34 protein-coding genes, 6 tRNA genes and 1 pseudogene are annotated in these 41,551 nt (G+C 71.3%); 16 read left to right on the top strand and 25 right to left on the bottom strand.

From position 1 onward, the window contains the following. Positions 1-1,391, bottom strand: a 1,391-nt coding sequence (locus tag JSY14_RS12335) for a dipeptidase (RefSeq protein WP_259559468.1), incomplete at its 3' end; no start/stop codon positions are given. Between the two features lie 41 nt (positions 1,392-1,432). Between JSY14_RS12335 and JSY14_RS12330 the strand changes: the two genes are divergently transcribed. Further along, complete coding sequence (locus JSY14_RS12330) at positions 1,433-2,077, top strand: DUF3043 domain-containing protein (RefSeq protein WP_259559466.1); 645 nt, start codon at positions 1,433-1,435, stop codon at positions 2,075-2,077. 117 nt (positions 2,078-2,194) lie between these two features. Here the strand turns inward: JSY14_RS12330 and aspS are convergent, their stop codons facing one another. Further along, entirely contained in the window at positions 2,195-4,033 is a 1,839-nt protein-coding gene (gene aspS, locus JSY14_RS12325) for an aspartate--tRNA ligase (RefSeq protein WP_259559464.1), read from the bottom strand. 162 nt (positions 4,034-4,195) lie between these two features. Here aspS and JSY14_RS12320 point away from each other — a divergent pair, with 162 nt between their 5' ends. Continuing rightward, positions 4,196-6,226, top strand: coding sequence for a DEAD/DEAH box helicase (locus JSY14_RS12320; RefSeq protein WP_259559462.1), 2,031 nt, complete (start codon positions 4,196-4,198; stop codon positions 6,224-6,226). 150 nt (positions 6,227-6,376) lie between these two features. Here JSY14_RS12320 and trxA read toward each other — a convergent pair whose 3' ends face one another. Then, on the bottom strand, positions 6,377-6,754 hold the full coding sequence (trxA, locus tag JSY14_RS12315) for a thioredoxin (RefSeq protein WP_259559460.1): 378 nt from the start codon (positions 6,752-6,754) through the stop codon (positions 6,377-6,379). A 60-nt stretch (positions 6,755-6,814) separates the two neighbouring features. Then, entirely contained in the window at positions 6,815-8,167 is a 1,353-nt protein-coding gene (gene hisS / locus JSY14_RS12310) for a histidine--tRNA ligase (RefSeq protein WP_259559459.1), read from the bottom strand. Positions 8,168-8,370: 203 nt separating this feature from the next. Here hisS and JSY14_RS12305 point away from each other — a divergent pair, with 203 nt between their 5' ends. Next, positions 8,371-9,768, top strand: coding sequence for a DUF349 domain-containing protein (locus JSY14_RS12305; RefSeq protein ID WP_259559456.1), 1,398 nt, complete (start codon positions 8,371-8,373; stop codon positions 9,766-9,768). 110 nt (positions 9,769-9,878) lie between these two features. Continuing rightward, positions 9,879-10,718 (top strand): hypothetical protein, encoded by an 840-nt coding sequence (locus JSY14_RS12300; RefSeq protein WP_259559454.1) that lies wholly within the window; start codon positions 9,879-9,881, stop codon positions 10,716-10,718. A 39-nt stretch (positions 10,719-10,757) separates the two neighbouring features. Here the strand turns inward: JSY14_RS12300 and JSY14_RS12295 are convergent, their stop codons facing one another. The 14 genes from JSY14_RS12295 to JSY14_RS12235 form a co-directional block, all read right to left on the bottom strand. Next, entirely contained in the window at positions 10,758-13,112 is a 2,355-nt protein-coding gene (locus JSY14_RS12295) for a RelA/SpoT family protein (RefSeq protein WP_259559452.1), read from the bottom strand. 88 nt (positions 13,113-13,200) lie between these two features. Continuing rightward, positions 13,201-13,758 carry an adenine phosphoribosyltransferase gene (locus JSY14_RS12290; RefSeq protein ID WP_259559451.1) on the bottom strand — a complete coding sequence of 186 codons (558 nt, stop codon included), beginning with the start codon at positions 13,756-13,758 and terminating at the stop codon, positions 13,201-13,203. Between the two features lie 11 nt (positions 13,759-13,769). Beyond that, positions 13,770-14,759, bottom strand: coding sequence for a protein translocase subunit SecF (gene secF, locus JSY14_RS12285; RefSeq protein WP_259559449.1), 990 nt, complete (start codon positions 14,757-14,759; stop codon positions 13,770-13,772). Next, a complete protein-coding gene (gene secD, locus JSY14_RS12280; protein WP_259559448.1) occupies positions 14,756-16,540 on the bottom strand; it encodes a protein translocase subunit SecD in 1,785 nt (594 codons plus the stop codon). The genes secF and secD overlap by 4 nt, the downstream gene beginning before the upstream one ends. Positions 16,541-16,563: 23 nt before the next feature. Continuing rightward, the gene (gene yajC / locus JSY14_RS12275; RefSeq protein WP_259559446.1) at positions 16,564-16,965 is read right to left on the bottom strand and encodes a preprotein translocase subunit YajC; all 402 of its coding nucleotides are present in this window, start codon (positions 16,963-16,965) and stop codon (positions 16,564-16,566) included. A 105-nt stretch (positions 16,966-17,070) separates the two neighbouring features. Beyond that, positions 17,071-18,090, bottom strand: coding sequence for a Holliday junction branch migration DNA helicase RuvB (gene ruvB / locus JSY14_RS12270; RefSeq protein WP_259559701.1), 1,020 nt, complete (start codon positions 18,088-18,090; stop codon positions 17,071-17,073). Positions 18,091-18,164: 74 nt separating this feature from the next. Then, positions 18,165-18,632 (bottom strand): Holliday junction branch migration protein RuvA, encoded by a 468-nt coding sequence (gene ruvA, locus JSY14_RS12265; protein WP_432803661.1) that lies wholly within the window; start codon positions 18,630-18,632, stop codon positions 18,165-18,167. A 17-nt stretch (positions 18,633-18,649) separates the two neighbouring features. Continuing rightward, positions 18,650-18,781, bottom strand: a complete 132-nt coding sequence (locus tag JSY14_RS12610; protein WP_432803660.1) for an OB-fold domain-containing protein — start codon at positions 18,779-18,781, stop codon at positions 18,650-18,652. Positions 18,782-18,807: 26 nt separating this feature from the next. Then, complete coding sequence (gene ruvC, locus JSY14_RS12260; protein ID WP_259559699.1) at positions 18,808-19,392, bottom strand: crossover junction endodeoxyribonuclease RuvC; 585 nt, start codon at positions 19,390-19,392, stop codon at positions 18,808-18,810. A gap of 13 nt (positions 19,393-19,405) precedes the next feature. Beyond that, on the bottom strand, positions 19,406-20,164 hold the full coding sequence (locus JSY14_RS12255; protein ID WP_259559445.1) for a YebC/PmpR family DNA-binding transcriptional regulator: 759 nt from the start codon (positions 20,162-20,164) through the stop codon (positions 19,406-19,408). A gap of 59 nt (positions 20,165-20,223) precedes the next feature. Beyond that, positions 20,224-21,507, bottom strand: coding sequence for a PrsW family intramembrane metalloprotease (locus JSY14_RS12250; RefSeq protein ID WP_259559443.1), 1,284 nt, complete (start codon positions 21,505-21,507; stop codon positions 20,224-20,226). After that, positions 21,492-22,070, bottom strand: coding sequence for an HIT family protein (locus JSY14_RS12245; RefSeq protein ID WP_259559441.1), 579 nt, complete (start codon positions 22,068-22,070; stop codon positions 21,492-21,494). The genes JSY14_RS12250 and JSY14_RS12245 overlap by 16 nt, the downstream gene beginning before the upstream one ends. Before the next feature lies 1 nt (position 22,071). Continuing rightward, a complete protein-coding gene (gene thrS / locus JSY14_RS12240; RefSeq protein WP_259559439.1) occupies positions 22,072-24,072 on the bottom strand; it encodes a threonine--tRNA ligase in 2,001 nt (666 codons plus the stop codon). A gap of 132 nt (positions 24,073-24,204) precedes the next feature. Next, positions 24,205-24,636: an Lrp/AsnC family transcriptional regulator gene (locus JSY14_RS12235; protein WP_259559438.1), complete on the bottom strand. Its 432-nt coding sequence runs from the start codon at positions 24,634-24,636 to the stop codon at positions 24,205-24,207. 165 nt (positions 24,637-24,801) lie between these two features. On the opposite strand from JSY14_RS12235, the gene ocd reads away from it, so the two are divergent. Further along, positions 24,802-25,830 carry an ornithine cyclodeaminase gene (gene ocd / locus JSY14_RS12230; protein ID WP_259559435.1) on the top strand — a complete coding sequence of 343 codons (1,029 nt, stop codon included), beginning with the start codon at positions 24,802-24,804 and terminating at the stop codon, positions 25,828-25,830. A gap of 2 nt (positions 25,831-25,832) precedes the next feature. Next, positions 25,833-26,846 carry a citrulline utilization hydrolase CtlX gene (ctlX, locus tag JSY14_RS12225; protein WP_259559434.1) on the top strand — a complete coding sequence of 338 codons (1,014 nt, stop codon included), beginning with the start codon at positions 25,833-25,835 and terminating at the stop codon, positions 26,844-26,846. A gap of 145 nt (positions 26,847-26,991) precedes the next feature. Here the strand turns inward: ctlX and JSY14_RS12220 are convergent. From JSY14_RS12220 to JSY14_RS12205, 4 genes are all read right to left on the bottom strand, one after another. After that, positions 26,992-27,063: transfer RNA gene (locus JSY14_RS12220), tRNA-Val, on the bottom strand. Between the two features lie 24 nt (positions 27,064-27,087). Continuing rightward, positions 27,088-27,158 (bottom strand) — tRNA-Cys (locus tag JSY14_RS12215). A gap of 85 nt (positions 27,159-27,243) precedes the next feature. Then, positions 27,244-27,319, bottom strand: a tRNA-Gly gene (locus JSY14_RS12210). A gap of 22 nt (positions 27,320-27,341) precedes the next feature. Beyond that, a tRNA-Val gene (locus tag JSY14_RS12205) sits at positions 27,342-27,413 on the bottom strand. A 206-nt stretch (positions 27,414-27,619) separates the two neighbouring features. On the opposite strand from JSY14_RS12205, the gene JSY14_RS12200 reads away from it, so the two are divergent. From JSY14_RS12200 to treZ, 5 genes are all read left to right on the top strand, one after another. After that, positions 27,620-27,692: transfer RNA gene (locus JSY14_RS12200), tRNA-Gly, on the top strand. A gap of 53 nt (positions 27,693-27,745) precedes the next feature. Further along, positions 27,746-27,817 (top strand) — tRNA-Val (locus JSY14_RS12195). A 132-nt stretch (positions 27,818-27,949) separates the two neighbouring features. After that, the gene (gene glgX, locus JSY14_RS12190; protein WP_259559433.1) at positions 27,950-30,115 is read left to right on the top strand and encodes a glycogen debranching protein GlgX; all 2,166 of its coding nucleotides are present in this window, start codon (positions 27,950-27,952) and stop codon (positions 30,113-30,115) included. A 175-nt stretch (positions 30,116-30,290) separates the two neighbouring features. Further along, a complete protein-coding gene (gene treY / locus JSY14_RS12185; protein ID WP_259559432.1) occupies positions 30,291-32,867 on the top strand; it encodes a malto-oligosyltrehalose synthase in 2,577 nt (858 codons plus the stop codon). Further along, positions 32,864-34,657 (top strand): malto-oligosyltrehalose trehalohydrolase, encoded by a 1,794-nt coding sequence (gene treZ / locus JSY14_RS12180; protein WP_259559431.1) that lies wholly within the window; start codon positions 32,864-32,866, stop codon positions 34,655-34,657. The genes treY and treZ overlap by 4 nt, the downstream gene beginning before the upstream one ends. A gap of 51 nt (positions 34,658-34,708) precedes the next feature. Here the strand turns inward: treZ and zapE are convergent, their stop codons facing one another. Further along, a complete protein-coding gene (gene zapE, locus JSY14_RS12175; RefSeq protein ID WP_259559430.1) occupies positions 34,709-35,725 on the bottom strand; it encodes a cell division protein ZapE in 1,017 nt (338 codons plus the stop codon). 143 nt (positions 35,726-35,868) lie between these two features. On the opposite strand from zapE, the gene JSY14_RS12170 reads away from it, so the two are divergent. Then, positions 35,869-36,612 carry a dihydrofolate reductase family protein gene (locus tag JSY14_RS12170; RefSeq protein WP_259559429.1) on the top strand — a complete coding sequence of 248 codons (744 nt, stop codon included), beginning with the start codon at positions 35,869-35,871 and terminating at the stop codon, positions 36,610-36,612. Between the two features lie 125 nt (positions 36,613-36,737). On the opposite strand, the gene JSY14_RS12165 is transcribed toward JSY14_RS12170, so the two are convergent. Further along, positions 36,738-38,027, bottom strand: coding sequence for an alpha/beta hydrolase family protein (locus tag JSY14_RS12165; RefSeq protein ID WP_259559428.1), 1,290 nt, complete (start codon positions 38,025-38,027; stop codon positions 36,738-36,740). A gap of 67 nt (positions 38,028-38,094) precedes the next feature. Here JSY14_RS12165 and JSY14_RS12160 point away from each other — a divergent pair, with 67 nt between their 5' ends. From JSY14_RS12160 to JSY14_RS12145, 4 genes are all read left to right on the top strand, one after another. Continuing rightward, positions 38,095-38,646 carry a hypothetical protein gene (locus tag JSY14_RS12160; RefSeq protein WP_259559426.1) on the top strand — a complete coding sequence of 184 codons (552 nt, stop codon included), beginning with the start codon at positions 38,095-38,097 and terminating at the stop codon, positions 38,644-38,646. Positions 38,647-38,697: 51 nt separating this feature from the next. Then, positions 38,698-39,126, top strand: a complete 429-nt coding sequence (gene msrB / locus JSY14_RS12155) for a peptide-methionine (R)-S-oxide reductase MsrB (protein ID WP_259559424.1) — start codon at positions 38,698-38,700, stop codon at positions 39,124-39,126. Between the two features lie 103 nt (positions 39,127-39,229). Next, positions 39,230-39,838 carry a DUF3000 domain-containing protein gene (locus JSY14_RS12150; protein WP_259559422.1) on the top strand — a complete coding sequence of 203 codons (609 nt, stop codon included), beginning with the start codon at positions 39,230-39,232 and terminating at the stop codon, positions 39,836-39,838. Then, positions 39,835-41,040 (top strand): HRDC domain-containing protein, encoded by a 1,206-nt coding sequence (locus tag JSY14_RS12145; RefSeq protein WP_259559421.1) that lies wholly within the window; start codon positions 39,835-39,837, stop codon positions 41,038-41,040. The genes JSY14_RS12150 and JSY14_RS12145 overlap by 4 nt, the downstream gene beginning before the upstream one ends. Before the next feature lie 106 nt (positions 41,041-41,146). Here the strand turns inward: JSY14_RS12145 and JSY14_RS12140 are convergent. Beyond that, positions 41,147-41,449 (bottom strand): annotated as a pseudogene (locus JSY14_RS12140) (transposase); the annotation flags it as partial. Between the last annotated feature and the right edge of the window lie 102 nt (positions 41,450-41,551).

The raw sequence follows: 41,551 nt of genomic DNA, 5'->3' as shown, positions 1-41,551 counted from the left end.
GCGCCGGTCGGGCGCGGCAGATCGGCCGCCCCCAGCAGCATCAGGGCCTCCGCGACGCAGACCTTCGCGAACTCCCCGAGGTGCAGAGACTCGTCGATGCCGTGGGCCCGGGACTCCGGGTCCTCGACACCGGTGACGAGCACCTCGGCGTGGGGGAACACCTCCAGCAGGTCGGCGATGAACGGGATGGAGCCGCCGAGGCCGGTGTCGACCGGCTCGGTGCCCCAGGCCTGGGCGAAGGAGCGCCGGGCCAGTTGCATGGCCGGGGAGTCGTCCGCCGCGAGGAAGGGGCGTCCCTGCTCCCCCGGTGTCACGATCACCTGCGCGCCGCGCGGGGCGTGGTCGGTGAGGTGCCGGGTGAGGGCATCCATCGCACGCTGAGGCTCTTCCCCCGGGGCCAGGCGCAGCGACACCTTGGCACGGGCCTCATGGATGAGGGTGTTGGAGGCCTGCTGCACCGGTGTGGCGTCGATCCCGATGACGCTCAGCGCGGGCTTGGCCCACAGTCGCTCGGTGAGAGTGCCGCGCCCGGCCAGGGGAAGATCGGCGGGCACCCCGGCATCGCGGCGGAAGTCCTCCTCCGGCAGGTCGACCGTCGGGGTGGCGGCGTGGTGCAGGCCCTGCACCGCGACCTCACCGTCCTCGTCATGCAGGGTGGCCAGCAGCCGTGACATCTGAGTGAGCGCATCCAGCACGGGCCCGCCGAACATGCCCGAGTGCACGGCGAAATCCGCCACCCTCACGGTCACGGTGAGATCGACGAGGCCGCGCAGGCTGGTGGTCAGGGCCGGCGTCCCGACGGCCCAGTTGGAGCTGTCCGCCACGACGATGAGGTCGGCGGCGAGCTCCTCACGGTGGTCCTCGATGAAGGCGCGGAAGCTCGGGGATCCGGCTTCCTCCTCCCCCTCGACGAACACGCTCACACCGACGCCGAGACGGGCGAGCTCCTCGCCCACCAACCGCAGAGCGGTCACGTGGGCCATCACCCCGGCCTTGTCATCGGCGGCACCACGGCCGTAGAGGCGGTCACCGCGCTCGGTCGGCTCGAACGGCGGGGTGGTCCAGGCGCTCTCCTCGCCGGTGGGCTGGACATCGTGGTGGGCGTACAGCAGCACGGTCGGCATGCCCTCGGCCGCGGGGCGACGGGCCACGACGGCCGGTGCACCGCCGGCGGAGGAGGAGATGCGCACCTCCGGCAGACCGGTCGAGCGCAGCAGCTCGGCGACGGCCTCGGCGCTGCGCTGCACCTGCTCGCGGTCGTACCCCTCGAAGGCGATGGACGGGATCCGCACGAGGGACTTGAGGTCCTCGAGACTCTGCGGAAGGAGCTGCTCCAGGCGCTCCTGGAGAGCGTCACGGTCAGGCAGAGAGGCGGTGTCGGTGGTCGTCATGGCTCCACGCTACCGCCGCGGCGGTCCCCTAGAATCCTGCGGTGACCTCTCGCAAGTACATCCCCCCTGCCGACGCCGACGACGCCGCTCGCCCTGTCGCATCCTCCCCGGTCGAGGACACCTCCTCGCGAGGCGGCGAACCTGCCAAGCGCCCCGCCGGGAAGGGACGCCCGACCCGGTCGCGCGCGGAAGCGCTCGCCGCACGTCGCAAGCCGCTGGTGCCCGCCGACCGGAAGGCCGCTCGGGCCGCCGACCGTCAGCATCGGGCCGAGGAGCGCCAGCGCACCCAGCAGGCGCTGGTGACGGGGGACGAGACGAACATGCCCCCGGCACATCGGGGCCCGGAGCGGCGCTTCGTCCGGGACCTGGTCGATGCCCGCTGGAACGTCGGTGAACTGTTCTTCCCGGTGGCGCTGGTGATCCTGATGGTCACCCTGATCCTGCCGCTGCTGCGTCCGGATCTCTATGGGCTGGCGAACATCCTCATGCTCATCGTCCTGTGGGGCGGTATCGCCCTGACGGCGATCGATGCGGTCGTGCTGCGGCGGCGCCTGCGGGCGGCGCTCACCGAACGCTTCGGTTCCGTGGGCCAGGGGCTCGTGAGCTACGGGATCCTGCGCAGCATCCAGATGCGGATGCTGCGCCTGCCGAAGCCGCAGGTGGGGCGGGGCCAGGCGCCTCGTTGACGCACCCCGCGGTCACAGACGGGAGAGGGGCCCGACCACCGTGGGTGGTCGGGCCCTTTCCCGTCGGGTCTCTCGACGGACCGGCGCGGCGCGGCAGCCTCAGCCCGTCGGCCGCACTCAGCCCTTCGCGGCGGACCCGTCGGCGCCGCCGCCGCCGGGCGCGCCCTCGGGGGCTGCCTGGCCGCGACGCGGCGCCGCAGCTCCCGCCGGCGTGGCGTCCACCCCGGCCTCCTTGCGCTGCTGAGCGGTGATCGGCGCGGGGGCCTGGGTCAACGGGTCGTACCCGCCGCCGGACTTGGGGAACGCGATGACGTCGCGGATCGACTCACTGCCGGAGAGCAGCGCGACGATGCGGTCCCAGCCGAAGGCGATGCCGCCGTGGGGCGGGGCACCGAAGGCGAAGGCATCCAGCAGGAAGCCGAACTTCTCGCGCGCGGCCTCCTCATCGATTCCCATCACCTGGAAGACGCGCTCCTGCACATCCCGGCGGTGGATACGGATGGACCCGCCGCCGATCTCGTTGCCGTTGCAGACGATGTCGTAGGCGTAGGCGAGGGCCGACCCCGGATCCTGGTCGAAGGTGTCAAGGAACTCCGGCTTCGGTGAGGTGAAGGCGTGGTGCACGGCCGTCCAGGCGCCGCTGCCCACTGCCACATCCCCGGCGGCCACGGCGTCCCCGGCGGGCTCGAACATGGGGGCGTCGACCACCCACACGAAGGAGAAGGCGTCATGGTCGATGAGGCCGAGGCGCTCGGCGATCTCGTTGCGCACCGCACCCAGCAGGGCGCGGGAGGACTTCGCCTCACCGGCGGCGAAAAACACGCAGTCCCCGGGGGCGGCGCCGACGGCCTGGGCGAGGCCCTCGCGCTCGGCGTCGGAGAGGTTCTTCGCGACCGGGCCGCCGAGGGTGCCGTCCTCCTCCACCAGCACGTAGGCGAGGCCCTTCGCGCCCCGCTGCTTGGCGAACTCCTGCCAGGCGTCGAGGGTGCGACGCGGCTGGGAGGCGCCACCGGCCATGACGATCGCCCCGACGTACGGCGCCTGGAACACCCGGAACGGGGTGTCGGCGAAGTACTCCGTCATCTCGCTGATCTCGAGGTCGAAGCGCAGGTCGGGCTTGTCCGAGCCGTAGCGGCGCATCGACTCCTCGTAGGTGATGCGCGGGATCGGGGTGGTGACCTCGTGGCCGGCGACGGCCCACACCCGCTGCACCACGCGCTCCGCGAGGGCGATGACGTCCTCCTGGTCCACGAAGCTCATCTCGATGTCGAGCTGTGTGAACTCCGGCTGCCGGTCGGCGCGGAAGTCCTCGTCGCGGTAACAGCGGGCCAGCTGGAAGTACTTCTCCATACCCGCCACCATCAGCAGCTGCTTGAACAGCTGCGGCGACTGCGGCAGGGCGTACCAGGATCCGGGCGACAGACGCGCGGGCACCAGGAAGTCGCGGGCGCCCTCGGGAGTGGAGCGGGTGAGGGTCGGGGTCTCGATCTCGACGAAGCCCTCGTCGAGGAGGGTCTCGCGGGCGGCACGGTTCACGGCCGAGCGCAGCCTGAGCGCCCGCGCGGGGGCGGGGCGGCGCAGGTCCAGGTACCGGTACCGCAGACGGGTCTCCTCGCCGACCTCGGTACGCTCGTCGATGACGAAGGGCAGCGGCGCGGAGGGGTTGAGCACCTCGACCTCCTGCGCGTCGACGTCGATCGCGCCGGTGGGCAGGTCGGGATTCTCGTTGCCCTCGGGGCGGCGCACGACGGTGCCGGTCACGCGGATCACGTACTCGGAACGCAGGTGCAGGGCCTCATCCTCACGCACCACGACCTGCGCGATCCCGCTGGCGTCACGCAGGTCCAGGAAGGTGACACCGCCGTGATCACGGCGACGACCGATCCAGCCGGCGAGCGTGACGGTCTGGCCGATGTGCTCTTCGCGGAGCGCGCCGGCGTCATGAGTGCGCAGCACAGGGGTTCCCTTCGTCGAGGCGGGATGGATCCAGGGCGCGATCCTATCGCGCGTGAGGTATCTCGCCCGGCGCTGCCCTGTCCCGGATCACCTCGCCCCCGTAGGGTGGAGAGCTGTCCTGATCTGCGAGCGTGTGGGTCCTCCACCGACCAGAAGGACGCCATGACCGACGTCGCCCCGACTCCCCCCACCGAACCCGCCGACGACGCCGCCTCCGCGCCGGCCGAGGACGTCGCCCGCACCGACACCCACGGCGGACTCGACGCCGCCGATGGCGCCCCCGTCCCCGCCGGTTTCGATGCGTTGGGCCTTACGCCCGAGCTGCGTCGCGCCGTCGACGCCCTCGGGTACCGCACCCCCTCCCCGATACAGGAGCAGGCGATCCCCGCCCTGCTGTCGGGACGGGACGTGATCGGTGTGGCACAGACCGGCACCGGCAAGACCGCCGCCTTCGGCCTGCCGCTGCTCGCGGCCGTCGACCCGCAGGTGCGGGACGTGCAGGCCCTGGTCCTGGCCCCCACGCGCGAACTGGCGATGCAGGTGGCCGATGCGATCAGCTCCTTCGCCGCGCAGGTGGCGCAGCTGGAGGTCGTCGCGGTCTACGGCGGCTCCCCCTACGGTCCGCAGGAGCGGGCGCTGGCGCGCGGCGCCCAGGTCGTCGTGGGGACCCCCGGCCGCGTCATGGACCACATGCGCAAGGGCACGCTGCGCCTGGACGCGGTGCGCTACGCGGTGCTGGATGAGGCCGACGAGATGCTCCGGATGGGCTTCGCGGAGGACGTCGAGGAGATCCTGTCCCACTCCCCCGCCACCCGGCAGGTGGCGCTGTTCTCCGCGACCATGCCCCCGGCGATCGAACGGGTCGCCGAGGAGCACATGACCGACCCGGTGAAGGTGACGGTCGCACGGCAGTCGACCACCGTCGCGAACGTCACCCAGCGCTACGCGGTGGTGCCCTTCCGCCACAAGACGGGCGCCCTGGTGCGGGTCCTCGCCACCTCCCCGGCTCAGGCGGCGATCGTGTTCGTGCGCACCCGTTCCGCCGCGGAGGAGGTCGGTGCCGCACTCGTCACCCAGGGGATCGTCGCCGCCACCATCAGCGGGGACGTGCCCCAGAAGGAGCGTGAACGGATCGTCGAGCGGTTGCGGGACGGCAGCCTGACGGTGCTCGTCGCCACCGATGTGGCCGCCCGCGGCCTGGATGTGGAGCGCATCGGCCTGGTCGTGAACTTCGACGTCCCTCGCGAGCCCGAGGCGTACGTGCATCGGATCGGCCGCACCGGCCGTGCGGGCCGCACCGGTGATGCCGTCACCTTCGTGGCGCCGCATGAGCGCCGCACTCTGCGGGCGATCGAGAAGGCCACCCGGCAGCAGATCGAGGAGATGACCGTCCCCTCCCCGCGGGACGTGTCCCGGCATCGTTTCGCGCAGCTGCTGGAGCGCCTGCCCGAACGAGAGGAGCGCGGACGCCTGGACCTGTACACGGAGATGCTCTCCGAGTACCTGGAACGCACCGGGGCGGATCCGGCGCGGCTGGCGGCGGTGCTGGGGGCCCTGGCGATCGGGGACGAGGGACCGGCCGCCGACGCTCCTGCGGAGGAGGAGTTCGAGCGGGCATCCTTCCGTGGGGAGGAGCGCCGTGGCCGGGACCGGCACGACCGCGACGGCGAGGACGACCCCGAGGGCCGCGGGCATCGCGGCCGTCCGGAGCGCAGCCCCCGTCCCGAGCCCGGGTACACCGCGTACCGGGTCGCCGTGGGGCACGCCCAGGGTGTCAAGCCCGGGGCGATCGTCGGTGCGCTCACCGGGGAGGGCGGCCTCACCGGCAAGGAGGTCGGCAAGATCAGCATCTTCGGGTCGTTCAGCATCGTGCAGCTGAAGGGGCGTCTGTCGCCTGAGCAGCTCGATCGGCTGGGCAGCGCCCGGATCGGCGGTCGCGCCCTGCGGGTCAGCCCGGATCGTGGTCCCCGCCGCGACCGGGATGACCGGAACGATCGCCGCGGCCGTGACGAGCGTCGGGACCGCGCCGGCCGGGACGACCGGGAGGATCGCCGTGGTCGTGGTGAGCGCCGCGAATGGCGCGGGGAGCGCCGCGACTGGGACGACCGCGGCCCGCGCGGCGACCGCACCGGTGCCCGGCATGACAGGTTCCAGGCGAAGAAGGCCCGGGGTCCGCGCCACCACGACCGCTGACACAGCGCACCATCCATGGAGCGCTGATGCGACGCTGAGCCCGACGGCCCGCGGCAGGCTCCCAGGATGACGAACGAGGCCCGCCACCGACTGGTGGCGGGCCCCGTTCGCGCGTGGTGTCGGCGCCGTGCGAGCGGCGACGCGGAGGTGTCAGCCGCGCTTCTCGGCCTCGGCCTTCGCCTGCTCGTAGGCGGCGCGCACCTCGTCCATGTCCAGCGCGCGGACCTTGCCGATCAGATCCTCCAGATCGGCCTCGCGCAGAGCACCGGGCTGCGAGAACACCGGGACGCCCTCGCGGTAGATGACGATCGTCGGGATGGAGGTCACGCCGTACTGCATGGCCAGCTGCTGCTGGTCCTCGGTGTCGACCTTCGCGAAGGTGATGTCCTGGTGCTTCTCGGAGCTCTTCTCGAAGATCGGAGCGAAGCGCTGGCACGGCATGCACCAGCCGGCCCAGAAGTCGATGAGGACGATGCCGTCCTTGACGGTCTCGTCGTGGTTCTGCGTGGTCAGAGTGATGGTGGCCATGTCCGGCTCAACGTCCTTCCGAAGCGGGGGATTCCGGCCCCGACCCTACCATGAGCACCGTCACCGCGCCGGGTCGACCGGCGTGACCCGCACCAGGCGGTCCTCCTCGGCGGGCATCCAGGTCGCAGGGTCGGCATCGGTCTGGTCCCCGGAACGGATGTCCTTCACGCGGTGGCCGCCGTCCTCGTCGGCGGGGAACCACACGAAGGGGATCCCGCGCCGCTCCGCGTGCCGGATCTGCTTGCCCATCTTCTGCGCCGCGGGCGAGACCTCACAGGGGATGCCACGGGAGCGCAGATCCCGGGCGACGGCATCGGCATCGCCGCGTCGCTCCTCCTGCGGGACCGCCACCAGCACGCACGAGGGCACCGCCCGGCTGGCGGTGACCATCGGGGCCGACAGCATGCGGGAGACCAGGCGTGACAGGCCGATCGACAGGCCGACCCCGGGATAGGTGTGTCGGTTGTCGGAGGCGAGACGGTCGTAGCGCCCCCCGGAGCAGATCGATCCGAGGGACTCGTGACCCTCGACGAAGGTCTCGAACACGGTGCCGGTGTAGTAGTCGAGACCGCGGGCGATCGAGAGGTCGGCCTGACAGATCCCCGGCACGGCCCGATTCACGCGTTCCACGACGGCGGTGAGGGCCGCAATGCCCGCCTCGACCTGCTCACCGGCCCCGCCGAGCTCTCGCACGCGGTCGGCGAAGGACGCATCCGGGGTACGGATGCTCGCGAAGTCCAGGGCGCGGCGCGCCTGCTCGGCGTCGGCCCCGGCCTCCTGGCGCAGCAGAGCCTCCACCGCGTCGGGGCCGATCTTCGCGAGCTTGTCGAGCCCGCGCAGCACGGCCGGGACGTCCTCCAACCCGATGGACCGGAAGAACCCCTCCGACAGTTCGCGGGTGTTGGCGCGGATCGACACCGTCGGCAGCGGCAGACGGTGGAGGATCTCCGCCATCACGATCGCGACCTCCGCCTCCATGTGCCCCGGCAGGGTGTCCTGCCCGACGATGTCGAGATCGGCCTGGTAGAACTCACGGAAGCGGCCGTCCTGCGGGCGCTCACCACGCCACACCTTCTGGATCTGGTAGCGGCGGAAGGGGAACGCGAGGTCGTTCTGGTGCTCGAGCACGTACCGCGCCAGCGGCACCGTGAGATCGAAGTGCAGACCGAGGGTGCGGGCGGGGTCGCCGTCGTCCTCACCGTCCTCGGCGTGGAGGCGGCGCAGGACGTACACCTCCTTGTCGATCTCACCCTTGCGCAACAGCTGCTCCAGCGGCTCCACCGCGCGGGTCTCCAGGGAGCAGAAGCCGTGCAGCTCGGCCACCTCGCGGAACATGTCCAGGACGTAAAGCTCGACCTGCCTCTGAGCGGGCAGCCACTCGGGGAAGCCGGACAGCGGGGTGACCTTCGCCATGGGCGCGGTTCCTTTCTGGGAGGGACGGGTGTACCCATTATCCCGCCCGTCCGTCCCCCGTTCAGCGGGCGATCCCCTGGGCGGTACGCCCACCGGTGCGCGGTAGAGTTCCGGTCCGAGGTGGCGTCCGTCACCTCGTCCTGTCCGTCGGCGCTGCCGACCGTCCGTCCGCCCCCGGCGGACCAACACCCCGAGGAGCTCCCGTGACCGAGTCCGGCGACACCACCGCGACGCCCACCCCGCGTCCCGCCGCCCCCTCCCCGGCCGCCCTGGCCGGTCGGCGGCCCGCTGCGCCGCTGGTGTCGGCTGCTCCCCCGGCGGTGGAGCACGACCCGGAGCAGGTGCGCGAGGCCCTCGCCTTCGGTTCCGTGGCCGAGGACGGCTCCGTGCAGGTGCAGGACGGGACCCAGCTGCGGACGATCGGCACGGTCGATCCGGCCCAGGCGCAGGACACCGAGGCCGCGCTCACGCCCTACGCCCACGCGTACCTCGAGCTGGTCACCTTCCTGGATCACACGGAGCAGCGTCTCGCCGCGCCCGAGCACACCCAGGCGGATCTGAACCGCATCCTGGAGCAGCTGCGCAAGAACCTGAAGGAGCCAGCGGTGGTCGGTGACCTCGCGGCGCTGCGCGGCCGGGCGCATGAGCTGCGTGACCGGGCCAAGGCCCTCGTCGCCCAGATGGAGCAGGAGCGTGCACAGGCGCGGGAGGCCGCCGTGGCGCGACGCACCGAGTTCGTCGAGTCGATCGAGCAGCTGGTGGCGACCGATCCCTCCCGGATCTCCTGGAAGAGCGCGGCGGAGACCATGCGGCAGATGGTGCCGACGTGGAAGGAGATGCAGCGGGAGGCACCGATCGACCGCGCCACCGAGGATGGGCTGTGGAAGCGGCTCTCGGCGGCGCGCAGCTCCTTCGACCGTCTGCGCAAGCAGCATTTCAGACGCCTCGACGAGGAGCATGCGCAGGCCGAACGCATCAAGGAGGGTCTGATCGCCCGCGCCGAGGCGCTGCAGGACTCCACCGACTGGGGTCCGACGGTGCGGGAGTTCCGCGGTCTCATGGATGAGTGGCGTGCCGCCCCGCGCGGCAGCCGCCGAACGGACGACGCCCAGTGGGCACGGTTCAAGGCCGCCCAGGACACCTTCTTCGCCGCCCGCAACGCCGACCTGCAGGCCTCCGAGGCCGAGCAGCGCCGCAACCTCGAGGTGAAGGAGCAGCTGCTGCAGGAGGCCGAGGCGATCGACCCGCGGGCCGATCTGGAGGGTGCCAAGGAAGCCCTGCGGAGCATTCAGGACCGCTGGGAGGAGGCCGGCAAGGTGCCGCGCGCCGACCTGCGCCGGGTCGAGGACCGTTTGCGGGCGGTCGAGCGGACGGTGAAGCAGGCGGAGGATGCCGAGTGGCGCCGCACCGACCCCCGCACCCGCGCCCGGGTGGAGGGAGCCTCCAGTCAGCTGCATGCCGCGATCGCCGGGTATGAGGAGGACCTCGAGAAGGCCAGGCGCAGCGGGGACGCGAAGCGCATCGCCGACGCCCAGGCCGCGCTGGACGCCCGCCGCGAGTGGCTCGCGGTCATCGAGCGTTCGGCCAAGGATCTCGGCTGAGGCCACCGGGACCGCTGGGACGACTCGGCTCGTACCCCACGTTTCCTCCCCATTCTCGACTGTCCACAGTCACTGCGGGTGCCCGCGCCCCCTCTGCCTAGGCTCGCCGCATGGCATCGGGACAGGACACCGCGCGCCCCGGGGAGGAGGATCCGGGGGGCGGTGCCCTGGCGTCCCGGAGTGCCGAGGCTCGACGTGCCGCGTTCATGCTGATCCGCACCCCGGTCCCGGAACACCCGTGTTCCGCCTGGTCGGAACACGCCGCCGACCTGGCCCATGATATGGAGCGGATGCTGGTGCGCTTCCCGGTCTCCCCCGCCACCGACGCGATGATCCTGCGGGGTGAACTGGTGCCCGTGGTGCCCGGCGTGCAACTCCCCCCGGATCTCACGCTCCATGCTCCCCTGCGGGCGGTCCTCGTGGGGTGCGCCGTCGGTCCGGCGTTGCGCCACCACCATGTGGTCGGTGCCGCCACCGCCCTGTGGGTGGCTGTCGGTGGCCGCCCACCCCGGCCCCTGGATCTGGTGACGACGGCCCGGCCGTCCTCGCTGTGCGGGGTGATGGTGCGTCAGGCGCCCGTGGGACCGGAGGACGTGGAGATGGTGGGCGGGGCCCCGGTGGTGGTGCCCTCGCGCGCGGCCCTGGATGTGCTGAGGTTCCTGCCCGACCGCGCCCTGTCGCTCATCACGGCGGCGCTCATGAGCGGGCACCTTGACCCGCGGGAGGTGGATCTGCGGTTGCAGACCATCGACGGGCACCCCCACGCGCGTCGGGCTCGGGAACGCTGGGAACGTCTGCGTCCGGGCCGTGCGGTGACCGGGCCGCCGCCCCACCGGGATCGGGAAACCGCGCACCGACCGCTCGCCGGTCTGCTGCCGTCGCCGCCGCCGTCGGGGACACTGCCGCCGCTGGTGCGGAGGCGGGATCAGCAGGAGGTCGCGCCGGGGTGAGGCCCGGGCAGGGGCATCGGACTCCTCCGGGCGCCCGCCTCACACGCCGGCGGTCGCCGGCGCGACGGGCTTGCCGTCGACGGTGACGCGGAACGCGTCGTACACGCCCTCCACGCGGCGCACGGCCGAGAGCACCGAGGCCAGATGCGAGGGCTCGGCCAGCTCGAACGAGAAGTAGGCGGAGGCCAACCGGTCCGCATTGGAGTGGCAGCTGGCGGACTGCATGTTCACCTGCTGCTCGGAGATCACCAGCGCCAGGTCGGTGAGCAGGCGCGGACGGTCCAGCGCCTCCACCTTGATGTGCACCAGATAGGCGCCGTGGTGGCGTCCGGACCAGTGCACGGGCACGATCCGATCGCCCTCGTGATGCCGCAGGTTCTGGACGTTGGTGCAATCCTCCCGGTGTACGGAGATCCCGGCACCCCGCGTGACGAAGCCGAGGATCGGGTCCCCGGGGACGGGGGTGCAGCACTTGGCGAGCTTCACCCACAGATCGTCCTGGCCATCGACCACCACCCCCTGGTCGGCATCGCCCGCGCTGCGCGCCACCCGGCTGCGGGCCTTGGTGGGGACGGTGGTCTCGGCGATGTCCTCCTCCACCGCGTCGGGACCCCCGAGCAGCGCGGTGAGGCGCTCGGCGACGTGCTGGGCACTGGTGTGCCCCTCACCGATCGCGGCGTACAGCGCGTCGACGTCGGCGAGATGGAGGTCGGCGGCGACGGTCTGCAGGGTGTCGTGGGTGAGCAGACGCCGCAGCGGCAGGTTCTGCCGGCGCATGGCCCGGGAGAGCTCCTCCTTGCCGCGTTCGACCGCCTCCTCGCGGCGCTCCTTGGAGAACCACTGGCGGATCTTCGTGCGTGCTCGCGCGCTGCGCACGAACGTCAACCAGTCCTGGCTGGGTCCGGCGTCGGGCGCCTTCGAGGTGAACACCTCCACCACGTCGCCGGTCTGCAGTGCCGATTCCAGCGAGACCAGTCGGCCGTTGACCCGGGCGCCCATGGTGCGGTGCCCCACCTCGGTGTGCACCGAGTAGGCGAAGTCCACGGGGGTGGCGCCCTGCGGCAGGGCGATGACATCTCCCTTCGGGGTGAAGACGTACACCTCCTGGCTGCTAATCTCGAAGCGCAGGGACTCCAGGAACTCCCCGGAGTCGGAGGTCTCCTTCTGCCATTCCATCAGCTGCCGCAGCCAGGCGGCCTCCTCGGTGGCGCTCTGGGAGATCTCCCCCTCCCCCGGCTTGGCCTTGTACTTCCAGTGCGCGGCCACGCCGTACTCGGCGCGACGGTGCATCTCGTGCGTGCGGATCTGGATCTCCACCGGTTTGCCGGTGGGGCCGATCACCGTGGTGTGCAGCGACTGGTAGAGGTTGAACTTCGGCAGGGCGATGTAGTCCTTGAACCGGCCCGGCACTGGCGACCAGCGGGAATGCAGGATGCCCAGCACCGCGTAGCAGTCGCGGACCGTGTCGACCAGCACCCGCACCCCCACCAGGTCGTAGATGTCGGCGAAGTCGCGGCCGCGCACGATCATCTTCTGGTAGATGGAGTAGTAGTGCTTGGGGCGACCGGTCACCTCGGCCCTGATCCGCGCGGCCCTCAGATCGGCGTTGATCTGCCCGGAGACCGACCGCAGGTAGCTCTCCCGGGCGGGGGCGTGTTCGGCCACCAGGGAGACGATCTCCTCGTACACCTTCGGGTACAGCACCTGGAAGGAGATGTCCTCCAGCTCCCACTTCATGGTGTTCAGGCCCAGGCGGTGCGCCAGCGGCGCGTAGATCTCCAGGGTCTCCTTCGCCTTGCGCTCAGCGGAGGAACTCGACACGTACTTCCAGGTGCGGGCGTTGTGCAGCCGGTCCGCGAGTTTGATGAGGAGCACCCGCACGTCGCGGCTCATCGCGACGATCATCTTGCGGACGGTCTCGGCCTGGGCAGCCTCCCCGTAGGTGACCTTGTCGAGTTTGGTGACGCCGTCGACGAGGACCGCGATCTCCTCCCCGAAGTCGTCGCGCAGGGCGTCGAGGGAGTAGTCGGTGTCCTCGACGGTGTCGTGCAGCAGCGCCGCGGCGATGACCTCCTTCGGGCTGCCGAGCTCCGCAAGGATCGTGGCCACCGCCACCGGGTGGGTGATGTAGGGGTCGCCACTCTTGCGCATCTGGCCGTGGTGCGCGCGTGATGCGACGGCGTAGGCGCGGCGCACCAGCGCCAGGTCCATCTTCGGGGAGACCTTGGCGATCGCCTGCAGCAGCGGCGCGAGGATGCGGTCCTCCGCCGGGGCGTTGCGGTATCCGAACAGGCTGCGACGGGGGCGGGGCCGCCACGGCGGCAGCACCGGGGTGCTGTCGGTGCTTCCCTCCTCAGGGGCCGAGGCGCCGGGGGCGGTGCTGCGATCGTCCATGGGGGCCTCCCTCGTTCCGCGGGGGCGCCAGTCTACGCCCACGGCGACGACGGAGGTCGGGGCACGTGCGGGGGCGGCCCAGCCGGTCTCAGTCGGGGATCGGCCAGACGACGGTGACGTTGACCTCGGGCAGCTGACGGCGCCCGCCAAGGGCCTCCAGTTCGATGAGGAAGGAGGCGCCCAGCAGCTCCGCGCCGAACTCACGCACCAGGGCGATGGTCGCTGCGGCGGTGCCACCGGTGGCGAGGAGATCGTCGACCACCACGGTGCGGGCACCCGCGGGCAGGGCGCCCTCGGCCATCTCCACGGTGGCGCTGCCGTACTCCAGGTCGTAGCTCAGGCGGCGGGGGTTCCCCGGGAGCTTGCCGGCCTTGCGGGCGGGCACGAAACCGGCGCCGAGTTCGTACGCCAGCGGCGCCCCGAGCACGAAACCGCGGGCCTCTGTGCCGACGATGTATTCGACGTCCGCGGGCAGCAGGCTCGCCCAGTGGCGGATGATCGCGTGCAGAGCATCGGCGTCCCGCAACAGCGGGGTGATATCGCGGAACAGCACTCCGGGCTGCGGGAAGTCGGGGTACTCCGCGATGTGGGTGCGCATCAGCTCGGCGAGGCGGGTCTCGTCGAGCGCGGCGGGACGGTCGGTCATGAGGTCCTCCCTCAGGCGGTGGGTGCGGCGACGGATCCACCGCGGGATGGGGGCGTGGCGGGCCGGCGCGCCCCGCCCAGTCGGCGCAGATCGACCAGCAGCCCGGGGGCGAGGAAGATCGACGAATAGGTGCCGGCGAGGATGCCGACGAACAGGGCCAGGGAGATGTCCTTCAGGGTGCCGGCACCCATCAGCAGCGCGCCGATCACGAGGATCGACCCGACCGGCAGCAGCGCCACCACCGAGGTGTTCACCGACCGCATGAGGGTCTGGTTCGCGGCGAGCTCCACCGCCCCGGCCATGTCCCGGCCGTGGGCCTGCTGCGGATCCTCGAGGTTCTCGCGGACCTTGTCGAACACCACGATGGTGTCGTAGAGCGAGTACCCCAGGATGGTGAGGAACCCGATCACGGTGGCCGGGGTGATCTCGAAGCCGACCACCCCGTACACCGCGGCGGTCACGAGCATGTCGTGCACCAGGGCGATCATCGCCGCCAGGGAGGCGCGAAGGTCCCGGAAGTACAGCGCCATCACCGCGGCCACCAGCGCCAGGAACACGGCGACACCGCGGAGCATCTTGGCGGTCACATCGGCGCCCCACACCGGGCCGATGAACGAACTGGAGACCCCGGCGGGCGGCACGTCGTACGCCTCGGCGAGGCGGGCTCCCAGCTGGGCGGTGCGATCGGAGTCGAGCTGTTCGGTGCGCACCCGCACCGTGTCCTCCCCGAGCACGGTGATGCTCGGCTCGCTGCCGGGCACCTCCTCGCGCACGATCTCCCGGGCGATCTCCTGATCAGGGGAGGCGACGCCCGCCACCTGGAACTCGGAGCCGCCGGTGAACTCGATGCCGAGGTTGGCCCCGCGCAGCACCGCGAGGGTGCCCAGCAGCAGGATCGCGACGATCGACAACAGATACCACAGGCGGCGACGGCGCACGATCGGGAGGCTCCGCCGACCGGCGTGCAGGTCGTTGCCCAGTCGGGCCATGCGCGTGGTCATCGGGCCTCCTCCCCGCCGGTGGGGTCATCCGGACGGGTCTCCCCCTGCTCGGCCGCGAGCCGGGCCTTCCGGGCGGCCAGCGATTCGGCCGGCACCTCGGCCCGACCGCGCCGACCCCGCTCCTGCGGGGTGCGCACGCGCCCTCGGCCCGCGTACGCCGGGACGTCCCGGTCCAACTGGGCGGGATCGAGTCCGCTCCACGGGTGACCCTTGCCGAAGAAGCGCGTCTCCACCAGGGAGCGCAGCAGAGGGTGGGTGAACAGGACCACCACCAGCAGGTCGAGGATGGTGGCCAGCCCGAGGGTGAAGGCGAAGCCCCGCACGCCGCCGGTGGACAGGGCGTACAGCACCCCGGCGGCGATGAGGTTCACCGCATCGGAGGCGACGATGGTCCGGCGTGCTCGTTCCCACCCGCGGTCGACGGCGCTGACGATGCCGCGCCCGTCGCGGATCTCGTCCCGCACACGCTCGAAGTACACGATGAAGGAGTCGGCGGTGAACGCGATCGAGACGATCAGACCGGTGACGCCGGCCAGCGACAGGCGATAGCCGAACTCCGGCAGGTTCGACATCACGGTGATCACACCGTAGGCGAGGGCCGCCATGACGATCAGGCTGGCGGTGGTGACCAGGCCCAGGACCCGGTACTGCACGAGGGCGTACACCACCACCAGGGCGAGACCGATGAGCCCCGCCAGCAGACCCTTCTCCAGCTGGTCGGTGCCGAGCGTGGCGGAGATCTGCTGCTCGGACTGCACCTCGAACTGCAGCGGCAGGGCACCGAAGCTGATCTGGTCCGCGAGTGTCTGCGCCGTCTCCTGGGAGAAGTTGCCGGTGATGGAGGCCTCCCCACCCGGGGACGGCTCCTGCACGAACGGTGCGGAGATGACCTGGTCGTCCAGCACGATCGCGAAGGACTGGGTCACGCCCTGCTGGTTGTAGAGGGCGGAGGTCATCTGCGCGAAATCCTGGGCGGCGGACTCCTGGAAGCGCATGTTCACGGCGAACGCGCCGGTGGGCTGCCCGGTGGGGCTGGACTCGGCCCCGATGTCGGCCGAGCGGATCTCCGAACCCGCCACGACCTCCGGCCCGAGGACGAACTTCGCGGTCCCCGCGGCGTCGCACACCACCATCGGTTCCGTTGCGGGAGTGCCGGCGGCGGCCTCCTGCACGGAGCGGGGATCGGTGCAGTCCGCGGCCAGAGCCTGCCGTTCCACCTCGGGGGTGATCCACTGATCCGACCACGCCGGGTAGGGCAGACCGCCGGACCCCCCACCGCCGTCGGATGCGGCGGGAGCAGCCGGATCCGCCTGGGGGTTCGGTGCGACAGGGCCGGAGAACTGCTGCTGGGAGGGGTCGGGGGCGCTGTCGGAGGGCGCTCCCCCGGCATCACTGCTGCCCTCGGGAGCCATCTGCGCCAGCACCGGCCGGAAGCTCATGGCGGCGGTCTGCCGCAGAGCAGCGCTGGTCTGCTGGTCCATCTGGCCGGGGACGCTGACGACGATGTTGTCGCCGCCCTGGACGCTGATCTCGGTCTCGGCCACACCCATCGCGTTGATGCGCTGGGCCATGATCTGGCGCGCCTGGTCCATGGCGTCACGCCCCACGGGCCGACCGTCCAGCGAGGAGGCGTGGAGGATGACCTGGGTGCCGCCCTCGAGATCCAGGGCGAGAGCGGGCGCGGGAGACCACCCTCCCCATCTGGTGCCGGCGCCGATGCCCACGCCGAGCGCGAGCAGGAGTACCGCGAGCGCCGCCAGGGCGATGCGTCGTGCGGGCATGAGCTGCGTCCCTCCCGGCCGCCTCAGCGCTCGGCGCGCGGATCGCGCGGATCGTCCAGCGGGCGATCGGCCTGCAGGTCGTCGCCCCGACGGTCCACGGAGGTCTGCGGGACGGAGGCGTCACCGACGGGCTCCGGCTGGTCCCCGGCGAGGGTGCCGGTGGCCGTGGTGGGGTCGACCTTGAAGGCGATGGCCTGACGGGCCCACTTCGTCTGGGCACCGGACTCGGTCTCGAGGATCACGACGTCGTCGTAGAGCTCAGTGACCAGGCCGTAGAAGCCGCTGTGCGTGCGGACCTCATCGCCGACCTCGAGGGCGGCGAGCATGGCCAGCTGCTCGCGCTGCACCTTCCGCTGCCGGCTGGACAGCCACAGCATGGGCAGCATGAAGACGAGGAACAGCAGGATCAGAGGGAGGAGGTCCACCGGTGTCCTTCCGAGGGCGTGCGGCGACCACCTCGGGCCGCCGATGACCGCCCCACTCTACCGGCCGGACCTCCGGGATGAGGGAGACGCCGAGCGGCCCGCGCCTCAGAACCGTCCGAGCGGTGGCTGTGTCGTCGTGTCACCGCGCGGTGCGGTGAGCCCCAGGTGCTCCCAGGCGGCTGGTGTCGCGAGACGGCCGCGGGGACTGCGCGCCAGCAGCCCCTCCCTCACCAGGTACGGCTCGACCATGGTTTCCACGGTCTCGGTCTCCTCCCCCACGGCAGCCGCGAGTGTGGACAGCCCCACCGGTCCTCCGCCGAAGCGTTCGCACAGGGCGGTGAGCACGGCCCGGTCGAGTCGGTCCAGCCCGCGGTCGTCCACCTCGTACATGGCGAGGGCCGCTCGGGCGGCGTCACGATCGAGGGCCCCGCTGCCGCGCACCTGTGCCCAGTCGCGCACCCGGCGCAGCAGCCGGTTGGCGATGCGGGGGGTGCCGCGGGAGCGCAGGGAGATCTCGGCGGCGGCGTCCTCGGCGATCTCCACGCCGAGCCGTGCCGCGGATCGTTGCACCACGACCTCCAGCTCCTCGGGGCGGTAGTAGTCGAGGTGCCCGACGAAGCCGAAGCGGTCGCGCAGCGGGGCGGGCAGCAGACCGGCCCGGGTGGTGGCGCCGACGGCGGTGAACGGCGGCAGTTCCAGCGGGATGGAGGTGGCGCCGACGCCCTTGCCGACGACGACGTCGACGCGGAAGTCCTCCATCGCGAGGTACAGCATCTCCTCGGCGGGGCGGGCCAGGCGATGGATCTCGTCGATGAACAGCACCTCCCCCTCCTCCAGGGAGGAGAGGATCGCGGCGAGGTCCCCGGCATGCTGGACGGCCGGCCCGGAGGTGAGGCGCAGCCCGACCCCCAGTTCCTGGGCGATGATCATGGCCAGGGTGGTCTTGCCCAGGCCCGGGGGCCCCGACAGCAGCATGTGCTCCGGCGGCCGACCCCGGGCGGCGGCGGCGTCGAGCACCAGGGAGAGCTGTTCTCGCACTACGCTCTGGCCGACGAAATCCGCGAGGCGGCGGGGACGCAGCGCCGCCTCGGCGGCCCGCTCCAGAGCCCCGGAATCGGGATCCATGAGCCCCTCGCCCTGAGTGATCCCCCGGGAGGCGCCCGGATGGTCCCCGGCCACCCCGGGATGGTCGGTCCCGGTCACCGCGCACCCCCGAGGCTGCGCAGGGCGGCGCGCAACACGGCGCCCGGTTCATGGTCGTGCTCCTCGGCCACGGCGGTGACGGCCGCCGCCGCGGCCTTCTCCGGCCAGCCGAGCCCGACGAGGGCCTCGACCACATCGGCATCGGCCCCGGACGGGGAGGCTGCGGGGGCCGGCGCCCCCGTGGAGGCGGCATCGGACGGCGCCACCTCGGTGGCCGGCCCCAGGCGGTCCTTCAGCTCGAGCACCATGCGCTGCGCGACCTTCGGCCCGATGCCGGGAGTGCGGGTGATGGTCTTGACATCCTCCGCGGCGACGGCACGACGCAGATCGTCCGGGGAGAGCACGGCGAGCACCGCCAGGGCGATGCGGGGGCCGATGCCGGAGACCGACTGCACGATCCGGAAGACCTCGGTCTCCTCGGGCCGGGGGAAGCCGTACAGGGTCAGGGAGTCCTCACGCACCACCAGTTCGGTGTGCAGGGTCAGCTCGTCGCCGTGACGGGTCTCCAGCAGCGCCTGGGGGTGGTGCGCACCGCGTAACCGACACCATGGACCTCCAGCACGAGATGGTCCAGGCCCAGGTGGGTCACGCGTCCGGTCAGGGTGGAGATCACGGGCCGATCTTAGAACGGTTGTTCGATCAGAAGCGGGAGGTGGAGCGCTCGCGGGCGCGTCGGGCGCTGCGCTCGGCCTCCGCCCACACCGCCTGGGCGCTGGTGCGGGCCGCACCCCGGGCGTCGGTGCGCACCGGGCCGGGTCCGCGCCACAGCTGGGTGAGGGCGATGGCGAGGGCGTCGGCGGCATCGGCCGGTCGCGGGGGACCGCTGAGCCCGAGCACCCGCACCAGCATCGCCTGCACCTGCGCCTTGTCGGCCCTCCCGGAGCCGGTGACCGCGGCCTTCACCTCGGAGGGGGTGTGCATGGCCACGCGGATGCCCCGTTCGGCGGCCACCAGCACGGCGATGCCCGCCACCTGGGCGGTGCCGATGACGGTGGAGGTGTTCGCCTGGCTGAACACGCGCTCGATGGCGATGACGTCGGGGGCGTGCTCCTCGACCACCTGTCGCAGTTCGGTCGCCATGGCCAGCAGGCGCTGGTCGAGGGCGTCCTCGGCGGGGGTGCGGAGGACCCTGACGTGCACCAGGCGGGCGGACCTCCCCGCCCCGGCGTCGAGCACCCCGACACCGCAGCGGGTGAGTCCGGGGTCGACGCCGAGGACGCGCAGGCTCACGCCGCGCTCACTCCTCCTCGGCGAGCTGCGCCGCGACGTCCTCGGGGATGTCGACGTTGGAGTAGACGTTCTGCACGTCGTCGCTGTCCTCGAGGGCGTCGATGAGCTTGAGCACCTTGCGGGCGCCGTCGAGGTCCACGGCGGTGCGCATGGTCGGCACGAACTGCGCCTCGGCGCTGTCGTAGTCGATGCCAGCCTCCTGCAGGGCGGTGCGCACGGCCACCACGTCGCTGGCCTCGCTGAGGATCTCGAAGGTGTCGCCCTCGTCGGTGATCTCCTCGGCGCCGGCGTCGAGGACCACCTCGAGGATCTCGTCCTCGCTGCGGTCACCCTTGGGCAGGGTCACGACGCCCTTGCGCTCGAACAGGTACGCCACCGAGCCGGAGTCGGCCATGTTGCCGCCGTTGCGGCTGAAGGCGAGGCGCACCTCGGAGACCGCGCGGTTCTTGTTGTCCGTGAGGCACTCCACGAGCAGCGCCACACCGCCCGGGGCGTAGCCCTCGTACATCAGGGTGGTGTAGTCGACGCCGCCGCCGTCGAGACCGCCACCGCGCTTCACCGCACGGTCGATGTTGTCATTGGGGACGGAGGACTTCTTCGCCTTCTGGATGGCGTCGAACAGCGTCGGGTTCCCGGCCGGGTCGGGCCCGCCCACACGCGCGGCGACCTCGATGTTCTTGATCAGCTTCGCGAAGAGCTTGCCCCGCTTGGCGTCGATCGCGGCCTTCTTGTGCTTGGTGGTCGCCCACTTGGAATGACCCGACATGTGCTGATCGTCCTCCCGTCCCGTTGCTCTGGCCGGACCAGTGTACGGGCCCGGGAGATTCAGCGCGTCGCGGCGCCCTCCCCTGCGCGGGGGCGTCCCGGCACCACGGAGCGGGCGAGGGCGGAGACCAGGCGGCGGTCGGCGGTGATGCGTTCCAGCAGCTCCCGTTCACGTGCCCGGATCCGCGGGGTGATCCGCCCGTGCAGGGCGCTCTCCCGTTCTACCGCGAGTTCCACGGAGGAACGGATGAGGTCGTGCATCCCGATCCGAGCGATGGCTCCATGGCGGGCGGCCCACTTCTCGGCGCGGCGGCGGCCGCGCAGGGCCACCATCGTGTCGACCTCCTGCGGGGAGAACCAACCGGCCCGCCCGTACTCGGCCAGGCGCCGCCTCACAATGCGACGCTCCCGCAGCCGCAGCGTGATGACGATCCCCGCGATGGTGAGGAAGATCGGCACCTGCACGATCAGGTAGTAGCGCAGGAAGCTCTCCACCGGGCGCTCCGGGTCGAGGTCGAGCAGGAACGCGGCCGAGTTCCACAGGGCGTGCAGACCCATGCCGGTGCACAGCCCGATCAGACCCAGGCCGACCGTCAGGGGGATCGACCGCCGGGCCATGCCCAGGCCGAGGCCGAGACCGCACAGGCTGGTGAAACACGCGTGCGCGAAGGGCGAGAGCAGACCCCGCAGCACGAAGGTCCGCCAGAACACATCGGCCTCCCCCACCGCCTGCGCCTGGGCGAAACTCTCCCCGAAATACAGGATGTTCTCGGTGAAGGCGAACCCGGCGGCGGCCAGGGTCGCGTACACGACCCCGTCGATGGGTGTGGAGAGGAAGCGCCGACCCCACAGAAGCAGCAGCACCACCCCGGCGCTCTTGGCGCTCTCCTCCACCAGGGGCGCCTGCACCACCGCGCCGAGGAAGTCCGCTGATCCGCGGCCGCCCTGCGGCTCAGACAGCAACAGCATCACCACCGAGCCGATCACCAGGCTGAGCGCCACCGAGGCCGCCGCACCCCAGGCGAAGGCATAGACGAGGGTGATCCGCGGCTGCGGGGTGTACCGGTCGATCCACCACACGGCGGTCAGCACGATCGCGACCGGCACCAGAGCAGCGGTGAAGGCCACCAGGCTGGACCCGAAGCCCAGAGGGCGGATCGCCATCATCCACACGCCGAAGAACGTCAGCGCCAGCATCCCCAGGACCAGGCCCCAGACCAGGCGCCGCACCCACGGCCGCTGTCTCCGTCCGGGAGCGGGCACGGCACCGGGCAACCGGCCCGGCGCGAAGGGGTCGGAGCGGTCGACGTCGTAGGCGTAGGAGGCGGTCACGAGCTCGGCCACGCCTCCGCGTAGAGCCGACGGGTATCCGCCAGCAGAATCGGCAGGGCCTTGGTGCGGCCGACGATCGGCAGGAAGTTCGCGTCGCCGAACCAGCGCGGCACCACATGCTGGTGCAGGTGGCCGGCGATCCCGGCACCCGCCACATCCCCCTGGTTCATCCCGAGGTTGAAACCCGCCGGGTGCGAGACCTCACGGATCACCCGCATGGCGGTGCGGGTGAGATCGGCGACCTCTCGCACCTCGTCCTCGGTGAGGTCGGTGTAGTCGGCCACGTGACGGTACGGGCACACCAGCAGGTGACCGCTGTTGTACGGGTACAGGTTCAGCACCACATAGGCCACCTGGCCGCGGTGGACGATCAGGGCGTCCTCATCGGAACGCCCCGGCGAGGCGCAGAACGGGCACTGCTCACCGTCGTTCGGGTCGTCGGGCTTGCCCTCCCCGTCGATGTAGACCATCCGGTGCGGGGTCCACAGCCGGTCGAGCGCATCCGGCACCCCCGGGAAGGCGTGCGGCTGCTCGGGGGCCGGGTCGCCGACGGCGTGTCCGGGGGTGGTGGTCATCTCACACCTGCACCCGGTCGCGGATCGCGGCGACGATCCGCTCGACGGCCTCGTCGACGGGGATGCCGTTGTCCTGGCTGCCGTCACGCAGGCGGAAGCTCACCGCACCCTTCTCCTGGTCCTCGCCACCGGCGATGAGCAGGTAGGGCACCTTCTCCTTGGTGTGGGTGCGGATCTTCTTCTGCATGCGGTCGTCGGAGGCGTCGACCTCCACCCGCACACCGCGCTCGCGCAGCTTCGCCGCGACCTCCTCGAGGTAGGGCACGTACTCGGCCGCCACGGGGATGCCGACCACCTGCACCGGCGACAGCCACACCGGGAACGCCCCGGCGTAGTGCTCCACCAGCACCCCGAAGAAGCGCTCGATGGAGCCGAACAGGGCGCGGTGGATCATCACCGGTCGCTGCCGAGAACCGTCGGGGGCTGTGTACTCGAGGTCGAAGCGCTCCGGCAGGTTGAAGTCCAGCTGAATGGTCGACATCTGCCAGGTGCGCCCGATCGCGTCACGGGCCTGCACGGAGATCTTCGGGCCGTAGAAGGCGGCGCCGCCCGGATCCGGCACCAGGTCCAGACCGGAGGCCTCGGCCACCTCCCGCAGGGTCTCGGTGGCCTCCTCCCAGGTGGCGTCGTCGCCGACGAACTTCTCGGGGTTCCTCGTGGACAGCTCCAGGTAGAAGTCGTCCAGACCGTAGTCCTTGAGCAGGTCCAGCACGAAGGTGAGCAGGGTGGTGAGTTCCTCGCGCATCTGCTCACGCGTGCAGTAGATGTGCGCGTCATCCTGCGTGAAGCCGCGGGCGCGGGTGAGGCCGTGGATCACCCCGGACTTCTCATTGCGGTAGACGGTGCCGAACTCGAACAACCGCAGCGGCAGCTCCCGGTACGAGCGCCCGCGGGAGCGGAAGACGAGGTTGTGCACCGGGCAGTTCATGGGCTTGAGGTAATAGTCCTGGCCCTGCTTGGTGATCTGCCCCTCGGCGTCGCGCTCCTCGTCCAGGTGCATCGGGGGGTACATGCCCTCCCGGTACCAGTCCAGGTGACCGGAGACCTCGTAGAGGTGTCCCTTGGTGATGTGCGGCGTGTTCACGAAGGAGTACCCGGCCTCGACGTGCCGACGCCGCGAGTACTCCTCCATCTCCATCCGGATCATGGCGCCCTTGGGGTGGAACACCGCCAGTCCCGAACCGATCTCGTCGGGGAAGGAGAACAGGTCCAGTTCACTGCCCAGGCGGCGGTGGTCGCGGCGCTCGGCCTCGGCGATGCGCTCCTGGTAGGCGCGCAGTTCCTCCTTGCTGGGCCAGGCGGTGCCGTAGACGCGCTGCAGCATCGGGTTCTTCTCGCTGCCGCGCCAGTACGCGGCGGCCGAGCGGGTCAGGGCGAACCCGTTGCCGATCAGTCGGGTGGACGGCAGGTGGGGGCCGCGGCAGAGGTCGGTCCACACCACCTCGCCGCGACGGTTCACGTTGTCGTACATCGTCAGGCCACCGGCACCGACCTCGACGGAGGCACCCTCGGCGGCGTCGGAGGCGTTCGACTTCAGCCCGATGAGCTCGAGCTTGTACGGCTCGGAGGCCTCCTCGGCGCGGGCGTCGTCGTCGGAGATCTCTCGGCGCACGAAGCGCTGCCCCTCCTTGACGATCCGCCCCATCTCCTTCTCCAGGGCCTTGAGGGACTCCGGGGTGAACGGCTCGGCGACGTCGAAGTCGTAGTAGAAGCCGTCGGTGATGGGCGGGCCGATCCCGAGCTTCGCGTCCGGGTTCACCTTCTGCACGGCCTGGGCCAGCACATGCGCGGTCGAGTGGCGCAGGATCGCCAGCCCGTCCGGGGAGTCGATCGTCACGGCCTCGACCACCTGCCCGGCCGACAGCTCCGTGTCGAGGTCGCGCAGCTCCCCGTCGATGCGCAGCGCCACCACCTCCGGGCGGCCCTCGAACACCGTGGTGCCCGTGGTCCCCGCCTCGACGCTCCGGGGCGATCCGTCAACGGTGAGATCGAGCTGGGCCACAGGTGTCTCCTTGGGTGTCGGGGGTGAACCGGCCGACGATGCCGGGTCCGCGGACCATGGTAGCCAGGGCGCAGGTGACCGGCAGCCAGGGCACGGACCCCGGTTGCACCCGCGTGCCAGTGACCGCACCCCTCAGCGCAGCACCGAGCTGAGCAGCAGCGAGGTCTCGGAGTTCACGACCCCCGGGGTGCCGCGGATCTGTCGCAGCACCGCATCGAAGTGCGCGAGGTCCCGGCACACCAGCTCGGCCACCAGGTCCCAGCCCCCATTGGTGGTGTGGAGGCTCTGGATCTCCTCCAGTCCGCGCAGGCGTTCGACGACACGATCCGTGGTCCGGCCCTCGACTTCGATGAGACTGACGGCCCGCACCTGGCCCAGGAGCGCCGGTTCCCGCACGCGCACGGTGTACCCGGTGATGATGCCGCGGGCCTGGAGGGAATCCATGCGGGCCGTCACGGTGGCCCGCGAGACTCCCAGGACCTTGGCCAGGTGGGTGACGGGGGCACGACCGTCCCGGCGAAGGGCCGCGAGGAGGCGCTGATCGAGGTCGCTGAGCGCGGACATGCGCAGAATGCTAAAGCGACGCTGACATCCCGTCATCCGGGCCCCACATGTTCGCGCAGATCGCCTCTTCACTGCGCACTTCGTGTCCTCTAGGTTCATGCTGATCCGTTCCCCAGCCGGCGACGAGGCCGACCCGACCCCCGGCGCACGCCAGAAGGAGAGGACATGACCGACCTGCTCGATGTGGAGGCGATGGCGCGCTGGATCCAGCGCGATGGCGTCGAGAACATCCTCCGCGGCATGGCCGAGTACGTGGAGGCCGACTACCGCCGCTGGCAGTACTTCGACAAGACCCCCCGCGTGGCCTCGCACACCCCGTTCGGTGTGATCGAACTGATGCCCACGTCGGACGGCGAGCTGTACTCCTTCAAGTTCGTCAACGGCCACCCGTCGAACCCCGCCCGCGGTTTCCAGACCGTCACGGCCTTCGGCGCCCTGGCGGACGTCGGCAACGGGTACCCCATCTTCCTCGCGGAGATGACGCTGCTGACCGCCCTGCGCACTGCGGCGACCTCGGCGATGGTCGCCAAGCATCTCGCGCGGCCCGACTCCCGGGTGAGCGCGATGATCGGCTCGGGATCGCAGTCGGAGTTCCAGGCCCTGGGGCTGCGCGCGACCCTCGGCATCGAGGACCTGCGCATCTACGACGTCGACCCGCAGGCGATGGAGAAGATGCGCCGCAACCTGGAGCCCTTGGGATTCCGCATCCATCGGGCCGCCTCCGCCCGTGAGGCCGTCGAGGGCGCCGACATCGTCACCACCTGCACCGCCGACAAGGCCCTCGCGACGATCCTCACCGACGACATGATCACCCCCGGCATGCATCTCAACGCCATCGGCGGTGACTGCCCCGGCAAGACCGAACTGGACGCCGCGATCCTCGATCGCGGCCCGGTGTTCGTCGAGTTCGCCCCGCAGACGCGCATCGAGGGTGAGATCCAGCAGAAGCCGGAGGACTTCCCCGTCACCGAACTGTGGGAGGTCCTCACCGGCAAGCATCCGGGACGCACCTCCACGGAGGAGATCACGATCTTCGACTCCGTCGGCTTCGCCATCAACGACTTCTCGGGCCTGCGCTATGCGCGCGATGCCAACCTCGGCACGGAACTGATGGGCCAGGTGGACCTGGTCGCGGACCCCGAAGACCCCAAGGACCTGTTCTCCCTGGTCGACGTCCTCGCCCCGGTGAGCTGACCATGAGCGCGACCGCCACCGCTCGGCGTATCGCCATGCCCCCTGCCCCGGTCGCCTCCCTGGGGCCGAACACCGCGCCCGGCGCAGCGGCACCCCACACCGCCCAGTCCCCCGCAGCGGTGTTCCTGGTGCGACCGCGGCACTTCACCCCGAACCCACAGACCCTGGCCGACAACGCCTTCCAGTCCCCGGCCCTGGGCACGGCCGCCGAGATCGCCGCCCAGGCCCGGCGCGAGGTCACCACGCTGGCGGCCACGCTGCGCCGTCACGGGGTGCGGGTCACGGTCGTCGACGACTGCTCGACCTCCCGGCCGGACAGCGTCTTCCCGAACAACTGGCTCACCACCCACGCCGACGGCACGGTATGCCTGTTCCCGCTCCACGCCCCGAACCGTCGCAGCGAGCGCCGCGCGGATGTCGTGCGTCGCCTGCGGGAGGGTTTCCACGTCCGACGGGTCGTGGACTACTCACCACGGGAGGACGACGGCGCGTTCCTGGAGGGGACGGGCGCGATGGTGCTGGATCACGTGCACCGCGTGGCCTACGCCTGCCGCTCTCGCCGGATGGATGAGGACCTGTTGGCGGAGTTCTGCCGGGATCGGGGGTACCGCCCGATGGTCTTCGACGCCACCGATGCCGATGGTGTCCCCGTCTACCACACCAACGTGCTCATGAGCGTGGGGGGAACGGTCGCCGTGATCGGGGCGGAGATGATCCGCGACGAGCGGCAGCGTGACGAGGTGCTGCAGTCGCTGTGCGAGAGCGGACGCCACGTGGTGGAGGTCTCCGAGGAGCAGGTGCGGTCCTTCGCCGGGAACTGCATCGAGGTGGCGGGGCGCGAGGGTCCCCTGCTGATAATGTCGACGACGGCCCTCGCGTCGCTCACCGACAGCCAGCGGGCCCGGCTGAGCGAGCACGCCCGGTTGGTCGCAGTGGACGTGCCGACGATCGAGACGGCCGGAGGCTCAGTGCGCTGCATGATCGCGGGGAACCACCTCACCCCACGCGAGCGTTGACCGCGCCTCACCCGGGGCGGGACGCCCTTGCTCCATGGTCGGCAATGCGTGACTCGTCGCGGCGCTAATGCGCTCCTGGCAGACGTCACCGGGGAGCGCCCCGGGCACGAAAAACGGCCCCGACTGGGGTCGGGGCCGCTGGGGGTGCGCGATACTGGGATCGAACCAGTGACCTCTTCCGTGTCAGGGAAGCGCGCTACCGCTGCGCCAATCGCGCCCTGTCCGGCGTCGCCGGACGACGAGGTGGGTACGGGATTCGAACCCGTGTATACGGCTTTGCAGGCCGCTGCCTCGCCTCTCGGCCAACCCACCAGGGGGACGACCACCCCGGGGGTGACCCTCCTCCAACGGAAAGGCGCTCCCACCGAAGCCATGCTCCGGCGGGGGCGCCGCCTCCTGGAGCGGACGACGGGACTCGAACCCGCGACCCTCACCTTGGCAAGGTGATGCTCTACCAACTGAGCCACGTCCGCGTGGGAACCCGTGGGGGTTCCGTGGGCGATACTGGGATCGAACCAGTGACCTCTTCCGTGTGAAGGAAGCGCGCTACCACTACGCCAATCGCCCGATGATCCATCGGATCGCGCCGCCGCCAGGCGACTCGCAGAACCTTACCCCACCCTCGGCCCGGTTCGCACCTCGACGGCTGTGGCATGAGCCACGGCCCTGCCCCCGCTCTCGGGAACGGTGACCTCAGCCACGCCCACCCGCCACGGTTTTGCCCCGCAGAGGCCGAGGGTCGTACAGTGGTCCGCTGTCGGCACCGCCGATACGCGGACGTGGCTCAGTTGGTAGAGCATCACCTTGCCAAGGTGAGGGTCGCGGGTTCGAGTCCCGTCGTCCGCTCGCAGACCTCTCGAGGTCTTGCACGAGTGAGCGTCCCCGGACGTCACCAGCGGGCGCGATTGGCGCAGCGGTAGCGCGCTTCCCTGACACGGAAGAGGTCACTGGTTCGATCCCAGTATCGCGCACGGGAATCACGGAGCCCCGGTCCGACGGACCGGGGCTCCTGCACATCCGACCACTCGGCCGCCCCCGCTCCGTGATGTTTCCCCCTCCGGCCCTGGCCGAGACGGGGGCGTCCGCGCCGTTACCCTGACGACATGCAGATCTGGCCTGGCCACCCCTATCCCCTCGGCGCCACCTTCGACGGCTCCGGGACGAACTTCGCCCTCTTCTCCGAGGTCGCCGAACGGGTCGAGCTGTGCCTGCTCGACGACGACCTGACCGAGCGGCGCATCGAAATGACGGAGGTCGACGCCTACGTCTGGCACGTGTACCTGCCGTCGGTGCAGCCCGGGCAGCGGTACGGCTTCCGTGTCCACGGCCCCTACGACCCGGCATCCGGCCACCGCTGCGATCCCAGCAAGCTGCTGTTGGACCCGTACGCGAAGGCGATCGAGGGGATGGCCACCAACCACCCGTCCCTGTACTCCTACGACTTCGCGGACACCTCCCAGCGCAATGAGGAGGACTCCGCAGCGCACACCATGCATTCGGTGGTGGTCTCCCCCTATTTCGACTGGGGCAACGACCATCCGCCGGCCCACGACTACCACGACACCGTGATCTACGAGGCCCACGTGAAGGGCCTGACGATGACCCACCCGGGCATCGACGAGGAGATCCGCGGCACCTACGTGGCGATGGGCTCCCCGGTGATCATCGACCACCTGAAGTCCCTGGGTGTCACGGCCGTGGAGTTCATGCCAGTGCACCAGTTCGTCCAGGACGGGCACCTGCAGGACAAGGGCCTGCGCAACTACTGGGGCTACAACACCATCGGCTTCTTCGCCCCCCACAACGAGTACGCGCACGCCGGGCAGCTGGGCCAGCAGGTTCAGGAGTTCAAGCAGATGGTGAAGAACCTGCACGATGCGGACATCGAGGTGATCCTCGACGTGGTGTACAACCACACCGCCGAGGGCAACCACATGGGCCCCACCCTGTGCTTCCGCGGCATCGACAACGCCGCGTACTACCGCCTGGTGGAGGACGACAAGTCCCACTACTACGACACCACCGGCACCGGGAACTCGCTGCTCATGCGCACCCCGCACGTGCTGCAGCTGATCATGGACTCGCTGCGCTACTGGGTCACCGAGATGCATGTCGACGGATTCCGCTTCGACCTGGCCTCCACCCTGGCCCGTGAGCTGCACGAGGTGGACCGTCTCTCGGCGTTCTTCGACATCATCCAGCAGGACCCGATCATCTCCCAGGTGAAGCTGATCGCTGAGCCGTGGGACCTCGGCGAGGGCGGCTACCAGGTCGGCGGCTTCCCGCCCCTGTGGTCGGAGTGGAACGGCCGCTACCGCGACACGGTGCGCGACTTCCACCGCTCCGAGCCGGGGATGCTGGGGGACTTCTCCTCCCGTCTGGCGGGCAGCTCCGACCTGTACGAGCACACCGGTCGCACTCCCATCGCGTCGATCAATTTCGTCACCGCCCACGACGGCTTCACTCTGCGTGACCTCGTCTCCTACAACGAGCGCCACAACGAGGCCAACCAGGAGGGCGGCGCCGACGGCGAGAGCCACAACCGCTCCTGGAACTCCGGCGCTGAGGGCGAGACCGACGACCAGAGCGTGCGGGAGCTGCGCCTGCGCCGAGCCAAGAACCTCATGGCGACGCTGCTGGTCAGCCAGGGTGTGCCGATGGTCCTGTACGGCGACGAGATGTGGCGCACCCAGGGTGGCAACAACAACGCCTACTGCCAGGACACCGAGATCGCCTGGATGGACTGGGAGATGGGTGAGGAGCAGCAGGAGATGCTGGACTTCACCCGCCGCATGATCCGTCTGCGGCGCAAGCACCCCATCCTTCGCCGCCGCCGCTTCCTGCAGGGCGCCCCGCGGGAGGACTCGCCCTCGACGCTGCCTGATGTGGCATGGCTCGGCACCGACGGGGAGCCGATGGAGAACGGTGACTGGTCGGATCCGAACAACAAGTGCCTCATGCTGTTCCTCAACGGTGACGCCATCCCCGAGCCGGACACCCGCGGCCAGCGGATCGTCGATGGATCCGGTCTGGTGCTGTTCAACGCCAGCGGCAACGGGGTGGACTTCACCCTGCCGCCGGCGGAGTACGGCGAGACCTGGACGGTGCTGGAGGGCACCGGGTCCTCGCTGGAGATCGACGACCAGGTCGCCGCCGGCACCACTCTCACCCGGGAACCGCATTCGCTGCTGATCCTCGGTCGTCCGCCACTGACCGACGAGGCCACCACCGAGGAGTTCGGAACACACACCCAGCGAACCCTCGCCTGAATCGTGGCGGGGCGGTCACCCCCGCGGTGACCGCCCCGCCCGGCCGGGCCACTCCGGCCCCCCCGGCCCCTCCCCTCACCGATCCGGTCGCCCCCGCGGCCCCCGCAGTGCCGATCACGTCAGCGTCGACTCCCCGGCTCGTCCGTCCCCGATCCGTCCAGGAGCAGGAGCGCCCGTGACTCCCACCGCCCCCCACACCACCCGACAGACCGTCCCCACCAGCACCTACCGTCTGCAGATCCACGGCGGCTTCACCTTCCAGGACGCCGCCGCGCAGATCCCGCGACTGGCGGACCTGGGTGTCGGCGCCGTGTTCTGCTCCCCCGTGCTGGAAGCCGCCCCCGGTTCCACGCACGGTTACGACGTGGTCGACCATTCCCGCATCAGCCGCGAGTTCGGCGGCGAGGAGGGACTGCGCCAGCTGGCCGACGCTGCCCACGCCCACGGGATGGCCGTGATCGTCGATGTGGTCCCCAACCACATGGCGATCCCCACCCCCATCTGGCACAACCACGCCCTGTGGTCTGTGCTGCGCGACGGCCCCGCCTCCCCGTACGCGGCGTGGTTCGACATCGACGCCGGCGCCGAGCGTTCCGTCCTGATCCCCGTGCTGGGCCGCCCGATCGGCGCGGTCCTCGCCGACGGCGAGCTGGAGGTCACCGAGATCGATGTGCCGCAGCCCGACGGCACCACCGTCCGCGAACGCGTCGTGAGGTACTACGACCACGTGGTGCCGGTCGCTGCGGGCACCGAGCATCTGGGCCTGGTGGATCTGCTGGAGCGGCAGTGGTGGCGCCTGGCGCACTGGAAGGTCGCCGCCGATGAGCTGAACTACCGCCGGTTCTTCGATGTCGACACCCTCGCTGCGGTGCGGGTGGAGGACCCGGAGGTGTTCACCGCCACCCACGCGACGTACCTGCGGCTGCAGCGTGAGGGCGTGATCGACGGCTACCGCATCGACCACCCCGACGGCCTGGCCGACCCCCGCGGGTACCTGCGGGACCTTTCCGAGGCCACCGGCGGCGCCTGGACCGTGGTGGAGAAGATCCTCGAAGGTGATGAGCGCCTGCCCGGTGATTTCCCCTGCGCCGGCACCACCGGGTACGACGCCCTGTGGCGCATCGGCGGGGTGTTCCAGGACGCGCGCGGCGCGCTGCCGCTGACGCACCTGTGGCAAGAGGTCACCGGGGACCTGCGGCCCTTCGAGGAGATCGCCGCGCAGTCCACTCGGGAGATCGTCACCACCAGTCTGTGGGCGGAGGTCGAGCGACTCACCACGCTCGCGCATCGCATCTGCCAGGAGGACATCCGACTGCGCGACACCACCCGCCGGAACATCTTCCGCGCCGTGGTGGGGATGCTCAGTCAGATGGACCGGTATCGCGCCTACGTGGTGCCCGGTGAGCCGGCCCCCGGGTCCGAGCGGGCGGTGCTGGAGCACGCCGCTGCCCGTGCGGCCCAGGAGTTCGACGCCGACGAGGACACCCTGGCAGCTCTCGACATCGTCCTGGCCCTGGCGTGTGGTGACGAGGTCGGCAGTGCCGGGCGGACGCTGGCGGCGGAGCGCCGCGAGTTCATCATCCGCTTCGCGCAGACCTGCGGGCCGGTGCACGCCAAGGCTCTCGAGGACACCGCCTTTTACCGGTACACGCGGTTCCTGCCGGTGACGGAGGTGGGGGCGGACGCCGACCGCATCGGTGTCGAGCCCGACGACCTGCACGAGCACTGCCGCTCCATGGTGCGCACCTTCCCCGATTCCCTGACCACGCTGTCGACGCATGACACCAAGCGCAGCGAGGACGTGCGGGCACGGCTGACGGCGTTGACGGAGGCCCCGGAGATCTGGGCGCAGACCGTGCGGGCCCTGCGCCGCGCCACTGCCGAGCATCGCAGCCCGCGGGTCGACGGTCCCGTCGAGCTGCTGCTGTGGCAGACCCTCGCCGGCACCTGGGATCTGCCGGGCAGCGAGGAGCCGCGGATCTCCCCGGAGCGGCTGGAGGGCTACCTCACCAAGGCGATGCGGGAGGCCAAGAGTCACACCACGTGGACCGAGCAGGACGCCGAATACGAGTCCGCGGTGCAGGAGCTCGGGGCGGCGGCCCTCGCCTCCGAGGAGGTCCAGGACATCCTCACCGAATGGACCCGCCGCACCCTGCCCTCGCAGCGCGCCGCGATCCTGGGGCAGAAGCTCGTGCAGCTGCTGATGCCGGGCGTGCCCGACATCTACCAGGGCAATGAGACCGTCGACCTGTCCCTGGTCGACCCCGACAACCGGCGCCCCGTGGACCACGACGCCCGCGCCCGGATGCTGCAGCGACTGACCGACGGTGCCCGCCCGACGGGCGTGGCAGAGGAGAAGCTGTGGGTGACCCGCCAGGCCCTCCACCTGCGCCGCTCCGTGCCGGAGCTGTTCCAGGGGCGCGGCGCCGGGTACTCCCCCGTGCCGACCACCACCGGGCATGCGGTGGCGTTCGGGCGCTCCCGCGGGGACGCCCCGGTGGAGGTCGTGGCTCTGGCCACCCGCCACCCGCTCACGCTCGCCGCCCGTGGCGGCTGGGATGAGGCCGCCGTGGTGCTGCCGGAGGGCCCGTGGGTGGATCTGCTCTCCGGCGCCGACGTCACCGGTGGCAGCGCGCCCCTGGCGTCCCTGCTGACCACCTGGCCGGTGGCTCTGCTGGTCCGCCCCGGGCTGGCCGACCGTCTGGAGGCCTCTGAGCAGGTGGCTGCAGGGCAGAAGGAGACCGACCGATGAGCGACCTCTCCCCCGCCATCGACCGGCACGCCGACCGGGAGCGCTACGCCCTGTGGGCGCCTCAGGCCCGCCGTGTCGAGCTGCGTCTGGAGCGCGCAGACGCGGTGCGTGTCCACGAGCTCACCCGCAGCAGCGACGGCTGGTTCGAACTCGAGGACCCGCGGCCGCAGCCCGACGACCTGTACGCCTTCCGCCTCGACGGGGACGGCCTGTGGCTGCCCGACCCCCGCTCCCTGCACCAACCCGGCGGGGTCCACGGCCCCAGCCGCTGGGTGGACCCCGACACCCTGCGGGACCGCAGCGGCTGGACCGGAGCCGACGTACGCGACCGGGTGCTGTACGAGCTGCACATCGGCACCTTCACCCCGGGGCCGGACGGCCGCGGCGGCACCTTCGACTCCGCCATCGACCGGCTCGACGATCTGGTCGACCTCGGGATCGGTGCGGTCGAGGTGATGCCGGTGGCGGCGTTCCCCGGGGACCGCGGCTGGGGATACGACGGCGTCGGCCTGTTCTCCGTACACGACGCGTACGGCGGCCCGGAGGCCTTCGCGCGTTTCGTCACCGCCGCGCACCAGCGGGGTCTCGCAGTGATCCTCGACGTGGTGCACAACCACCTGGGGCCCTCCGGCAACTATCTGGGGCTGATCGGCCCGTACTTCACCACCGCCCATGAGACCCCGTGGGGGCCGGCGGTGAACCTCGACCAGGACGGCTCCGATCAGGTGCGGGCGTTCCTGCTGGCGAGTGTGCGGCAGTGGCTGGTGGAGCGCGGCCTGGACGGGCTGCGGCTCGATGCGGTGCACGAATTGCGCGACGACTCCCCGCGCCATCTGCTCGCCGAGATGTCCGACGCGGTGGCCACGTGGTCGCAGGAGGTCAGCCGACCTTTGCGGCTGATCGCCGAATCCGACCGCAATGACCCCCGCACCGTCACGCCGACCACCGAGGGCGGTCTCGGCATGGACATGCAGTGGGCCGATGACATCCACCATGCTGTGCACGCGTGGATCAGCGGCGAGCGCGCCGGCTACTACGTGGACTTCGGCTCCACGCGGGTGCTGAAGCGCACGCTCACACGGATGTTCGAACACGACGGCAGTTTCTCCACGTTCCGGGATCGGCTGTGGGGTGCCCCGGTGGATCCGGCCTCGTCGCTCTACGACGCCCATTCCTTCGTCGCGTTCCTGCAGGACCACGACCAGGTGGGCAACCGCGCCGCCGGCGACCGGGTGCACCACCGACTGCCCGCCGGTGCGCACGCCGCCGGGGCCGCGCTGATCCTGCTGGGCGCCGCCACGCCGATGCTGTTCATGGGGGAGGAATGGGCGGCCTCCACCCCGTTCACCTACTTCACCGACCATGATGAGGACCTCGGGCCGTTCATCACCCGCGGCCGGATCGAGGAGTTCGCGGCGATGGGCTGGTCGGATCCGGTGCCGGATCCGCAGGCGGCCTCGACCTTCACCGCCTCGATCCTGCGCTGGGAGGAGCGGGAGGACCCGGAGCACGCGGCGATGCTCGACTGGTATCGGACCCTGCTCCGGCTGCGCCATGAGGTGCCCGCACTGCGTGACCCGGCGCTGGGCCGGGTGCGGGTGGAGGCCCGCAACGAGGAGACGGTGCTGCTGCACCGCGACGCCGCCGACGGGGCGGAGACCGGGATCACCGTCCTCGCGCATCGCGGGGACGGCACCGTCCGCGCCCCGGAGGGTGAGGTGCTCGCCCGCTTCGGCGGCGGCAGCGGACACGAGCTGGACGGGCCCGGCGCGGTCGTCGTCCGGCGCTGAGCACCGGGGCGGCGGGGTCCGGAGAGCGGCGAGCGCGCCGCGGGCGCGGAATCAGCCGATCAGCGACGCGCCGTCGCGCACCAGGGAGCTCAGGCGCGACAGCGAACGGTAGTACTTCTTCCGGTAGCCGCTGGCGAGCAGCTCCGGGGTGTACAGCTGCGCGACGTCGACCCCGGAGGCCAGCACCGGTACCTCCCGGTCGTACAGACGGTCCACCAGAACCACCAGCCGCAACGCATTGTGGTGGTCGTCCAGGGTGCGCACCCCGAGCAGGTGGGCGCTGCTGACGTCGTCGATCAACGCCCCGTACCGGGAGGGATGCACCTGGGTGAGGTGCTCCAGCAGGGTGTCGAAACGGTCGAGGGTCGCCCCCGGGGTGGCCTCGGCATGGGCACGCACCTGATCGTCGTCGAGGGAGGGGGCGTGCACGTCGCCGTCGCGTCGGCGGTAGTCGTGGCCGTCGATGCGGATCACCTCGAAGCGGTCGGCCATGGCCTGGATCTCCCGCAGGAAATCCTGGGCCGCGAACCGCCCCTCCCCCAGGGCATCCGGGAGGGTGTTCGAGGTGGCCACCACGGCGACACCCCGGTCGGACAGCTCCCGGATGAGGCGGGTCATGAGCAGGGTGTCCCCGGGATCGTCGAGCTCGAACTCGTCGATGCACACCAGGGTGCTCTCCCCCAGCAGGTCGGTGGCGCGCTGGAACCCGAGAGCGCCCACCAGGTGGGTGTACTCCACGAAGGTCCCGTACACCCGGTGGCCCGGGGCCAGGTGGAACAGGGAGGCCAGCAGGTGGGTCTTGCCGACGCCGAACCCGCCGTCGAGGTAGAGCCCACGGGCGGTCTCCGGGCGGCGGCGGAACATGCCGCGCAGCCCGCCACCGGTCGAGCGGCCCAGGCCTGCGGCGAATGCGGCGATGCGGTCCTTCGCCTCCTGCTGGGAGGGGAAGTCGGGGTCCGGCCGGTAGGTCTCGAGGCGGGCGTCGGCGAACCGCGGCGGCGGCACCAGGTCACCGAGGAGGCGATCGAGGGACGGGTCGGGGCGGCGGTCGGCCAGGGCGTCGGTCACCGGGCGATCCTATCGACCCCCTCCTCCGGGCCGATGCCGCGTCGGGATGCGGACCGGACACGCCGCACGATGCGGCATGATCGGGGGCGCGCCCGGGAGCACCGTCCGGGTGCCCCTTCTGTCAACACCGAGGAGCCAGCCCCATGCATGTGCTGTGGCGCGACGCCCGCCCCGTCCCCTCACCCGTGTCCGTGACACCCGACGATGCGGGCGCGGTAGCTCTCGCCGAGCTGTACGCCCTGCCGTCGGACCGGGTGACCGTGCGGGCGATGATGAACACCACCGTCGATGGCGCGATCGCCGGGGCCGACGGCACGAGCGGATCGCTGCACAACCCTGATGACTCCTTCGCCTTCGGGGTGCTGCGCGCCCTGATCGACGTGGTGGTGGTGGGCGCCGGGACGGTGCGCGCGGAGGAGTACCGCCGGCCCCTCGGACGGCGGTCCCTGCGGGAGGGGACCTCGCTGCGACCCGGTGGCCGGGATCATCCGGCGCTCGCGGTGCTCTCCCGTTCCGGGAACCTGCCCGAGGTGGTGCGGGCGGACTGGCCGACGTTCCTGGTGACGGGCCGGGACAGCGCCCGCGAGGCGACCGCCGCGAGCGGTCTGCCGACGGACCAGGTGATCGTGGCCGACACCCCCGAGGAGATCCTGCGGGGGCTGACGGACCGTGGGCACCGGGGCATCCAGATCGAGGGCGGCCCCAGCACCCTCGCCGCGTTCGTCGCCGCCGGTCTGGTCGACGAACTGTGCTTCTCGGTGTCCCACCGGACCGTGGGTGGGCCGTCCCCGCGAGTGCTCGACGGCCCCCTGCACGAGCAGGACTGGGCGCTGCAGTCCCTCATCGTCGGCGATCACGCGACCCTCACCCGGTACCGGCGCATCTGACCCCGGGTACCGGATCCTCGCAGCGACTCGACTGCGCCGCGACGATCCAGGGTGGCCTGAAGGCCCGGAGCAGTCGCACCACACCGCAGCAGTCCCGGCGACGGGTGAGGCTCCGGGGCTCCGGGTCAGAGCCGTCGACCGGTCGCACCCTCCTGCGGCGCGGCCGCGGGATCCCGCACCGGCAGCGGGAGGGACTGCGGATCGACGGGAAGCTGCAGATGCTCGATGAGGAACCGGGCGACGGTGCGTTCCCACACCGCCGGATCGACGTTCCACTCCCGGGTGTGGGTGGCACCGTCGACCTCGTGGTACTCCACGAGGTCGGGGCGAGCGTCGGCGAGGCGCCGGGAGGCGTCTAGCGGCACCGTCGTGTCGGCTCCGGCGTGCAGCAGCAGCGTCGGCTGCGCGAGGCTCTCCCGGTATGTCTCCACCGTCATCTCATGCAGCGCGATGGGGTCATGCAGTTGCACCATCCGCGCTCCGGCGACGGAGCCCATCATCCACATGGCGCCGCGCCGCACCGCGTGCGGTGCCCGCACCTGCGCCGCATGGTGCTGGAGGATCTGTCGCCAGTCGATCGCCGGGGAGTCCAGGACCAAGGCCTCGATGCGGTCCCGGTGCGGGGACAGCCGGGCGGTGCGCAGGGCGATGCCGCCGCCCATGGACCAGCCCATCAGCACCACCGACCGGGCTCCCCGCTCCAGGGCGGCCTCGATCGCGGCGGAGCAGTCCTCCCATTCGGCCGAGCCCAGGTGGTGCAGACGGTCCACGGACGGCGGGGCGCCGAGGTCGTTGCGATAGGTGATCACCAGGGCGGTGATCCCGAGGGCATGCAACAGCGGCAGAGACCGCAGGCCCTCCCCGCGGGTGGCGCCGTGTCCGTGCACCAAGACAGCCCAGCGGGCGCCGTCACCGGCGGGCACCAGCCAGGCAGGCATCGGCCCGACGGGGCTGTGCACGTCGATCTCCTGGAACTCCAGGCCGTGCGCGGAGCGCGGATCCCCGGCCCAGAAGAAACCGTTGCTGTGGGCGGGGCCGGCATGGGCGGGGCGGGGGGTGTCCTGCGCCAGCAGCGGCCGGCGCACCAGGTCTTCGGCGGGGCGCTCTGCGATCTCACCCAGCCGCACGTGCACGGACCCGCCGTCCTGCCGCAGGGCGAGCACCCCCGGACGCGCGGCCTCCACGCTCTCGCGCAGCACGAGAGCGTCGGCACCGGCGGCGACCACCTCGAGGTCAGGAGCGGCCAGCGGACTGGTCGACGGCACCAGCGGCATCCGCGCCATCACCCGCGCGGCCGTGGTGAGGGCGGCACCGGTGGCGAGGAAGGCCCCGGCTCCGACCGCGGCGGCGGTGCCGACGGACGGGGCGGGACGATGCGGCCGGTCGGTCGTGGGATCCTCGGGTGCACTCCGCATGCTGTTGATCCTAGAGGCGGCGTCTGCATGCGGCACAGCCCCATCCGGTGGGCATAGGATCGCGCGCATGCCGTGTGCCGTCGCCGTCCTCACCGAGGTGCCGCTCACCTCCGCGGACGCCCAGAGCGCCCTCGACTGTCTCGGTCTGTCGGTGCTCGATCCCGATGATCCCGTCGCTCAGATGCCCGTGCACGTGCTGGTCCCGGCCCGGCGCGGGACCTCACTGATCCGCGACTCCCTCGCCGAACTGCCGGAGGGGTCGCTGGAGCAGCAGTGGCGCGACCTCACCACCTGCGGTGAGGCCTCCCCCGCCTCCCCGGCCGGGGGCATGGACGCCGAGGCCGTCCTCGCGGCGGCCTCCGGGGCCTTCCGCGCCGTCGGCTGCCGGGTGGAGGGCGAGGTCAGCGACGGCGACGTGCTGCAGAGGGTCGACCAGCTCCTGGAGGAGTGCGCACTGCAGACCGTGGTGGTGCGCACCTGCCCGCGCAGCCTGCCGCGGGACTTCGCCGACAGCTGGGCCCATCATCTGGAGGACCGCCTCGGCGCGACCGTGCTGCACCTCGACCCGGCGACAACCGTTCCCGCGTTCGACTCGACTGGAGCGGTAATTTGTGATTGACTGAGTCGCAGTGTCAACCGTTCCCGCGTTCGACTCGACTGGAGGTCCCGCATGAGCACACAGCGCATCGGCGACGGTGATCACCCCGTGCAGCGCACTGAGCAGGAATGGCGTGACCGCCTAACGCCACAGGAGTACCACGTGCTGCGCGAGGGCGGCACGGAGCGGCCGTTCACCGGGGAGTATGAGGAGGTGCGGCCGGCCGGAACCTACGCCTGCCGGGCCTGCGGGGCCGTCCTCTTCCGCGCCGCCGAGCAGTTCAACGCCCACTGCGGGTGGCCGGCCTTCTGGGCGCCCTCCGACGACGAGGCCGTCGAGCTACTGGAGGACACCTCGCTGGGTATGGTCCGCACGGAGGTGCGCTGCGCCCGGTGTGGTTCCCACCTGGGGCATGTGTTCCGTGGGGAGGGTTTCCCCACCCCGACCGATGAGCGCTACTGCATCAACTCGATCTCGCTGGTGCACGAGCAGGATGCCTGAGGACGGTCGCGGCAGGGCCACCGCAGAGCCCTGATCGCACCCGCCTGACCTGCATCGGCGCGCCTCGACCCGTCGGGCCGACGCCGCCGTTACGCTCCCGCATGTGTCCGTGCACCGCATCCGCTCCGGCGAAGGAGCGTTCCTCGAGGCGATCGAGGCGATGACCCGCGCCGCTGTGCGGCGGGAGCTGGAGTGGCGGGAGGTGCCCGCCCCGGGCCGGATGGCCCCGCAGTCGTGGGCCGCGACCGGGGAGATCGTCCAGCATGAGGAGGAGCTCGCCTCCGGGCGTCTGGTGGTGCTGCACGACCCCGCGGGTCAGGAGGCCTGGCAGGGCACGATCCGGATGGTCGCCCTGGTGCAGGCGCGTCTGGAGCCGGAGTTCGCGATCGAGGCGATGCTGGGGGACGTGGCCTGGTCCTGGGTGACCGAATCCCTGGAACTGCACGACGCCGCCGCCCGGGAGCTCGGCTGCACCGCCACCAGGGTGGTCTCGCAGAGCTACGGGGCTCTCGCCGCCCGCCCGTCCACCGTCGATGTGGAGATGCGGGTGTCGTGGACCCCGGTGGACGACGAGCTCGGCCCCCACTTCGGGGCCTGGGCAGCGATGCTCGCCGCCGCCGGGGGACTGCCACCGGCACCGGTACAGGTGGCGGCGCTGCGGCCCGAGCATCGGGCGCGCGCCCCGCATGACACCCCGGACGACGCCTCGTGACCGGCCCCGCATCCCGGCCGCTGTCGGCTCCCCGCGACGGCGTTCCGCCCGTGATCGACCGCATCCAGCCGCTGCTGGCCTGGTGTGAGGCCGCCCGGAGCGTCCCTGACGAACCCGTCGCCGTCGACGCCGAACGCGCCTCCAGCTACCGCTACAGCCAGCGCGCCTACCTGGTGCAGCTGCGCACCGAGGCTGCCGGCACCGCCCTCATCGACCCCCTCGCCTTCACGCTTCCCGCGGCCCTGGAACGCACCCTCGAGGGCCGCGAATGGGTGCTGCACGCCGCCTCCCAGGATCTCCCCTGCCTGGCGGAGCTGGGGCTGCGACCCGCGCGCCTGTTCGACACGGAGCTCGCGGCCCGGCTGCTCGACCTGCCCGGCGTCGGCCTCGGCGCGGTGGTGGAAGACACTCTCGGTCTGCAGCTGGCGAAGGAGCATTCCGCGGCGGACTGGTCGCGTCGTCCCCTCCCGGAGAGCTGGCTGGTGTACGCCGCCCTGGATGTGGAGGTCCTGGTCGAGGTGCGGGACGTCCTGGCGCAGCGCCTCGAGGACGCTGGGAAGGCCGAGTGGGCGCGGCAGGAGTTCGAGCACCTGGCCGCCTGGGAGCCCGCCCCCGCGCCCGCGGAACCGTGGCGATCCCTGAAGTGCCTCGGCACCCTGCGGGCGCCCCGTCAGCTGGCGGCTGCACGGGCGATGTGGGAGCGGCGCGACGCCCTGGCGCGGGACCAGGATCTGTCGCCCCATCGGGTGCTGCGGGACCGTGACCTGGTGGCGGCCGCGCAGCGGGCTCCACAGGGGCGGGCGGCCTTCGATGCCGCCCTGCCGAAGGCGCTGCGGGAGAAGAACCAGTGGTGGCAGGCGGCCCGCTCCGGGGTGGAGCTGCCCCCGTCGCATCTGCCGGGTCGGCCCGACCCCGGGTATCCGCCGCCGCACAAACTGTGGGCGCGCAAGCACCCCGAGGTGTGGCAGCGGTACACGCCGATCCGTGAGGCCGTGGTGCAGCGCTCCGAGCAGCTGCAGGTGCCCACCGAGAACCTCATCTCCCCCGGACTGCTGCGCAGGTGGGTGTGGGAGCACGAGCACCCGGGCAGCGCCGACGAGGTGCGAGGACAATTGATCGACCTCGGCGCTCGCCCCTGGCAGGCCCAGCAGGTTGCCCCGGCGATCCTCGAGGGCGCCCAGCCGGTCGGGGACGCGCGCTAGCCCGCCGCCGATGAGCAGCATGCGTAGCCGGTAGTGCTCGCGGTTACGGAAGCCGCGGGCGATGCGGCGGTGGAGCTCGATCAGGCCGTTGAATCTCCTATGTCTGTCAAGCCCCGGTGAGCTCATTCTGAGCGGCGGTGTTGAGGCGGCGGTAGATGTCGCGGGCGAGGTAGCGCTTGAGGCAGCGACGGATCTCCCGGAGGGTGCGCCCTTCGGCGGTACGGCGCTCGACGTAGGAGCGGGTTCGCGGGTCCATTCGCATGCGGGTGACGACGGCCATGTGGAGTGCTCGGTTGAGGCGCCGGTCGCCACCCCGGTTGATCCGGTGCCGGACGGTGTTGCCCGATGACGCGGGGATGGGGCTGGTTCCAGCGAGGCTGGCGAACGCGGACTCGGATCGAAAGCGGCCCATCATCGCCACCGGCCAGACCAAGCACAACGAGCCGGCCCCGCTGGCCCCACGCGGGCCGATCCCGAAGAACGCCACCGCCAAGCAGCGCATGGCCCGGAC

Origin of the sequence: Brachybacterium sillae (genome assembly GCF_025028335.1) — a bacterium.
In the GTDB taxonomy this organism is placed as follows: domain Bacteria; phylum Actinomycetota; class Actinomycetes; order Actinomycetales; family Dermabacteraceae; genus Brachybacterium; species Brachybacterium sillae.
The sequence above is the reverse complement of the archived record's forward strand: the minus strand, read 5'-3'. Positions and strand labels throughout refer to the sequence as shown.

Bases quoted from the DNA above. Each gene is read 5' to 3' on its own strand.
- JSY14_RS12320 (WP_259559462.1), top strand. From the start codon at position 4,196: ATGACCGACGTCGCCCCGACTCCCCCCACCGAACCCGCCGACGACGCC.
- trxA (WP_259559460.1), bottom strand. From the start codon at position 6,754: ATGGCCACCATCACTCTGACCACGCAGAACCACGACGAGACCGTCAAG.
- hisS (WP_259559459.1), bottom strand. From the start codon at position 8,167: ATGGCGAAGGTCACCCCGCTGTCCGGCTTCCCCGAGTGGCTGCCCGCT.
- JSY14_RS12300 (WP_259559454.1), top strand. From the start codon at position 9,879: ATGGCATCGGGACAGGACACCGCGCGCCCCGGGGAGGAGGATCCGGGG.
- JSY14_RS12295 (WP_259559452.1), bottom strand. From the start codon at position 13,112: ATGGACGATCGCAGCACCGCCCCCGGCGCCTCGGCCCCTGAGGAGGGA.
- JSY14_RS12290 (WP_259559451.1), bottom strand. From the start codon at position 13,758: ATGACCGACCGTCCCGCCGCGCTCGACGAGACCCGCCTCGCCGAGCTG.
- secF (WP_259559449.1), bottom strand. From the start codon at position 14,759: ATGACCACGCGCATGGCCCGACTGGGCAACGACCTGCACGCCGGTCGG.
- secD (WP_259559448.1), bottom strand. From the start codon at position 16,540: ATGCCCGCACGACGCATCGCCCTGGCGGCGCTCGCGGTACTCCTGCTC.
- ruvB (WP_259559701.1), bottom strand. From the start codon at position 18,090: ATGGATCCCGATTCCGGGGCTCTGGAGCGGGCCGCCGAGGCGGCGCTG.
- JSY14_RS12255 (WP_259559445.1), bottom strand. From the start codon at position 20,164: ATGTCGGGTCATTCCAAGTGGGCGACCACCAAGCACAAGAAGGCCGCG.
- JSY14_RS12245 (WP_259559441.1), bottom strand. From the start codon at position 22,070: ATGACCACCACCCCCGGACACGCCGTCGGCGACCCGGCCCCCGAGCAG.
- JSY14_RS12235 (WP_259559438.1), bottom strand. From the start codon at position 24,636: ATGTCCGCGCTCAGCGACCTCGATCAGCGCCTCCTCGCGGCCCTTCGC.
- ocd (WP_259559435.1), top strand. From the start codon at position 24,802: ATGACCGACCTGCTCGATGTGGAGGCGATGGCGCGCTGGATCCAGCGC.
- ctlX (WP_259559434.1), top strand. From the start codon at position 25,833: ATGAGCGCGACCGCCACCGCTCGGCGTATCGCCATGCCCCCTGCCCCG.
- glgX (WP_259559433.1), top strand. From the start codon at position 27,950: ATGCAGATCTGGCCTGGCCACCCCTATCCCCTCGGCGCCACCTTCGAC.
- treZ (WP_259559431.1), top strand. From the start codon at position 32,864: ATGAGCGACCTCTCCCCCGCCATCGACCGGCACGCCGACCGGGAGCGC.
- JSY14_RS12170 (WP_259559429.1), top strand. From the start codon at position 35,869: ATGCATGTGCTGTGGCGCGACGCCCGCCCCGTCCCCTCACCCGTGTCC.
- JSY14_RS12165 (WP_259559428.1), bottom strand. From the start codon at position 38,027: ATGCGGAGTGCACCCGAGGATCCCACGACCGACCGGCCGCATCGTCCC.
- JSY14_RS12160 (WP_259559426.1), top strand. From the start codon at position 38,095: ATGCCGTGTGCCGTCGCCGTCCTCACCGAGGTGCCGCTCACCTCCGCG.
- msrB (WP_259559424.1), top strand. From the start codon at position 38,698: ATGAGCACACAGCGCATCGGCGACGGTGATCACCCCGTGCAGCGCACT.